Consider the following 57671-nt stretch of genomic DNA (forward strand, 5'->3'; position numbering starts at 1 on the left):
ATCGTTGACTGCCCGCCACATCAGGCCCTGGGTGATGCCGTTGACCCACATCGAGGCGATGTACAGCACCGTGCCGATGGTTGCCAGCCAGAAGTGCAGGTTGATCAGTGGCACGCTGTGCATCTGCTCGCGGCCGAAGACTTTCGGGATCATGTGGTACAGCGAGCCAAAGGTGATCATCGCCACCCAGCCCAGGGCGCCTGCGTGGACGTGGCCGATGGTCCAGTCGGTGTAGTGGGACAGGGCGTTGACCGTCTTGATCGCCATCATCGGCCCTTCAAAGGTCGACATGCCGTAGAACGCCAACGACAACACCAGGAACCGCAGGATCGGGTCGGTGCGCAATTTGTGCCAGGCCCCCGAGAGGGTCATCATGCCGTTGATCATCCCGCCCCAGCTGGGGGCCAGCAGGATCAGCGACATGGCCATGCCCAACGATTGTGCCCAGTCCGGCAGCGCCGTGTAGTGCAAATGGTGGGGGCCGGCCCAGATGTACAGGGTGATCAGCGCCCAGAAGTGCACGATAGACAGGCGATAGGAATACACCGGTCGCCCGACTTGCTTGGGCACGAAGTAATACATCATCCCCAAAAAGCCGGTGGTCAGGAAAAACCCCACCGCGTTGTGCCCGTACCACCACTGCACCATGGCGTCGGTAGCGCCGGAATACACTGGGTAGGACTTGAACCAGTCCACCGGGATCGACAGGTGGTTGACCACGTGCAGCATGGCGATCACCACGATGAACGCGCCGAAGAACCAGTTGCCGACATAGATATGTTGAGTCTTGCGCTGCACCACGGTGGTGAAGAACACGATGGCGTAGGCCACCCACACCACGGTCATCCACACCGCGCCGGAAAATTCGATCTCGGCGTATTCCTTGGTGGTGGTGTAGCCCAGGGGCAGCGTGACCAGCATGATCACGATCACTGACTGCCAACCCCAGAACGTGAAGGCGGCAAGCCAGTCGGAGTACAGGCGCACCTGGCAGGTGCGTTGTACCGCGTAGTAGCTGGCGGCAAATTGCGCGCTGCCGGCAAAGCCGAAAATCACCAGGCTGGTGTGCAGCGGCCGCAAGCGGCCAAAGGTGGTCCACGGCAAGTCCAGGTTCATGTCTGGCCACACCAGTTGCGAGGCGATCCACACCCCCATGGCCATGCCGATGACGCCCCACACCACGGTGGCAATGACGAATTGGCGGACAACCTTATAGTTATAGGCCTGCCCGGTTGATGCTGTGCTCATGGTCAGTCTTCCACGGTTTCAAGTCCCGGGCACTGTAGGAAATCCATGAAAAACAAAACAGGCTCAGAAAAATGACATTAATGCGGATCAGAGTTAGCCCCTTAAAACATGGTGTATTCACAGGCTGATATGGTTTTTTAGTTTTTAGCTGAATCTGTAACGCCTTGAGCCGTAGGTGCATAGTCGCCTCCATAGAAACCGCCGCCGTCGAGCGCGGTCAGCCATGATGAGGTAGCGAGATGTATCGGTACGATGAGTACGACCGGGCCCTGGTCTTCGAGCGTGTGGCGCAGTTTCGTGATCAGGTCGAACGGTTTGTCGCCGGTGACCTGAGCGAAGAAGAATTCCTGCCGCTGCGCCTGCAAAACGGCCTGTACCTGCAAAAGCATGCCTACATGCTGCGGGTGGCGATTCCCTACGGCACCCTCGATGCCCGGCAGTTGCGCACCCTGGCGAGCATCGCGCGGGATTACGACCGCGGCTACGGCCACTTCACCACGCGCCAGAACATGCAGTTCAACTGGATCGAGTTGCAGCAGGTGCCTGACATCCTCCAGCGCCTGGCTGAAGTCGACATGCATGCGATCCAGACCTCCGGCAATTGTGTGCGCAACATCACCACCGAAGCCTTTGCCGGGGTGGCTGCCGACGAGTGGCTGGACCCGCGCCCGCTGGCGGAAATCTTGCGGCAATGGTCGACCATCAACCCCGAATTCCTGTTCTTGCCGCGCAAGTTCAAGATCGCCATCTGCTCGGCGCGCCAGGATCGGGCGGCGATCATGATGCATGACATCGGCCTTTATCTTTATCAGGAGGCGGGCGGCCAGATGCTGCTGCGCGTGCTGGTGGGCGGCGGCCTGGGACGCACGCCGATCCTCGGCCTGCAGATCCGCGATGGCTTGCCCTGGCAGCATCTGCTGTCGTATGTCGAGGCGGTATTGCGCGTGTATAACCGCCATGGCCGGCGCGATAACAAGTACAAGGCGCGGATCAAGATCCTGGTCAAGGCCCTGGGCATCGAGGCGTTTTCCCGGGAAGTGGAGCAGGAGTGGCAGCACCTGCGCGATGGCCCGGCGCAACTGACCGAGGATGAGTACCAGCGCGTGGCCGCAGCCTTTGTGCCACCGCCCTATCAGGCACTGCCCGATACCGACCTGGACTATGGCACGCAGATGGCCGAGAGCCCGGCGTTCGCGCGCTGGGTGACACGCAATGTGCAGCCCCACAAAGTGCCGGGCTATACCAATGTGGTGCTGTCGACCAAACCGGGGATTGCCGCGCCGCCGGGTGATGTGACGGCCGGGCAGATGGATGCCGTGGCCCAGTGGGCCGAGCAGTTCGGCTTTGGCGAAATACGTATCGCCCATGAGCAGAATATCGTGCTGCCGGACGTGCCCAAGGCGCGGCTGCATGCCTTGTGGTCCCAGGCCTGTGAGCAGGGCCTGGGCAGCGCCAATGTCGGTTTGCTGACCGATATCATCGCCTGCCCCGGCGGTGACTTCTGCGCCTTGGCCAATGCCAAGTCGATTCCTATCGCCCAGGCGATCCAGCAGCGCTTCGACAACCTCGATTACCTGCATGACCTGGGCGACATCAGCCTGAACATCTCCGGCTGCATCAATGCCTGTGGGCATCATCACATCGGCAACATCGGGATTCTCGGTGTCGATAAAAACGCCAGCGAGTGGTACCAGATCACCCTGGGAGGCGCCCAGGGCAAGGCCAGTGCGCTGGGCAAGGTGATTGGCCCGTCATTCAGCGCCGCCGAGATGCCTGATGTGATCTCACGCTTGATCGCGACCTACGTCCGCTACCGGGAGAGCGACGAACCCTTTATCGATACCGTGCAGCGCATTGGCCTGGAGCCGTTCAAGGAACGGGTGTATGGCAACGTGGTGCAATCGGCATGAACAATCTGTTGAGCCTGGAACAGGGCGTGGCCCGTATCAAGCAGGATGATCCCTGGACCCTGGTGCGCGACGCCGATGCTCCGCTGCCCGATGGCGCACTGATCCTGCCGCTGGACCTGTGGCTGAGCCGCCGGATTGCGTCAGACCCGCCCCGGGACGCGGTGTGGCTCGGTCCGGATGACGACGTGCAACACCTGCAACCGTGGCTTGCGGTATTGCCGCTGATTGCCCTGGACTTTCCCAGCTTTCGCGATGGCCGTGCCTACAGCCAGGCCTACCTGCTGCGCACGCGCATGGGCTGGCAGGGTGAGCTGCGGGCGGTGGGGGATGTGCTGCGTGACCAGCTCAGCCATATGCGCCAGTGTGGTTTCGATGGGTTTGCCGTGCGCGAGGACAAATCGGTTGTCGACGCGCTCAAGGGCCTGGCAGGCATGAGCGTGAGTTATGGTCGCTCGGTGATTGAGCCCAGGCCGCTGTTTCGCCGACGCTAGCCCCGGCATCGCCGGTGCCAGGCGGTTATTTCAAGGCCGGGTCGGCGGGATTGAGTTTTTTCCAGCCCTGCATCACCTCCTGCGCCTTGGGTTCCTGGCCGTTCTCCAGGTAGTACTGGATCAGCGACAAGCGCGCATTACGGTTATACGGTTGGCGCTTGAGCAGGTCTTCCAACTGCTGGCAGGCCTTGTCGACTTGACCGCCGTCGTGCAATGCCACCGCCAGCACAAAGCTGTACTGCCCGTTGCCCGGCTCCAGGCGGGCGGCCTCGCGCAAGTGCGCCAGCGCCGGCGGCGTATTGCCTTGGCGAATCAGCATCAACCCTTGTGTGTGTTGCAGCAGCGCCGCCTCGGGGTGTTGCTTGAGGCTGTCGGCCACCAGGCGCCGGGCTTCCTCGCTACGGCCGTTGGCTTCCAGCCACTGCGCCAGGGTGACCAGGGCCGGGTGGAAGTCCGGGTCGCGCAGCAGCGCCGTGCGCAGTTGGGCTTCGACCTGTGCGGCGCGGCCACTTCCCTGGTACAGCATGGCCAGGTTGAGGTTGGCTTCGGCGCGTTCCTGCAGGCTCAGTTGCACGTTTTCGTATTCACGGATGGCCTGTTCCCAGGCCGGGCCCAGGCCTTGAGCCGCGACGCTGAGCAGGTCCCGCGCGGCGAGGATGCGCACTGCCCGCACCGGGTCCTTGAGCAGAGGACCGTACAGCGCGACGCGCTCGGCAGGCGGCAGGAAGGCGCTGACCGCCCGCAGAGCACTCTCGCGCACCTGTGGGGCAGGGTGCCCCAGGTCTTTGGTCGCCAGCTTCAAGGCCTGTTCGCTCGGGTAGTTGGGCAACTCGGCCAGTAGCGTGGCACGTTGAATCTGCGGCAGGTTACTGCGCGCCAACTGTTCATACAGCGCTTGTGCAGCACCCGGCTGGCCGCCGCGAATCAGTGCCAGGCTTTCGTCGTAGCGCGGGGCCTGGAGTGCCTGGCTTTTGTCCCACAGTTTGAATTGCGCGGTGACGTTGTCGCCGGCCTTGCCCTGGTGGCAGGTCAGGCAGGCATCCGGGGTGCCGAGCCTGGCAGCGCGCTCGGGGTTGGGAATGCTGAAGCTGTGGTCATGGCGAAAGTCATTGCCCATGTAGAACTTGCCGGGCATATGGCAATCGACGCAAAACGACCCGGGTTGCCCGGCAACGTGGCGCGTGTGCTGCGGCGCTTCATAGTTCTTGGCCTGCAACCCGCGGCCATCTACCGAGGTCACAGCGGCCTTGCCCGCCGTGTTGTGGCATTGCAGGCACACGCCATTGCCGGGGGCCTTCAGTTGGTTGCTATGGGGGTTGTGGCAGTCGGTACAGCGCACGCCCTTGTCGGCCATCTTGCTCTGGGCGAAGGAGCCGTGTTCGAACACCTCGTCCTTGATCTTGCCGTCCAGGGCATACAGCTCGCGGGTCAGTATGCTGGGCAGGTAGTCGTCCATCAGGCGCTTGCCAACGGTATAACCGTCACCCAATGGCGCGCGGCGGGCATGGCAGCGGGCGCAGGTTTTGAGTTCGACGGTGGCGTCCTTGTCCTTGAGGTCCACTGTGAAACCGGCATGCAGCAAGTCGCTTTTTTTCGCCGCCCACTCAAGGTGATTGGACGCCGGGCCATGGCAGGCCTGGCAGCCAACGCCAAGGCTGTTCCATTGGCTGTCGAAGGTGTTCCTGGCGGCATCGAAATTGCGTTTATAGCCGGTGGTGTGACATTCCACGCACATGAAATTGGCGTTCTGGCTCGGTTTGCTCCAGTGCAGTGGGTTCTTGAAGTTCACCCCTTGGCCGGGGTAGAGGTGAAACCAGCGATGTTTCTCGGTATCCCAGGCCACGCCCAGGGCCTGTAAGCGTCCGTCGCCGACATCGATCAGGTACTGCTGCAAAGGGGCGATGCCGAAGGTGTAGGCCACCTTGAAATCGGCGGCCTTGCCATCGACGCCCGGGGTATTGACCCAGAACTCATCACCCCGGCGAAAGAACCGGGTGGTTTCACCTTCGCCCTGGAACACGGCATTGTTGAAGTCCGCCGGCACTGTTGCCGGCGTTGCCTCCTGCATTGCCAGTTGATGGTGCGAACCTTGCCAGTCCTTGGCCTGGGGCTCGTGGCAGCCCTGGCACTGTTGCTCGTCCACCCAGCGCGCAGGCGGCATTGCGGGCGGTTTGGCAACCACGGCCACAGGCCCGGGCGCCGGTGGCGGCAGCCTGGGGGTACTGGCCTGGAGGAACAGCCAGATCCCAGCCATCGCCAGCAACAAAACGGCAATCAACAATGGGTAGAGATAACGACGGGGTGAATCACGGTGGGTAACCTTGGGCATGCGACTTCCGATGTCCGGTGCATTGACGCTCTGCGGCGTGCTTAAGCTGTGTGCAGCTTCGACGCAGCTTAGGTGCCTGTCAAATGGATGCTGTGAAATAAGCCGCACTTGTGCGCAACCGGCAGGTTATTTCCCAAGACTTGGCTATACCTGTAACTTCACGTTTCGACGATAAACGCCAAGGAGTTACGCCATGAAGCTAGGGCTAATGATCAGCACACTGTGCATTGCCTCACTCGGGGTCGCCGGGTGTGCGAGTAAAGTCCCCCAGCCAGATGAGTATTCGGGTTTTCTTTCGGACTACAGCCAATTGCGCGAAGCCAAGTCGCCGTCTGGGGCAGAGGTGATGCGCTGGGTGGATCCCAGGCTGAATCTGAACCGCTATACCTCGGTGTTTATCGAGCCGACGCAGTTCTTCCCCAAGCCCCAGGCCACGGCGCAGATCCCCGAAGACACCTTGCGCAGCATCAATGAGTACTACAACCAGGCGCTCAAGCGCGAGCTGGTCAAGTCACTGCCACTGGCCAGTGCGCCAGGCCCGGGGGTGATTGTGGTGCGGGCGGCGATTACTGCCGTCAGCCGCAAGACCGAAAGCCTCAAGCCCTATGAGTACATTCCTGTCGCCCTGGTGGCGGCGGCAGTCAGCACCGGCACCGGGATTCGCGACCAGGAAACCACCCTGGGCACCGAAGCGCAGTTTCTCGATGGCGATAGCGGCCGGGTGATTGCCCAGGTCGTGCGCAAAGGCACCGGCAAACCCCTGGAAAACGACACCCAGGTCATGAAAGCCGCCGACGTGAAGGCGGTGATGGATGGTTGGGCGGCGGACCTGCATCAGTCCTACGTCAAACTCAAGGCCAAATAACCCACCCCTGTGGGAGCTGGCAAGCCAGCTCCCACACATCAGTCGCCGACAAACCAGCGGTAATAGGGGTTGGCGCCATCTTCCTGCAACACTTGCCGGATATCCCGGGCCCAGGCTGCACGATCACCGTCGTAGGCATGCAGGCTGGCGCGGTAGAACTGCATCAGGCGTTGTTGCTCGGCGTCCAGCGTCCGCGAAAATGCCGGGTCGACATTGCGCAACGGTGCGGGCACCCGCAGGTCGAGCAAGGCCGGCAATACCCGTTTGATCTCCTGGCTGCGCACCCAAGGCGCATATTCGATACGCGGTTGATCATCGGTGACCGCCAGAGCCTGCCCGGCAAACCGTTCCAGTCCCTGGCGATCGGTAACCCAGGTGGCCAGCAAAGTCGCCGCCGAATCAATGCCTACCTCGGCCAGGGCACTGTGCACCGGGGCTTGTGCAAAGCGCTGGCGAATGCGTGCGACGTCCAACTCAAGAGGCTCCAGGGAGCCCACCAACAGCATCTCGTGGAACTCGCTGGTCCACAGCGTGGCATAGGGGAATGCATCGAGAAAGCTGCGCACCAATGATTGCGAGTCTTCGATGTTCTGCGTCGGCAGCGGCAGCCACTGGGCCAGCAGGCCATGTTTCTCCAGGCGGCGGGCGGCCAGTTGGTAGAAGTCGCGCGAATACAGATTGACCACGCCGGCGGCGGAAGGCGGTGGGGGTTCCAGGGTAATCACGTCATAGGTCTGGGGGCTGCGCAGCAGCTCCTGGCGACCATCGCGCAAGCGCACCTGCACGCCGGGGTCGCTGGCGGCGCTGTAGTTGCCCTTGAACAGCGAGGCCGCTTGCACCACCGACGGCAGCAATTCGGCGACGACTCTTTGCTCCAGGCCCGGGTAGCGCAACAGCGCGCCTGCGGTGATACCGGTGCCAAAGCCGATCACCAGCGCCGAACGGGGCTCGCCGTTATGGATCAGCAGCGGCAGCAGGGCCTGGATGCGCATGTAGCGCAGGGAGGGCATGGCATCGCCGGTGTTCGACACGCCCTGGATATACAGGCGCTGAAAAGCCCGCGTGCCTTTGCCCTGGGTCACCACGGCAACCGTCGCGCCGCGGCCTTCCTGGTAAAACCCCAGGCTCCCATTGCGTGCACCGGGCAGCAGGTTGGCCAGGCGATCCTGCGGAGTCAGCAGTGCCACCGCCAATGACAGCAGGCCGAGGGCCGCGACTGCCTGGCGCCGGCCCTTTTTCACCCCATGGCCCCGACGCACGGCGATATAGCCCACCATGCCCGCAATCACCGCCAGCAGGCCGAGGGTGCGCACCAGGCCCAGCCAGGGAATCAGCACAAAACCGCAGAGCATCACCCCGGCAATCCCGCCCAATGTGTTGAATGCCACTACCGCACCCACGTCCCGGCCCACATGCCCGCCGCCGACACTCAGGCGCAATGCCAGGGGAAACGCCGCGCCCAGCAACAGGGTGGGCACAAACACAATACACAGGGCCGCCATCGCAAAGCGCGCACTCATCCCCGGCAGCTCACTGCCACCCAGGCTCAGCACCAACGCCTCGGCCTGGGTTTGCAGGAGCACCAGCCAGCGGCCCAGTACGGCAATTTCCAGCAGCGCCACCAGCCCGGCACCGGCGATCAGCAGGCCGAACACACCCCAAGGATCGCGAATGCGTTCGACCCGTCGCGCCATGAGCTGGCTGCCGATAAACAGCCCGGCCAGATAAGTGGCCAGCACTACCGCAAACGCATAGGTGCGGGTGCTCATGAACTGCACGATCGATTGCGACCAGACCACTTCATAACCCAGGGCCACGCCACCGGCGATGGCATACAGCACCAGCGCCAGGCGCGCCGGCTGCGTCCTGGCCGACACGCTGGCTGGCGTCGCGCGATGGCGCACATACAGCAAGGCGCCGGCGGCGGCCAGCAGGTTGAGCAGGGCGGCCACCAGGGCACTACCGCGCACGCCAAAGGTGGCGATCAGCACAAAGGCAGTGAGCAGGGTGCCGACGATGGCCCCGGCGGTGTTGGCCGCATACAGTCGGCCACCGGCCTGGCCGAGGTCCTTGGCCTGGACGTTGAGGGCGCGCACCAGCACCGGCAGCGTGCCGCCCATCAACAGCGCCGGCAAACCCACCAGGGCGAAGGGCAGGACCCAGGCCAGCAGGCCGATGCGTTGCTCCAGCCAGGCAAACGGGCTGGCGGCCATGCCCAGGGCTAGCGTGGTGCTGACCCCGAGCACCGCGACGAAAATTTCCAGTACGGCATAGAGCAGCAGCGGCCGGGCGAGACGGTCGGCCCAGCGGCCAAACAGCAGGCTACCCAGGGCCAGCCCGGCAAAGAAGGCACTGATCCCGGTGGTGATGGCATAGACCTCGACCCCGACCACCAGCGACAGCTGCTTGATCCAGAGCACCTGGTACACCAGCGCAGCGGCGCCGGAGATAAACAGCAGCAGGGCGGGGACCAGCAGGGTGGACGCCTGGAGTCGGGCCAGGGGGTGGCTGGCAGTGCGTGAAGACATGCGAATAGCCTTATGAAAAACACATTCAAACCGTAGGAGCCGGCTTGCCGGCGATCACGCCCTCAAGCCATATCGCGCTCTTGAGGACGCCATCGCCGGCAAGCCGGCTCCTGCAGGTGTTGGTTAGGGCGCCGCCTTCACCTTCTCGGCAATCTTCGCATCCACCGCCGAACGAATCTGATCGATGCTGAAGCTCGCCGGTTTCTGGCTCGGAGGGTACTCGACAAAGGTTTGGAGGAACTTCGCCGATTTGGTCACGGCTACCGCAACCAGGTAGACGTTTTTCGTGCTCCAGTCGTAATACTGGTCGGAGACGATGTCGGCCCGTTCAAACGGGTCCATGCGCAAGTTGAAGATCTTCGGCACCCGCAGGCATACGAACGGTTCGCTCCACACCGGGAACCCACCGGGAGCGCGCTGTTCGCAGTACACGGCTTTCCAGTTGCCGAAACGTGCCGAAACCAGCACCCCGTCATCATTGAAGTAGTAGAACTCGTCGCGTGCGCCCTTGGGTTGCTGGCCCGTCAGGTACGGCAGTTGGTTGAAACCGTCCAGGTGGACCTTGAAGTTGGTGCCGCCGGCGGTGGGTGCCCAGCCCTTGAGCAGCTTGTCCTTGACCTCGGCATCACCTGCAGCCGCCAGCAGGGTCGGGAACCAGTCCATGCCCGAGAACATTTCGTTGGAGACCTCGGCCGGCTTGATCTTGCCCGGCCAGCGAATCATCGCCGGCACGCGATAGGCACCTTCCCAGTTGGAGTTTTTCTCATTGCGAAACGGCGTGGTCGCCGCATCCGGCCACGAGAACTGGTTCGGCCCGTTATCGGTGGTGTAGACCACGATGGTGTTGTCGGCGATTTTCAGGTCGTCGAGGGTTTGCAGGAGCTTGCCCACGTCACCGTCGTGCTCCAGCATGCCGTCGGCGTACTCGTTGCCGGGCATGCCGCTCTGGCCTTTCATGGATTCACGCACATGGGTGAATAAGTGCATGCGGGTGGTGTTCATCCACACAAAGAACGGTTTGTCGGCCTCGGCCTGTTTCTTGATGAAGGCCTGGGCGGCGGCGGTGGTTTCGTCGTCGATGGTCTCCATGCGCTTGGTGGTCAAGGCGCCGGTGTCTTCGATCTTGCCGTCGGCGAAACTGTGGATCACCCCGCGCGGTGAGTTGGCCTTGACGAAGTCAGGGTCGTCCTTGGGCCAGTAGGGCCGCTCCGGTTCTTCTTCGGCATTGAGGTGGTAGAGGTTGCCGAAGAACTCGTCGAAACCATGGTTGGTCGGCAGGTATTCGTCTTTGTCACCCAAGTGGTTCTTGCCGAACTGGCCGGTGGCATAGCCCAGTGACTTGAGGGCCTGGGCGATGGTGATATCGCGTTTTTGCAGGCCCACCGATGCGCCCGGTGCGCCGACCTTCGACAAGCCAGTGCGCAACGGCGTCTGGCCAGTGATAAAGGATGAGCGCCCGGCGGTGCAACTGTTCTCGGCGTAGTAATCGGTGAACATCATGCCTTCTTTGGCGATGCGGTCGATGTTCGGGGTCTTGTAGCCCACCACGCCCATGGAATAGGCGCTGATGTTGGTTTGCCCGATGTCATCGCCGAATATCACCAGGATATTCGGTTTTTCGGCGGCCAAGGCAGTTGCCCCGGCCCCCATTACTGAAACCGCCACCAAGGCCAGTTTCGGTAGCCACTTGCGTAGGCGAGTCATAAGAGCTGCTCCTTTATCGGCTTGAGCCGCAGTACCTGCGACCAACGTTTATTACAGTCCATCGCGACGTCTTTTCTTATTGCACCTGCTGTTGCACCACCGGATCGAAAGGGTAGATACGGCGCCATTCGGCGGCCATATCCACCACCGTCCAACCCTGGGTATTTGCCTCATCCAGCGCCTTGTCCAGGCGCCCGACGGAAGATGTGCGGTCATAGGCCCACTCGCGTGCAGCGTCGGTGTGGTGCACCAGCCCCATCAAGCGCTTGCCTTTGCCGGCTGCCGTCCATTGCAGCATCGGCAAGTCGCCGTCGGAGTTGCCGAAGGCCAGGATCGGGCGCCGGCCGATGATTGCGTCGATGCTTTCCGGCTTGCCCGGGCCATCGTCGTTATGGGCCAGCTTGGCCGTGCGCAGGATGCTGGGGATGCCGTCGGTGATCTGGAACTGGGTGACGAAGGTGCTGCCGATCACCTGCTGCGGCGGCACGCCGTAGACCACTTCGGCAAAGGCGCGCATAAACGCGGTGTCGCCACCGGAGACGATGTAGGTCTTGAATTGCTGGCTGCGCAGGTAGTCGAGCATTTCCAGCATCGGCTGGTAGATCATCTCGGTATAGGGCTTGCCGGTTTTGGGATGACGGGCCTGGGTCAGCCAGGCTTTGGCGTTGGCGATAAAGGTCTCGGTACTGATGCCGGTGTGGGTGGCGCCGATGATTTGCAGCAAGCCGTCCATACCGCTCTGGGCCAAGGCCTGGTGGTCGTTTTCCAGTACCGCTTTGAACGGCTGGGTGGTTTGCCACTGCGGATGCTGGGGCGCCAGGCGTTTGATTTCGTCGAACGCAAACAGCACCTGGAAGTACGCCGGTTGCTCGGTCCACAGGGTGCCGTCGTTGTCGAACACCGCGATGCGTTCGGCCGGCTTGACATAGTCGGTGGAGCCCTCGGTGGTCACGGCCTGGACAAATTCGATGATGTGCTTCTTGCTCGGCCCTTCGTTCCATGAGGGCAGCGGGTCGGCGGCGAGTGCCGGGAAGGTCAGCAAGAGCAACAGGGGCAGGGCGCAGCGCAGAGACGTCATGGGAAATCCTTTTCGCGACGTGGGTTCAGTGGTTGCAAGCGTAGTTGACGCCAGACCCAACGCAATGTGCTGCGGGCGCGTCGCCACAGCGGCGGTAGCCGTGGCCACAGCACGCCGATCAGGTAGCCGGCGAGTACCAGCGCTGCCAGCGCCGCGCTCCAGGCCAGGCCGTGGCGCGACAGTTGCCAGCGGCTGTGTTGGCCGAGGTCCCTGAGGTCCTGGGCGATGGAAAAGGTCGGGTGGTAGGCAGTCCCGGCCAAGGCCTCGACGCTGATGGCCGGCAGTTGCGCCACTTGCAGGCGATGGTTGCGGCTGTCCCACCATTTCACCTGGATCGCAGGCAGTTGGTAATGACCCGCGTGCTCGACCCGGTACACCCAACGATCCACCCGCTGCCCGCCGGTGACGGTGCCGCGCCCGTCATCCAGGTTGCTGACCAGGGGCGATTGCGGGTAGGCCCGCAGGCCGTCAATCGCAGCCTGGGGCGGCGCGGCCAAGGACAGCGCCGGGGTATTGTCGGCTTGCAGGGTGAGGGTGCGGGTCAGGCTGTCGCCGACGTGCAAGGGGGCCGCCGAGGCGCTCAAGATTTGTGTCAGGCGCAAGGCGTCAGCCACCAGCAGGTACTCGCCGGGAGCGAAACCGGGTGGCAGCGTGGCCTTGAAGCTCAGTGGCGCGCTGTGGACGCTCAAGGGCGCGCTGGCCTGGCCGGGTTGGGCACTGATGGCCAGGGACGGCACATTGAAGCGCTGCGCCACGCTGGGGGTAATCCGGTAGCGGTAGCGCATGCCATAGAACATCTGGCCGTCGATCACCTGGGTCAGGTGCTCGGACTCGCCGCCCGGCGCCTCCACCCGTGCGCCCGGCAATTGCAGGGCTGGCAGGTTGGCGGCGGCGGTGAACCAGGTGTCGGTGAGGACATCGACCTGCAACTGCAGTTGCTCGCCCACCACGACCTGCGGCCCCGGCAACAACTGCACCTGGACCTTGAGTTGCGGCGCGCTGGCCCAGAGTGGCGCGCAGAACAGCAGGCCGAGCAGGGCGTACTTATTCATGGCCGGCACCCTGGTCTTGCAGGCTGAACTTGCGCCGCAGGAAGTTGGCAGGCGAAGTGCTCAGGTTCTGCAACCACAGGGCGTCATTGCTGGCCTGTTCGGTCTGCACGGCCTTGGTCTGGCCCTTGCCGGGAGTCTTGTCGAACTTGATCGCGTCAGGCTTGACCTCGGGGGCGTTGTCGGCTGCGCCTTCGGTGTCTTTTTTCAGGGCCATGGCCAGGGCCAGGTTGGCGCTCGCTTCGGCAAAGTGAGGCTGGTGCTGCAAGGCTTGCTGGTAGGCGCTGATGGCCTGGTCGAACTGGAAGCGGCGCACGTAGATGTTGCCCAGATAAAACGCGGCCTGCGCCGTGTCGAGCTGAGCGAAGGTGGCCAGGGCCAGGTCATAGTCGGCGGCGTTATAGGCGGCGATGCCTTTCCAGTAGGGGTCGACAAACAGCTGGGCGGCGGCGGGATAGTGATGGTGCTCAAAGGCCCAGCGCCCCTGTTGATCGGCGCTAAGGAACGCGTCGGCCAGGGCATTGGCCTGGGCCGGCGGCGTCGGCAGGAACAGGCCCACCAGCAACACGCCAGCCCAGTTCAGGCTCCAGCCACGACGGATGCACAGCAACGCCAGCAGTAACAACGGCCAGCACAGCCAGTAGCCGGCGTCTTTCCATTGCAGGGCGCGCTGTTGTTCATCGGCATTCTGAAAGTGCTGTTGGGCGTGCAGTTCTACCCAGTCCAGGTCGTCGTCATTGAGGGTCAGGCTCCCCAGCGGTGCGTCGGTGGCGGCGGCCAGTTGCCGCAGGGCCGGGGCGTCGAAACTGCCGGGGTTGCTGCCGACGGCCAGTACCAGCACTTGCAGCGGGCTGTCGCTCAACAATGCCTTGAGCTGGGGCAGTTGGGCCAGATCTGCGCCGTCGCTGACCAGTAGCAGGCTGCCGGGGGCTTTTTCTGCCGCCAGCAGGCGCTTGGCTTGCACGATAACGGCGGCCACGTCCTTGCCTGGCCGGGTGAGCAAGTCGCTGCTCAAGGCCTGGATAAAACTGTCCAGCAGCGCCGGATCGTCAGTGGGCGGCAACACCAGGTGCGCACTGCCGGCGTAGACGATCAGTGCAGTGCGTGCGCCGCTGCGACGTGCAATCAGGTCATGCAACTTGTGCTTGGCCGCTTCCAGGCGGGTGGGCGGCACATCAAGGGCGTCCATGGACGGCGAGAGGTCGAGGGCAATGATCAAGGGCGCACGGTTCTCCAGGAAGCCCGGTCGGTCCTGTTCCCAGGTCGGTCCGGCAGCGGCGAGGGCGCCGAGCACCAACAGCGCGCTGGCCAGGTGCACGGGCCGCAGGCGATGGGGGTCGCTGGGCGTGAGCAACAGGTGCGGCAACAGATGGGGGGCGATATTGCCGCGCAGGCGTCGTTGCAGGTCGCGGCTACGGCGCCAGAGCAAGGGCAGCAGCACGCCGACCAGCGCCAGCAATAGCCAGGCCGGGCGCAACACGTGCAGGTCATTGAGGTTGAACGCCATCAGCGGCCTCCCGTCTTGGGCGGTGTGGCCATGCCGCCGCGAGCAGGTGATACAGCGCCAACAGGCTCAGGGCTGCGGCCAGCGGCAGCCAGAACAGATCGCGCTTGGGCTGGTGGCTGAGGGTTTTGACTTGATGGGGGGTGAGTCGGTCCAGGGTGGCGTAGACCTGGTCCAGGGTGTCTGTGTTTTCAGCACGCAAGTAACGCCCGCCCGTGGCCTGGGCAATCTGCTGCAAGGCACTGAGGTTGACCTTGTCTTCGCCCGACGCGCTGGGGTCGCCAATGCCGATGGTATGGATCACCACGCCTCTGGCCGCTGCCATGCTGGCCGCGTGGTCGGGGGTGATGGCGCTGCTGGTGTCGTTGCCGTCGGTGAGCAGGATCAGCACTTTTTCCTGTTCGTGGGCGGCGTCCAGCAGTTTCAGGCTCAGGCCGATGGCATCGCCAATGGCGGTATTGGGCCCGGCCATGCCGATGCCGCTGTCATCGAGCAGCAGCGCCAGGCTGGCATGGTCCAGGGTCAGTGGCGCCTGGGGGTAGGCGCCGCTGCCGAACAGGATCAGGCCCAGGCGGTCATCCTTGCGGCGCTGGATAAACCCATGCACCACCTGCTTGACCGCGGTCAGGCGGTCGATTTTCTGGCCGCTGGCGTCAGTGAAGTCCTGGGTCTGCATGGACTGGGAGATATCGATGGCGAGCATCAGGTCACGCACCGGCTGTTGGCGTTCGATGGGTTTTTCCACCCACACCGGACGGGCGATGGCCAGCACCAGCAAGCCCCACACCAGCAGATTGAGCAGCAACTGCGCGCGATTGTTCTGGCTGCCACTGGCCGCAGGCTGCTGCCCCACTGCGCGACTCATGCCAGCAAAAAACGGCACACGCACGGCGCTACGGGCCTCGCGGTAGTCGGGCAGGTAACGCCAGGCCAGCCAGGGTAACGGCAGCAGGAGTAACAACCAGGGGTAGTCAAGCTGCCACATGGTGACCCTCCACCCAGGATCGGCACTGGGCCAGTAGCCATGTGCGTTGTTCCGGCGAAAGGGCGTCGGCCGGGGCGTAAGCCAGCTCGGCCAGTTGCCGGCTGAGGTCTGCCGGCACGGGAGCGCCGGCATGACGTTGCAGGAAAGCTTGCCACTGGGCGCCACTCAAGGTCGGGATGTGTTGTCGTTCCGCGGGCGCCAGGGGCATCGACAGCGCCACGCGCTTGAGCAGCACCGGCAACTCGCGCATATCCTCCAGGGCGTCCAGTCGCGCCAGGGCTTCACGGCGATAGGCATTGCGCCGCCATTTCAACCAGGACCGTGCCGCCCACACCAGCAGGACCAGGATCAGCAGCCCCAGCAGGGCCCACCAGCCCCAGGTCTGTGGCCAATAGCTGACGGGCGCAGGCAAGCCCAGCTCTTGCAGCTGTTCGATGCTCGGCACCTGGCTGTTCAACGACGCCTGCCCAGTTCGTCACACAATTGATCGGCGGCGGGCAGTGCGGTGCTGAACATCAGCAACGGCACCTGGCTGCGGCGCAACAGGCTGGCGACATCCTTCAGGCGCCCGCCCAGAAAATCTCCCAAGGGCTGGCGCACCTGCTGTTTTTGCACCGCCAGTTCCACTTGCAGCTGGCCCTGGGTCACGCGCAATTGGCCGGTTCTGGGCACGTTGAGGGCCAGTGGATCGTAGACTTGCAGCGCGATCACATCGTTGTGGGCCGACAGTTGCCGCAGCCGTTGCAAGGTGCCTGGCCCGGCGCCGGCAAAGTCGCTGACGATGCAGATCAAATGGTCATGCCCGGCCAGGGCCAGGCACTGCTGCAAGACCTTGTCCAGTTGCCCATCGCCTTCATGGTCGGGATTGTTGGCGTTGAGCGCCTGGTTATGCTGCACGATGCGGCTGCACAGGGCCTCGACCCGTTTGCGACTGCGCAGCGGGGCCACGACGTCGATGCGCTCATCGTTGAAGACCACGCCGCCAACCCGGTCGCCCGCGTTGAACACTATCCAGGCGGCCAATGCACCGAGTTCAGCGGCAACCGCCGATTTGAAGCTGCGCACCGAGCCAAAGAACATTGACATGCGTTGGTCGACCACGATCAAGGCCGGGCGGTCGCGCTCTTCGGTAAAGGCGCGCACCACCGGCTTGCCGGTGCGCAGGGAGGCGCGCCAGTCCAGGTGGCGCAGGTCGTCACCGGGTTGGTAGCGCCGCAGTTCGTCGAAGTTCAGGCCGCGCCCACGCAGCCGTGAGGCGTGGTTACCCGCCAGGATGCTGCCCTGGGGTTGGCGGGCAATAAAGCTCAGGCCCCGGGCCTGGAATTGCAGGGCCATCAGTTGCCCGAGGGACACGTAAACCTGGCCGTCAGCGTTCATGCCGGGATCGCCACGTTGGCCAGGAGTCGGTCCAGTACCTGATCGGCGCCGACCCCATCAGCCACGGCGTCGTAGCTCAGTTGCAGGCGGTGGCGCAATACCGGATGGGCCACCGCCTGCACGTTGGCCGGGGTGACGAATGCCTGGCCCTGCAACCAGGCGTCGGCGCGGGCGCAGCGGTCCAGGCCGATGCCGCCCCGGAGGCTGGCGCCGAGGCTGATCCAGCGTGCCAGGTCCGCGTCGTAATCGCCGGGATGGCGGGTGGCGTTGATCAAGTCGATCAGGTAGCGGTCGATGGCGGGTGAAACCTGCACCGCGCTGACTTCCTTGCGGGCGGCGAAGATGACCTCCTGCGCCAGGTTAAAGCCTGAGGTGGCTGCGCTGTCGGTGGTCTGTTCTTCGGCACGCAGCAGGCGCAGCACTTGGCTTTCATCGGCGGCGCTGGGGTAGTCGAGGAGGATTTTCATCACGAACCGGTCCATCTGCGCTTCCGGCAGCGGGTAGGTGCCTTCCTGCTCGATGGGGTTCTGGGTCGCGACCACGATAAACAGTTCGGGCAGTGCATGACTGGCGCCGGCCACGGTGATTTGCCGCTCTTCCATGGCTTCGAGCAAGGCGGCCTGGACCTTGGCCGGGGCGCGGTTGATTTCATCGGCCAGGATCAGGTTGCCGAACAAGGGGCCTGGCTGGAAGCGGATCTGGTTCTGCCCATCCACCTGGTGCAGCACCTCGGCCCCGGTGATGTCCGATGGCAGCAGGTCGGGGGTGAACTGGATGCGGCTCATCCTGGCGTCCAGGTGCCTGGCCAGGGCCTTGACCGTGCGAGTCTTGGCCAGCCCCGGCAGGCTTTCCAGCAGCAGGTGACCGTTGGCCAGCAGGCCCAGGAGGATCTGCCGGATAACCTGGTCCTGGCCCAGCACGCTTTCGCCGATGCTGGCTTGCAGGGCGTTTAGATCGTTGAGCGCTGTCATCACAATCGTCCTTGAAACGTTGGATCACCAGGGGGCGGCGACCACGATGTATTGCACGCTACTGCCGACGTAATGGGGCTGGTACCAGGTCGGCCCGCAATGCTGGTAGGCCACGCCATTGGCGATGACCGACACACAGTCCACCGGCACACTGTTGACCCGTGTGCCGATGGCCAGGACTGTCGCGGTCGTGGCACCGATCACGGCGGCCGTGGCCCATGGGTGATACCAGTCATCCGGCGGTGGAGGTGGAGGCGGCGGTGGTGGCATCGGGTAGGGATGCGGCCCGGGATAAGGCTGCGGATGTGGACCGGGCGGTGGCAGCGGATGGGGCGGTGGCCCTGGATACGGATGGGGCCCCGGCTGCGGGTGTGGCTCGGGATGCGGCGGGATTGGCCGGGGCGCCGGCATGGGGTGGGGCGGCGGGGGATGGAAACCGCCACCGCCATGGGGCACCACAAAGGTCCGGGCGCCGCCGCCGCCGCGTATCTGCCAGGCCTGGGCGGCCAGCGGATCGAGCAGGCTCAGCAGCAAACTGGCGGTGAGCAGCGTCGCCGTGGGCTTCATGGCAGGGCTCCTGCGGGGGCCAGGGGGATTGCCCGGGCACCGGCCGGCGGGGTGAACTCAAAATCACGATCGACGCTTGGGGCATCCAGTTGCCAGCGGTAATCGACACTGTGGCGTGGCCGTTCGGCGCTGTCGCGGCGGCTGATGACGAGGCGGCAAGGCAACGGTTGCGAGCCCTGGCGAATCCACAGTTGCCAGTCGATCTCCGGCTGGCGGAAGGCGTAGTGGTCGCATACCTGGCCGTCGAGGGTCTGGCTGTCGATCCACAGGGCATCGCTCAGGCCTGCGGCCTTGGCGGTGCTGGCGTCCCAGCGGAACAGGTCGGCCAGGGGCAGTTCGATGCCGTAGCGCTCGTTCAATTGCGCGAGCAGGCTGGCGATATCCGTGGGAGCGGCCTGTTCGGTGAAGTAGCCGCTGCGACTGTCGTACAGGGTAAAGCGCTGGCCGTTGTAGAACAGGCTGCGGCGCTGGCCATTGCGTTCGACCTGGACCCGCAGTTTGTCGGGACGCCTGGCCTGCAAGTGGGTCTGGTGCTGGAACTCGATGACCTGGCCGTTTTCCAGCACCTGGTCGGTGCGGCTGTCGGTGTCGAGCCGCAACTGCTGCAAACCGCGCAGGTAGCTGCCCATCTGCTCCAGGGCGGTCACGGCCCTGGGCTCCAGTTCGCCGCCCACGGCACCGCCGCTGACGATCAGCAAGCCAAGGAGTAACCCGCGTATGCGATAAAAACCCAACATGGCGTACCTCGCGGGTGGGGTCACCAGACGTATTGCATGCGCAAGGTCCAGGTGTTCACGTCCGGTGAACCGCGTCGCTCGGCAATCGTGTCGGAATAGGCCAGCAGCCCGCCAAACTGCGGTGTGAGCATAAAGCCGAGGCTGGCGCCCAACAGGCCGTTTTCCTGCTTGTTGTCCTGCCAGACGCCGTCGATCTTGCTTTCACCGCCCCGACTGTAGGTGGCATCCAGCGAAGCCCAGAGGGCGCGGTTGAGGGTGTAGCTGTAGTGGCCCTCGATGGCGTACAGCGGCTTTTGTTCCAGCTTGCTGTTGCCGTGGTACTCGTCATTGTCGCCAAACAGCGAGACCCAGGTATTGATTTCCAGCCAGGTTGGGCCAAACGGCGTGCCGAAACCCAGTTCCGGCTTGACCACCCAGCGGTTGGCGCCGATGTTGATCACGCGGTCCTTGTCATAGTCGCCGGTAGGCACGGTGAGCCACAGCGCGCCGGTGAGAAAGGTCTCGGGTTTCCAACTGGCGAACTCCTCGGCGGTCAGTGCCGGGCCGCCGAAGATGTTATGCGCGAACACCACCTGGGCATCGCCCATGCCGCCGTTGTGCTTGGTGCCATCGAAAAAGCGCGCGTTATCGAAGGAGGCCGATACATCGGCGTAGGGCTGGATAAGCTGGAGGGCGCTGTTGCGCCCGTCGATGCCGAATGAGCGGGCGTAGCGCAACAGGTACACGTCGGCGTTGAGCGACAGCCCATCGATGGGCAGCGTGGTGTCGATGGGCGTGTTGGTATCGACCCGGTTGTAGTACCCGAACAGCATGTTCAGGTCGGTGGGCGTGTTTTGCCAATCCCTGGCGTTGTCGGCAAGACTCATCCCCGGCATCAGCGCCAGCGTGGCGGTAGCGAATGCACTCAATTGACTGCGTGAAACCATGGCTCTACTCCTTGTTTGCCCGATGTCAGGGGATCTGGTCGGTTATTTCACCGGGGTCAGCGCCGGCAGTTTCCACTGGCCGTTACCCACTTCAGGCTTGGGCAGGTAAATGCGCAGCACGGCGTAGAACGGACCCGGTGGGGCTGGCAGCCAGTTGCTTTGTTCGGCTTTCGGTGGCTCGTGGTGCTGGACCTTGAGCGTCAAGCCGCCGTCGGCGTCGAGTTTCAGTTCGGGCAACATCCGTGAATTGATCAGGTAGCGTTTCTTGTGGTTGGCCACCAGCAGCTTGTTTTTGCCGTTGTACATGGTCAGCGACCAGAACGCGTCGGCCGGCGGCAGTTGGTCCTTGGCGAAATGCAGGGTGTAGCTGTGCTTGGCGCCGTTGGCCGGCTTGCCCTCGCTGTCGACGAAGTAGCCCATGTAGGCCGCTTCATCGGTAGAGTTGCCAAAAATCCCCATGTCGGCGCCGGCGTAGCGGTAGAGGTAGTTGTTTTTTAGGTGCTCGCGACTGCCAAACAAATCGCCGCTGCTCACCTGGTGGGTGTCGACCTTGTCTTTCTTGAAGGTGGCGAACTCGGCCTTGCCGTCGGCGATGCCGTCCTCCAGGGCCTTGCGTTGCTCGGCGCTCAGTTGCGCGACCTTGAAGGGCGCACCGGGTGCGATGCCGATCTTGGCAAAGCGCGCCAGCAGCTCTTTTTCACTGTCCTGGGGTGCAGCGAAGGCCAGCATGAAGTTCAGGTAGCGGAACAGCTGCGGGCTGTCGCTCATATCGGCGACCGGTTTGGGCCATTCGATCTTTGGCGTCTTGGCAGGCGCGGCCTGTTTGACGTAGCTGCTCAGGGGCTGGACCTTGTAGCCGCCCTGGATCTGCTTGACCTTGGCCAGGTCCTTGTCGTCGAACAGTTGGGTGCGGTACAGGGCGTAGGCGATGTTGCTTTCGCTGTAGACCACGCGATCCACATCCACCGGTTGCTGGCCCTTCCAATCGGGCCCGGCGACCATATAGTGCCCGCCATTGTTGCCGGTGCTGCGGGTGCCCAGGTAGGCGAAGTTCTGTGTATAGAGGTCGATCAGTTGCACGGAGTAGTAACGGCTGTCCTCGATTTTCGGCAGGGTCAGCACAATCGGCTCGCGGCGCAGATCCAGCCAGACGAAGGAGTAGGGCGTGTCCGAATTGGGGGTGACGAATGCCGTGTCCTTGGGGGTGAAGACCTTGGCGGTGTTGCCGATTTTGTTGAACGGCGCCTTGAAGTTGGCGCCGCCCTTGTCCACCGCCTGGGTGTAGAGGGTCTTGTACATTTCCACCACCGGGAAGCCATACAGGTAGGCTTCCTTGGCAATGGCCCGGGCTTCGCCGGGGGAGGCGGTAAAGTCTGCCCAGGCACCGCTGCACAGCAGTATCGAGAGGCTCGCCAGCAGCAGGCGCGTCGGTTTTGCAATCATGTGGGTGTGTCCTTCCTGCAATGCGTCAGGGAGCAAGGGTGATGTCGTCGAGTTTCCAGCGCTTGTCGAAGTACGCCTCGGTGGGCGCGTACAGTCGAAAATAGCTGAACCAGTGTTTGCCCGGCAGAGTCTGCACCCAGTTGTTCTCGAAGTCTTTTGGCGCGGTGGGGCCGAAGTACAAGTCCACCGAGCCGTCGGGGTTTTTCTTCAGGTCCTGGCGTGAGGACAGGTCGGCCTTGCGTTGGGGGTTATCGATCAGGCAGCGGCTGTCGATGTCGTACACGGTCATCGACCAGAACTGCTTGGCCGGTGGGTTGGCGCCCACATGCAATGTGTAATGCTTGGCGCCGTCCAGCCATTGGCCTTTTTGGTCGGTGTAGGCGCCGAGGTAGGTCTGGCCCAGGCCAGGGGTTTTCGAGACCATGCCTTTGGTGTTGGTCACGGCTTCATAAAACCAGGCGCTGCGCTCCCACAGTTGGTCGTAGAAAGCCACGCGCTGAGAGGGTTCGGCGATGTTCAGCACGGTGTCCCACTGGCGGTCCGGCCAGTACCGGGCCTGGGGAAAACGTTTGGCGAAGGTGTTGGCCTTGGCGATCAGTTCGCCCATTTGCGCACCTTGCTCCAGGGCCTGGCGCTGATGTTCATTGGGGTTGAACGGCTTGCCTTTCTCGATGCCGAGACTGGCGAGCATGGCCATGTAGAAACGATCACGCTCGTTGACCGGTTCCTCCTGGATGATGGCGTGCAGGCGCTCCCAGTACGCCATGCCACGGGGCTGGGTGCCGGACCAGGGTTTGCCGCCGGGCGACAGCAGGCGGGTCTTGCCAGGGGCGGCGCGCTGGGCATAGGGGTACATCTTGAATTGCTCGACCAGGGCCTTGCCCTTGGCGGGGTCGGGGTCGAGCACACGAAAGCCTACCAGCACGTTCATGGTTTCAGACTTGGCCAGGTAATACTTGCCCGCATCGACCGGTGGCTCGTGACCCGGTGGTAGGACCAGGTACTTGCCGCCCTTGCCCTGGTCCGGGCCTGTCTGGCCCATATCGATAATTGCCCGTTGCCAGAAGTCGCCGATGCCGCCGGCGGTAGGCCCGGGCGGCAGCTCGATCACCAGCGGGCCCGTCTGGTTGAGGTCGACAAAACCGAGGATGTACGGGGTGGTCGCATTGGCGGTGATCACGCCGAGCTTGTCTTCGTAAGTGTTGAGCACCATCAGGTCGCCACTGCGCGCGTCCAGTTTGGTGCTGAATTCGTTCTGCCATTGGGCGTAGGACACCAGTGGCAGGGCCCAGAGAAAACTCATGGTGGCCTGTTGGAAGTCCAGTTCGCCATACAGCTTGGCGATCTCGCTGTGGGCCGGCAGCTCGCCCTCCATGGCGATTGGGCCGATGCGGGTGTCCAGGGGCTGGGCGTGCACGCCCTGGCTGATGGCCAGGGCGAGCAGGCTGACAACGGTGCTACGAAGCAACAGACCCATGGTAAATATCCTTATTTGCCGAAAGTGACGTTGACGCCCGCAAACAGCGTGAACTGCGGCAGGCCATCGCCTTTGCGCGCCACCGTCCACTGCGGTTCGATAAACGCGTTGAGAATATTGCCGCCGGCTTTCCAGGCCTTGCCTGCACCCAGGCCGATGGGGATGTAGTGGGTGTCGTTCTTCAGGTCGAAGGTCCAGGTGCCGGTGGAGCGCAGGTACCAGCCCTTGGGCAGGTTGTGGATGATGAAGGGCTGGAACGTCGCACTTTCCACGTGTGCCCGGTCGCGGTCGCCGGCAAACGAACTTTGATACTGCACCAGGGCACCCAGCAGGCCGCGGGGCGAGGCATCGATGGCAATGGCGGCCAGGCCGGCCTGCCACTTGCCGGTGCCCAATTCATCGTGTTCGGCGGTGGGCGCGGTGATCTGCGGGCCGATGCCCAGCTGCACGCCTTCGGTCTTGAGCAGGAAGATGTCGAACAGGTTCAGGTCACCGATGCCGGTGCTGTAGCCGCTGTGGGGGTCGGGCCGGGTACTCAGGGGCAGGGTGGCGCGCAGCAGTTGTGGCACGCCGATAAAGTCCGACGGGGCAATCGGCAAGGTGCCGCGCAGCAACAGGTCATTGGTGTGGGCGTCGCTGTCGTACAACCTGGGGGTGTAATAGTCCTGCAGGCTGGCCCCCGGCGCCAGGTTGAGCGGGTTGTTGCTCTTGTTGGCGGTCTCGGCGTTGTCGGCCTGGGCGCAAAACGTGGGCAACAGTAGGGCGGCCAACATAAATGTCGGAATGCGCGGTGGCGTGGACATGATGGTTCCCCAGTTCCTTGGTCACTGACCCGATAGCGCTTCGTGCCGGCTAGCGGTGGTCCTTATTCGAAAACGTTGTAGGACATGTCGTTTGAAGCTAGCAGTTAAATTCAGACTCGCTAGTCATTCGGACGAATTAATGACGTTGTGTGGGGGCAATCACGGTTTTTGGGAGGGGGGGCAGCCAGGCAGCGTCATCGTTAACGATCATCGCGAGCAAGCCCGCTCCCGCAGGAGTACGCGTAGCGCCGCGTTGTGTGTTTGATCGTGGGGGCAGCTATCAGCGACTCCCCAGCATGGCTTTGACTTTGTCGCGCAGTTGATCGATGGAGAACGGCTTGGCAATCATCTGCACACCGGCAGGCAGCTCGATGTTTTCGGCATAGCCGCTGGCAAGCAGGATGGGCAGGGCTGGGCGCACGTCGCGGGTCTTTTGCGCCAGTTCCTTGCCATTCATGCCCGGCAAGCCCCAGTCGGTCATCATCAGGTCGATCACATGGGCGTGGTCTTCTATAAATGTCAGCGCCGCTTCGGCGTGTTCTGCCTCAAGTACCTTGAACGCCAGTTCTTCGAGCACATCGACGATCAACATGCGCACGATGGCATCGTCTTCGACTACAAGGATGGTGGAGGCAGCGGACATAGTGAGGGTTCCCAGGTGGTGGAGGTACAGGTCTTGAGCAATTGAAAGACCATCCTCTAGTGAGTCGCGTCGATCCCGGCAAGTTCCCCGAACGGGGCAGGCATTGTGCAGATAATCAGGTTCAATGTCCCGGATGTGTCGTTGAAGTACGGCAGAAACATAGCCGTCGTCGTCGATTTTCGGGCAAACTCCCGGTTTTTCCGCACTCGGCCAAGGCACGCCCATGACTCCCGCTTCGTCAGTCGATGAAAACAGTTTCCGCAAACTCCTGAGCCGCAACGTGGCTTTGCCATTGGGTGTGGGCGTGCTCAGCGCGGTGTTCTTTGTGTGCCTGATCACCTACCTGCTGTCGGTGATCCAATGGGTGGAGCACACGGACCGGGTGATCAATAACCTCAATGAAACCGCAAAACTGACGGTAGACCAGGAAACCGGCATGCGCGGCTTCCTGATTACCGGGGACGAGCATTTCCTCGACCCCTACGAAGTGGCCAAGCCACGGATCATTTCCGACCTGCACAACTTGCAGGCGCTCGTTGCCGACAACCCGCAGCAAGTGGACCGGCTCAAGCGCCTGGAGGCGCTGCAACTGGAGTGGAACCGCTACGCCCGGGCGATGATTGACCTGCAACGGCAAAATGGGGATTACCGTGCTGCGGTGAAGGCCGGGCGGGGCAAGCGCCTGACTGACGAAATCCGCAAGGAGTTCGATGCCGCGGTTGCGATGGAGCAGCAGTTCCGGCTCGATCGTAATGCCGATGTGACCCGCACCACGGTGCTGAGCGTGACCCTCTACCTGCTGTTTGTCCTGGGCCTGAGCGGTTTCCTGGCGTATGCCGGCAGAAAGAACCTGCTGGTGCTTTCAGACAGCTACAGCGCCAACCTGGCCTCGCAAATGAAGATCGCCAAGCGCCTGGAACAACAGGCCTGGCTGCGCAACGGCCAGACCGAGTTGGCCGAGCAGGTGCTGGGCCAACTGACCCTGAACCTGCTGGGGCGCAATATCCTGCAATTCTGTGCCCAGTACATGGGCTCGGTGGTGGCCGCGCTGTACGTGCGCGAAGAACACGGAGGCCTCAAGCGTGTGGCCGCCTATGGCTTCTCCCGCGAGCAGGAGCAGCAGGAACAGGCGATCTACCGCGATGAGGGGATTGTCGGCCAGGCTGCCCAGCAGCATCGTCTGATTCGCCTGGATGATGTGCCGGTGGACTACTTCAAGGTCAGCTCCGGCCTGGGCGATGGCGCGCCCCGCAGCGTGCTGGTGGTGCCTACCAGCGACGATGATCGGGTCAACGGGGTGATTGAGCTGGGTTTCCTGCGCCCTCTGGAGGAGCGCGATGTTGAGCTGCTGGAGCTGATCGCCGGCAATATCGGCACTTCCATCGAAGCGGCGCGCTACCGCCAGCGTTTGCAGGAAGTGCTGGCCGAGACCCAGCAGCTCAATGAAGAGCTGCAAGTGCAGCAGGAGGAACTCAAGACCGCCAACGAGGAGCTGGAGGAGCAGTCACGCATCCTCAAAGAGTCCCAGGCCTACCTGGAAACCCAGCAGGCGGAGCTGGAACAGACCAACGAGCAATTGGCCGAGCAAACCCAGGTCCTGGCCGACCAGCGCGACGCCATGGATCGCAAGAACGTCGAGCTCAATCGCGTCCAGGTCGAACTGGAGGACCGCGCCGATGAGTTGCTGCGCTCCAGCAAGTACAAGTCCGAGTTCCTTGCCAACATGTCCCACGAGTTGCGCACCCCGCTCAACAGTTCGCTGATCCTGGCCAAGTTGCTGGCAGAGAACTCCGAGGAAAACCTCAGTGCCGAACAGGTCAAGTTTGCCGAGTCGATCTACTCGGCGGGCAATGACTTGCTCAACCTGATCAACGATATCCTCGACATTGCCAAGGTCGAGGCCGGCAAGCTCGATATGCGCCCTGAGAACACCAGCGTGGCGCGCCTGGCAGAGGGCTTGCGCGGGATGTTCGAGCCGTTGGCCAGCGACCGCAAGCTGGGCTTCCAGGTAGAGGTGCAGGCCGGCGCGCCGCTGATGCTGTTCACCGACCGCCAGCGCCTGGAGCAGATCCTCAAGAACCTGCTGTCCAACGCGGTCAAGTTCACCGAGAAGGGGCAGGTGAGCCTGACCATTTCCCGCCAGCCGGGGGAGGGCATTGCCTTTACCGTGCGTGACTCGGGGATCGGAATCGCGCCGGACCAGCAGGAAAGTATCTTCGAAGCCTTCCGCCAGGCCGATGGCACCACCAACCGCCGTTACGGCGGCACCGGCCTGGGGCTGTCGATTTCCCGCGACCTGGCCACCTTGCTGGGCGGCTACATCCATGTCACCAGTGAGCCGGGCCAGGGCAGCATCTTTACCCTGGTGCTGCCGGAACAGTACGTCGAGCGTGATGAAGACGCGCCAGCCATCGAACACCCGCGGGCCGTGGTACCTGCCCCGGCACCCGTGGCGCCCGTGAAGGTTTCGCCACTGCCGGTGGCGGATGAAGCGCTGATCCCGCGCTTTGCCGACGACCGCGAGCAGGCCCCCTTTGCTACCCGCTGCATCCTGGTGGTGGAAGACGAGCCGAACTTTGCACGGATCCTCTTCGACCTGGCCCATGAGCTGGGCTATCACTGCCTGGTGGCCCATGGTGCGGATGAGGGCTACACCCTGGCCGAACAGTACCTGCCCGATGCGATCCTGCTGGACATGCGCTTGCCCGATCACTCCGGGCTGACCGTGCTGCAACGCCTCAAGGAACATGCCGAGACCCGGCATATCCCGGTGCATGTGATCTCTGTCGAGGATCGTGTGGAAGCGGCCATGCACATGGGCGCCATCGGCTATGCGGTCAAACCTACCACCCGCGAAGAGCTCAAGGACGTGTTTGCGCGCCTGGAGGCCAAGCTGACGCAGAAGGTCAAGCGCATCCTGCTGGTGGAAGACGATGACTTGCAGCGCGACAGTATTGCCCGCCTGATCGGCGACGATGACATTGAGATCACTGCCGTTGGCTTCGCCCAGGAGGCCCTGGACCTGCTGCGCAGCACGGTCTACGACTGTATGATCATCGACCTCAAGTTGCCGGACATGCTCGGCAACGAGTTGCTCAAGCGCATGGCCACCGAGGATATCTGCTCGTTCCCGCCGGTGATTGTCTACACCGGGCGCAACCTGACCCGGGACGAAGAGGCGGAACTGCGCAAGTATTCGCGCTCGATCATCATTAAGGGCGCCCGCTCGCCGGAACGCTTGCTGGACGAAGTGACACTCTTTTTGCATAAAGTCGAATCCCAGCTGTCCCAGGAGCGGCAGAAGATGCTCAAGACCGCCCGCAGCCGCGACAAGGTCTTCGAGGGCCGCAAGGTGCTGCTGGTGGACGATGATGTACGCAACATCTTCGCCCTCACCAGCGCCCTGGAACACAAGGGGGCGATTGTGGTTATTGGCCGTAATGGCCGTGAGGCAATCGAGAGACTCAATGAGGTCGAGGACATCGACCTGGTGTTGATGGACGTGATGATGCCGGAGATGGACGGCTACGAAGCCACCGCGTTGATCCGCCAGGACCCGCGCTGGCGCAAGTTGCCGATCATTGCGGTGACGGCCAAGGCCATGAAGGACGACCAGGAGCGCTGCCTGGCAGCGGGCTCCAACGATTACCTGGCCAAGCCCATTGACCTGGATCGGCTGTTTTCGCTGATCCGCGTGTGGTTGCCGAAGATGGAACGCATTTAAGTGGAAATACACTAAGTGGATCGAAGTACTGATATTGAACTGCGCTTGCTGATCGAGGCGATCTATCTCAAGTACAGCTATGACTTTCGCGACTACTCCGGGGCTTCGGTCAAGCGCCGCGTGGCCCATGCCTTGCGCCAGTTCGACTGCAAGACCATCTCGGCCTTGCAGGAGCGGGTGTTGCACGATCCCACGGCATTCATGCAGTTGCTGCAGTTCCTGACCATCCCGGTCAGCGAGATGTTTCGTGACCCGTCGCACTTCCTGGCGATCCGCCGGGAAGTGGTGCCATTGCTCAAGACCTACCCCTCGATCAAGATCTGGATCGCGGGTTGCAGCACCGGGGAGGAGGTGTATTCCATGGCGATTCTGCTGCGCGAGGAGGGGTTGCTCGAGCGCACGATCATCTATGCCACGGATATCAACCCCCACTCCCTGGAAAAGGCCAAGCAGGGGATCTTTTCCCTGGAGAGCGTCCGTGCCTACACCCACAACTACCAGCAGGCCGGTGGGCAGCGTTCATTTGCCGACTACTACACGGCGGCCTACGATTACGCGATCTTCGACAAGACGCTGCGGGAAAACGTAACGTTCGCCGACCACAGCCTGGCGACTGACAGTGTGTTTTCGGAAACGCAATTGATTTCATGCCGTAACGTACTGATTTATTTCAATAAAAAGTTGCAGGATCGGGCATTTGGGCTGTTTCATGAGTCGCTGTGTCATCGCGGCTTCCTGGTGCTGGGCAGCAAGGAAACCCTGGATTTCTCTGCCTACAGCAAGCAGTTCGAACCCCTGGTCAAGCAAGAACGGATCTACCGCAAATCATGAATGAAGCTGCTGCCAGCCCGGCGCCTGTATCGGGTGTCCAAGCCATTGTCGTGGGGGCTTCCGCCGGTGGGGTCGAGGCTCTATTGAGCATTTTCGGTGCCTTGGTGCCAGGGTTCAGCCTGCCGATCATTGTCGTGCTGCACCTGCCGGATGAGCGCCGCAGCCAGTTGGCCGAGGTGTTCGGCCGACGCGTGGCAATGACGGTGGTGGAGGCGCGGGACAAGGAGATGATCCAGCCCGCTACCCTGTATTTTGCAGGGCCGGGCTATCACTTGTCGGTGGAGCACGACCTCAGCCTGTCCTTGAGCCAGGAAGAGCGCGTCCATCATTCCCGCCCGGCCATTGATTATCTGTTTGAGTCGGCCGCCGACGCCTATGGCCCGAATTTGCTGGCGATCCTGCTCACAGGCGCCAACCAGGACGGTGCGCGTGGCCTGGCCCATGTCAAGCAACGCGGCGGCATCACCGTGGTCCAGGATCCGGAGCAGGCCCGAGTGGCCGTGATGCCCAGGGCGGCCCTGGCGCTGCATACACCTGACCATATCCTTACCTTGAGCCGCATTGGCGATTTGCTGGCCTCCCTGGAATCTTCCCCATGCTGAGTACTATCCAGGCCAAACTGCTGATCGTCGACGATCTGCCGGAAAACCTGTTGGCCCTTGAGGCGCTGATCAAGCGCGAGGACCGCCAGGTCTACAAGGCACTGAGTGCCGACGAGGCGTTGTCGCTGTTGTTGGAGCACGAGTTCGCCATGGCGATTCTCGACGTGCAGATGCCGGGCATGAATGGCTTCGAGCTGGCCGAGATGATGCGCGGCACCGAAAAGACCAAGAACATCCCCATCGTGTTTGTCAGCGCCGCAGGCCGGGAGCTCAACTACGCCTTCACAGGCTACGAGAGCGGCGCGGTGGACTTCCTGCACAAGCCGCTGGATATCCATGCGGTCAAGAGCAAGGTCAATGTGTTCGTCGACCTGTATCGCCAGAGCAAGGCCATGAAGCTGCAGGTCGAGGCCCTGGAGCACAGTCGCCGTGAGCAGGAGCAGTTGCTCAACCGCCTGCAGGCGACCCAGGCGGAGCTGGAGCAGGCGGTGCGCATGCGGGATGACTTCATGTCCATCGTTGCCCACGAGGTGCGCACCCCGCTCAACGGCCTGATCCTGGAAACCCAGCTGCGCAAGATGCACCTGGCCCGGGACAACGCGGCCGCCTTTACCCTGGACAAGATGCACGCCATGGTCGACCGCGATGAGCGCCAGATCCAGAGCCTGATCCGTTTGATCGAAGACATGCTCGATGTGTCGCGGATCCGCACCGGCAAGCTGTCGATCCGCCCTGGGCCGTTCGACCTGGCGCAGCTGGTGCGCAACTTGCTGGAGAACTTTGCCCCGCAAGTGGCGGCGGCCGAGTCGACGGTGCAACTGCAGGCGCCGCAGCCGGTGGAGGGCAAGTGGGATGAGTTTCGCATTGAGCAGGTGGTGTCCAACTTGCTGACCAACGCCCTGCGCTACGGTGCCAAGAGCCCGGTAGCGGTGCGTGTGTATGCCGAGCACGGCGAGGCCAGGGTTGAAGTGCAGGACCACGGGATCGGTATCAGCGAAGACAACCAGAAGCGGATTTTCCAGCAGTTCGAGCGCGTGTCTGCCAACCATGCGGTGTCAGGGCTTGGCCTGGGGCTGTTTATCTCCGAGCAGATCGTTGCGGCCCACGGCGGTACCATTGAGGTCGAGAGTCGGATAGGAGAGGGCGCGTTGTTCCGGGTGTGCCTGCCCTTGGGAGGCGGGTCTGAAAACTAACGCAAATCTGACGCAACCTCTGCGTGACCCGATGGTCGTATCAGCAGCAATTGACCGGACAAAGGCTTCCCATGAGTGAAGATGCGCAAGATGTTGTACTGATCGTCGAAGATGATGAATCGATCATGTTCGTGTTGGGCGAGTACCTTTCGGGCCTGGGCTATCGGGTACTCAAGGCGGTCGACGGCGAGCAGGCCTTTGAAATCCTCTCGTCCAAGCCGCATCTGGACCTGATGGTCACCGACTATCGTTTGCCTGGCGGGATTTCCGGCGTGCAGATCGCCGAGCCGGCGATCAAGCTGCGGCCGGAATTGAAGGTGATCTTTATCAGCGGGTATCCGCAGGAGATCCTGGAATGCAACAGCCCGATCACACGCAATGCGCCGATCCTGGCCAAGCCGTTTGATCTGGATACGTTGCAGGAGCATATCCAGAAGTTATTGGCCTGAATGATTCTTGGCTGAGGACTGGCCACCTGCATCAAGGGACTTTCTGGCCAAGTAGTACGCGCTACCCGCACATTTCGGTTACCCACATCCACATAAGGGAACCTTCCGATCGAGACAGACCAATTAACGACTGACAGATGTACGTTTTAAGTCGTTGTTTAAAGTCCGTTTCTTATCAGAGGGTAACCTATGTCTTTGTCCGGGATTTCCACCCAGCACTATTTTCCCCATCACCTCAACAACCCGATGACTGTTGAGAGCACAGAGGCTGTGCCTCAATCGTTACGGAATATGGAGGGGACTGGGGACCGGCAGCTGCTTGCACTCTACGCCAACGCTATAAGGCAAGCGACGCAGACAAACACCGGGGAGGAAATTCTTGGGGGGATTCCGGGGGATTCAAAGTTTGGGGAGTGGTGGCAGCAGTTGTTCAGCGCGGCGCACAGCCCGATGTTCCTGGCGTGGGCAAAATCGAAGAACATCGATACATCACAGCCCATGACGTTCGACCCTTACAGAAGCACTTTGACTGTCACGATCAACGGCAAGCGCACTGTATTAAAGGGAGAGGAACAAGGCCAGGATTGGGAGGGCGTCATGGCCCCGATCAAGGCCGCTGCGAAGGCATTTACGCATTCGACCTTGGACCTGCCAACCGACCCTGGTCAAGCACCGCTCATTTTGGTTGCACGGTTCCATGGGGAGTTCCTGCTCCCTTACAGGAAAGAAGAGACGTTGGCCCGAGCAACCCAGCTTGAACACAATCAGGCTTTCGATGTGTTGGGAGCTGATACCTACGTTGAGGTGGAGGCCCAATCACCTGATGCGCTCGCACAGCAAAAAGGCGCACTGGGCGATAGCATCGATAAGTTTACTGTGTTGCAGGCACTTCAAAAGTATGACCGCTCATGGTCACCGACCCTTTCGAGATGGTTGGCTACCACGCAAATACCTCTTCATCCGGGCTCTTCCTACGGGCAAGACACCCAGCGGGCCAAAGCCAGCCTGGAAGACCTGCTAAACGCGGGTGGCTGGCACATGCCTAAGGATCTTGACGAGCTGGATAATCTGATACGCGCCCTCGCTGCCCCGGCGTTGCCCGTGCCTGTTTACGGCGATTTTGGAGGAGCGCTGGCATGGCCGGAGCCTATGTCGCAGGAAGACCAAGGCAGACTGTTTGGCATTGTGGCGGATAACCAACCGCCATTGCCCGGCCTGGATAGCGATGCTGTATTGGGCAGTACTGATGTGCTGGGGGCCCTGATGAAAAGGATACCTGAAAGCACTAAACGAGACCCCGTTGCCACCTTGCAAGCGATTTTCTATTCCAACGGCGCAGAAAATTTGGGCCAAGAGCTGAAAAAGCGAATGGGTGACGTGGCCGAACAATCTTCTCCCCTTGAGATGCTGATGACCGCCTTGTGGGCCACTCTGGACGCCAAGGGGTTGGACGATCCCAAAGCGGGCTACGTGGCGGGTTTCGATCTGGCTGCACAGGAGCACAATAGGCAACCCTTGTCTGTTATCAAACAACGACTGATCGAACACCTGAAAAAATTCCATATCACCACCGCAGAGGCCGCTCCTGTCGCTGCGGTGTTCTTGCTTCGCCGTGCCGCGCCAGAGCTACTGGTTAGTGGCGTTCCACCATCCATCACATACGGGACGCTGGCTTGGCTCACCTTCAAGAACGCGGTAGATCGGATTGAAGCGACGAGCCCTGGAGCCACTGCAAGTATGAGCTTTACCCAAATCGTTGCGTTCGATTCCATTGCCCCTGTGACGGACCAAGAGCAAGACATTCAGGAGCAATCCTCACAGCAGGGGATCATGGCGTGGGGAGCGATCAACGGCATACTGCCTCCTGAAGGGCCATATACGGAGGCCCAACTTGCACAAGCCCGTCGGGCAGCCAGTCTGCAACAGCAGCAAATGATGGATGCTGTGTCGGGGCTTACCGCTTCGGTCCCAACGCAACGCTCTATCGCATTGGCAGAACTCAAGGCTCGATTCGGCGAAGGCTTTCCTTTCGAAGAAAAAAGTATTCGTAGCCATAGAACAACAACAGACAGTTATAAATTAACCCCCTCGATCACGACTGATCCTGTGGGTAGTTATTCGTTGCTAGATCTCTATCTGTCGAAAAACGCTGGGCAGAGTGTTGGCTGGCACTCCTCCAACCCTAGGATTACCGAAGCAGTCATCCGGGAAGTCAGCGCCCTGACGGACCCTATCGTCAAACATGAAGCAGCGTTCGACTTGTACAAAGGCAACCTGTCGCAAGCCTGGAGTGCGGTGACTAGAAGCCTGATTGCCAACCTGCCTTTGGAGGATCGGAAAAACATCGAATGGGGCCAATTGACGGTCTATCAGTCCGGCATATCAGAGCGCGTGAACGTCATAGTAAAGAACGGATCACATTGGGGCGACAGGAACTTTTCTCCAAAAGTCGATGACAGGTCGTTGATTATCAAAACCGAACGTAACGGTTCAACGACGTACTACGAATTTGACCCCCAGCATAACGCGATTCGCAGGCGAGATGACTGGAAGGACAGCTTCAAGGAAGGGCTGCAAGGCAGCGAGGTCAGAACAACTCGATATCTAAGTGAATACTTCACGGCGCCTGAAATCCGGCGACTCAGCCCAAGTGATGATGACGTGAGCAGGCAGTTGGGTCGCAATGACGGTGTAGGTCAGCCCAACTCGTTCTCCAGTAACAGAAGCGTCTACCTGGGCCAGATGCTCTCGGATAACATCATTAAGTCTTATCGTTGGGACGATATAAAAGCCTCGACACGTGAAATCACGACGTTTGATGAAGAAAAAGCGCAAGGCGAATTTATGCGCAATCTGATCCTGGCGCCGATCCCGGGAGGGACAGCCCTATGGAACCTGGCACAAGGTAATTACCAAGGTGCGCTGGCTGACGTGATTTTTGACCTTGTCATGTACGCCACCACTGCAGGGTTTGGCAACGTTGGCGGGGCTGCTAAAGGGATATCTAAAGCGTCCAAGCCGTTGGGACAGTCATTACTCAGGAGCGTGGGGCAGGGCGCGCGGTCTGGCGCGAGCAGGGGAACCTCTATCATTAATAGTGCCTATCAACGTATTCGTTCACGGGTCAAGGGCGACTTTACACAGTCCGGGGTGCGAATGAATCAGCAGCAAGCCCGCCTGGTCGACGCTCGCACAGACCTGTTTGAGGGCACAGCGAAAGCCACTGAGAGTGGCGCCTACTTCCAGACGATCGCACGCTACGACGCTGGTAAACGTGGCTGGTACGCCTACAATCCCACGACAAACACGTCTTATGGCAAGCCACTCGCAGAGTTCAAGCCAGTCACCTCCACCAATCTGGATACGAAGTGGCAAAACCTGACGAGAAAAGCTGAAAATGGGCCTCAAAGTGCCGCATTTCGTGATGGCTACCTCAATGGCGATCCCGCTAGTATTCCGGGATACTTCTCAGGCATGACTTCTTCGCAGGTAAAGAAATTAACAGTCAGTTCTAAAAAACTCTCGCCCAAGCAAATGGGTATTTTGGCTCGTCAGCATGAGCGACTTGCCGTTCAACATGGCTTGAATGGGGTCAATATGTTCAATGACACCGTGCGTTCAGCAGGTGGCAGTGTGACACCGATGCCGCAGATTTTTTATCTGAGCCAAACACAGCCTTTGTCTAAAGGGCAGTGTGCAGCGCTCTCACACCTGCTGGTAGAAGCTACCCGCAACGGCAAGGTCAACACACTGATCAACAACTTTTACCAAGCCGCTGCAACTCCGAAAGCGGCATCTTCCAGGAAATTTATCCAGACCCTGACAGATTTGCAAAAAAAAGTCGAAACGCCAACAGGCTTTCATGGCGTAAGTTCGAGTCAGGTAAATTCAGTACCCTATACAAAAATTGCTGATGATCTGGGCCAAAGCCCTGGGACGAAAATACTGATGTTGGGTGACGACGGGCATGCGATGAGTGCTGGTGTACTAGTCGATGGTAATAAACGAAGCTATTTCTTTTTTGACCCCAATTATGGTTTGGCAAGTTTTCCGTCGATAGACAGCTTTCGCAATGGCTTAACGAATGTTTTTAACAACAAGAACTTTGCTCGGCCCTATAAAACAACAGGCCCGGCAAACGAAGTTTTGGAAGTTAAAATGTCCACGAATGACGGCAGTTTCCTCTTGAGAGACGACATCGACAAGTCGGCAGTTATCAATGCATTTTCCGCCCCCCTGGAATAAGGAGCTCAATCCCTGGGGGGCGTATGAATCATCTCCCGCACCTTCGCCGTCAACAGCTCAAACGTAAATGGCTTGGTGATCAACTGCATCCCAGGGTCCAGGAACCCTCCGCGCACTGCCGCATGCTCGGCATACCCGGTAATAAACAACACCTTCAAGTCCGGGCGCATCTGTCGGCCAATTTCCGCCAGTTGCCGCCCGTTCATTCCCGGCAAACCCACATCACTGATCAGCAGATCAATGCGCTGGCTGGATTCGATAATCGGCAGCGCGCTGTTGGCATCCGCAGCTTCGACAAAGGCGTAGCCCAGCTCGCTCAACACTTGGCTCACCAACACCCGCACCGCAGGGTCGTCTTCGATGATCAGCACGGTCTCACCGGCCTTGGCGGAGGGCAACAGGGTAGGGTTGAGGGGGGTATCGGCGGCGACTTCACCGATGAATCGCGGCAGGAACAGGCTTACCGTAGTGCCCTTGCCGACTTCACTGTGGATGTTCACATGGCCATGGGACTGGCGGGCAAAGCCGTAGATCATCGACAACCCCAGGCCAGTACCCTGGCCAATGGGCTTGGTGGTGAAGAAGGGGTCGAAGGCGCGGTTGATCACGTTGTCCGGCATGCCGCATCCGTTGTCGCTGACGCTCAGTTCCACGTAGTCACCTGGGGTCAGGGTGCCGTAGGCGGCGGTGAATACGCTGTCGAGGTGACGATTGCGGGTCTCCACCACCAGCCGGCCGCCATCCGGCATGGCGTCCCGGGCATTCAGGGCCAGGTTGAGCAGGGCGCTTTCCAGTTGATTGGGGTCGGCTTCGGCGGTCCATAACTGCCCGCTCAGTTGCATCTCCAACACGATGCTTTCGTTGAGGCTGCGTTGCAGCAATTCGCCCATGGACGTTACCAACTGGTTGATCTGCACCGGCTTGGAGTCCAGTGACTGGCGGCGGGAGAACGCCAGCAGGCGGTGGGTCAGGCCGGCGGCACGGTTGGCCGAGGTCACGCCGAGGTCGATCAGGCTGTCGAGGTCATCCAGGCGTCCCCGTGCCAGGCGCCGACGCAGCAGTTCCAGGCTACCGATGATGCCAGTGAGCATATTGTTGAAGTCGTGGGCGATGCCGCCGGTCAATTGGCCGACCGCTTCCATTTTTTGCGACTGACGCAACGCTTCTTCGTTACTGCGCAGTTGCGCGGTGCGTTCTTCGACTTGCTGCTCAAGGGTTTCCAGGGTGCGTTGCAGGCGCAGTTCGCTCTGGCTCAGGTCTATCAAGCGATCCCGGGCTTCATATTGCCGTCGGCGGCCGCGCAGGGCAGTGGTCACCAGGCTGATCAGCGTGACCGGATGAAACGGTCGCTCCAGCAAGGTGATGTTGCCCAGGCTGGCGCTCAGGTGCGTGGAGGCATTCTGTTCGGCACCGCCATGGTGGGTCATCAACACAATGGGCAGGTCCGACCAGGCCGGTTGCTGGTGCAGATAGTCCAAAAGCGGTTCCAGCCCGACCCCGAGCAACGCCTCGGCGGCGATGATCAGCAGCCCCGCGCCTTGTTCCAGCTCGTCGCAGAGCATCGGCAGGCTGGTGGCGGCAATGCCACAGAAACCTGCCTCGTTAAGCATCATCAGCGCCAGCGAGCTGTCCCGCCCCAAGGGCGCGAGAATAATCGCGCGCTCGGATACGGCTGGCAGGCTACTCACAAGCTCTCTTCCTTGAGCAACGGGTTGTCGGCGCCCATGTAGGTGGGCACCCCGCGCAGCACACCCTGGAACGCTTCGAGGGGTTCGCCGATGGTTATGCCCTGGCTGGCGATGCGGTACTCGCGAATGGTCGACTCATGGCTGCCGGTGCGCTTCTTGATGATGGAAATGGCTCGCCGCACCTTGCCCAGCGCCTCGAAGTAGCGCAGCAGGATCACGGTGTCGGCCAGGTAGGTGATATCCACCGGGGCTTGCATATCGCCCACCAGGCCGTGTTGGGCGACGGTCATGAAGGTCGCCGCGCCTCGGCGGTTGAGGTACAGCAACAGCTCGTGCATGTGCAGCACCAGGGCGTTTTCCTCAGGCATGGCCGCCTGATAGCCGTTGATGCTGTCGATGACCACGGTCTTGATCTGGCGCTCATCCACGCAACGCCGCACCCGGTGGGAGAACTCGCCGGGCGACAGCTCGGCGGCATCCACCTGTTCGATCAACAGATTGCCAGTGGCTTGCAGCGCGGCGAGGTCGATGCCCATGTTTTTCATGCGGTCGAACAACAGGCCCAACTCTTCATCGAAGATAAACAACGCAGCTTTCTCGCCACGGGCCACTGCGGCGGCGGCGAAAATCATTGAAATCAACGATTTACCGGTGCCAGCAGGGCCGAGGATCAGGGTGCTGGAGCCCGTCTCGATACCGCCACCGAGCAGCGCGTCCATCTCGCGAATGCCGCTGGTCAGGGTCTGTCGGTTGTAGCCGCCGCGGTGCTCGGCCGCCACCAGGCGTGGGAACACGTGAATACCGCCCTGCATGATGGTGAAGTCGTGGAAACCACCCCGGTACTTCTGGCCTCGGTACTTCACTACCCGTACACGGCGTCGTTCCGCACCGTAGTTGGGGGTCAGTTCTTCCAGGCGGATCACCCCGTGGGCCACGCTGTGCACGGTCTTATCCAGGGATTCGGTGGTCAGGTCATCGAGCAGCAGCACGGTGGTTTCGTAGCGCACGAAGTAGTGCTTGATCGCCAGGATCTGCCGGCGATAGCGCAACGAGCTTTGTGCCAGCAGGCGGATTTCCGAGAGGCTGTCGATCACCACGCGGGCGGGCTTGATCCGTTCCACCACTTCAAAGATCTGGCGGGTGGCTTCACCCAGTTCCAGGTCGGAGGAATACAGCAGGCTTTGCTGATGCTCGGCATTGAGCAGGCTTTCAGGTGGGGTCAGTTCAAAGATATGGATATGCTCATCCAGCTCCCAGCCGTGGGACCCGGCGCCCTGGCGCAGTTCGCGCTCGGTTTCCGACAGGGTGATGTACAGCGATCGTTCCCCGGCCTCGGCCCCGGCCTGGAGAAAATGCAGGGCCACGGTGGTCTTGCCGGTGCCGGGCTCACCTTCGAGCAGGAACAGATGGCTACGCGATAGCCCCCCGCTGAGGATGTCGTCAAGACCTTCAATGCCGGTGGCGGCCTTTGCTGTGAACAGCTCTTTGGATGTAGACAAGAAGTGCCCTCGGGTCACGTATGAGTGGAGGGGCGTGCCGGCTGAGGCGCGCCATATTCACTTGACCGTTGGGCTGTAGGGGCGGTTCAACGTTTTCTCGTTTTTGTGCACGCTCGTGCACGGATTTTTGCTTCAGAGACCTTGCTGCAGTGCCGGATCGTCCGGGTTTTGCTGCTCCAGCTGCGCCAGCAGCACCTGCACGTTCTGCAACTGGCCGCTTTCCTTCCAATAGTTGATCAACAGCACCCGTGCCTTGCGGTTGGCGGGATGACGCTGGACGATTTCTTCGAGTTGGCGCTGGGCGGCTTCCAGTTCTTCCTGGTCGTGCAGGGTGGTGGCCAGGTCATAACGGTAGTCCTGGTTGTCGGGCTCCAGTTCCACTGCCTTGGACAGGCCCAGCAACGCGTATTCACGCTCGCCATGGTGCAGCAGCCACATGCCCAGGGCATGTTGCAGGTAGGCCGACTCGGGGTGGGCTTGCAGTTGGGTGGCCAGCACCTGGCGCGAGTCATCGACCTTGCCTTGTTTGTCCAGCAGCTCGATGCGCGCCACCACCGCCGGCAGGTTTTCCGGGTCCAGGCGCAATGCCTGTTCCAGCGCATGTTGTGCCTCGGGTAACAGGGCGCTGTGGATGTACAGGCGTGCCAGCTGGATCCAGCCTTCGGGGCTTTCAGGTTGGGCCTTGAGGTACTTTACGTATTCATCCAGCACTTGCTGCAGGGGGCCGAAGTACAGGCCCAGGGTATCGGGAGACAGTCCCAGCAGGGCGTTGGCCGCGGCAAACCGCACACTTTGCTGGTTATCGTCGAGCAAGGGGCCGAGTAACAGGGTGCGTTGGCCGCTGGGTACCAGGCCGACGATGCTGCCAATGGCCGCCTGGCGAACCAGCGGCGATTCGTGGCTCAAGTCCTTGTCCGCCAGCTTCAATGCCTGGGGGCTTGGGTAGTTGTGCAGCTCGCTGTGCAGGGCGGCCCGGCGCACGTCGGACAGGTCCGGTCTGGCCAATTGCTGATACAGCACCCGCGCCGCACCTGGCTCGCCGTTGTGCGCCTGTTTCAGTGCCTTGGAGTAACCGTGGGCAATCGCCGGCGGGACAGACACGCTGGGGGTGCGGGAGAAATACCAAGTAATCAGTACGACAAACAACAGGGCGCTCAGGCCGATGATCGAGTAACGGCGTGACTTTGACATGCAGGCGTCCGAAAGCTGGGCAGCTAGTGCAAAGTGATCAGCTTCGGCCAGACACCGGCGGGTGTCAAACCTGTGTCACGTCAATATGTAGTCCACCGGCTCCAGGGGCGCAGGCAGGTCTGTTTCGCCCAGCGCTGCAAGGATTTCCCGTTCCAGGGTGCGCACGATGGCATTGCAGGGCAGATCGTTCTCGTCGAAGCCGAACGGGTCTTCCAGATCGTCGCCGATTTCATCCAGGCCAAAGAAGGTGTAGCTGACGATTGCGGTGAAAATCGGTGTCAGCCAGCCCAACGGCTCGGCCATGGCAAAGGGCAGGAGGATGCAGAACAGATAGATGGTGCGGTGCAGCAGCAAGGTGTAGGGGAAGGGCAGCGGCGTGCTCTTGATCCGTTCGCAGGCCGCTTGTACCTGGCTCAGGCCGACCAGCCGGGTTTCCAGCTGGGTGTAGCGCCAGTCGCTGATCCGGCCCTGTTGCGCGGCGTCCGAGCAGTGGGCACCGAGGGTTTGCAGGACACGGTCAGGCAGGTTCGGGTGGCTGGCCCCCACGTTGATCCAGGGCTTGATGGCACGGGCTTCGTCTTCCAGGCGCAAGCGTGCAACCAAGCCGTGGGCAAAGCCGCACAGGCCGCGCAACAGGCCTTCGCGCTCGGCGGGCTGGGTGAAGATGTGGCTCTCGCGGATCAGCGAGCGGATTTCAATGACCATCTGCCCCAATTGCTTGCGGCCTTCCCACCAGCGGTCGTAGCAGGCGTTGTTGCGAAAACTCATGAAAATCGACAGCGACAGCCCCAGCAGGGTGAACGGTGTGGCGTTGACTTTGGAGAAATAGGCCGGGTGCAGGGTTTCCACCAGCACGATCACCGAGGCCAGCAGCGTGACCAGCAGGCTGCGCAGGGCAATGCGCTTGGCAATCGAACCCTTGAGGGAGAACAGGATGCCGAACAGGTTGGGTTTGGGGCGAACAATCATCGAGGGGCTTCTTCGGTGGCGCAGGCCCTCAGATTAGAAGCTGGCGGGCAGGGCGTCCAATCGCTTGCGTTGACTGGCCGATTGCCCGGCTCTATGGGGGACAGGTGCCCCGCATGATCGTTGACTATCTTCGCCGCATACGTCGCACCATTGGCCAAACCAGTCAGCCATATTGAAAGCTTTGACCATTGTCCCTGCGCCGCTCTGGCGCCACTATTTGCGCAGGTTCACCCCGCAAAAGCACGCCCCCAAAAACAACAAAAGACACAGGGATTTGCCACGATGCGCGATTATTTGGCGGCTACCGCCCAGTTCAACTACCAACACACTGTCGAGGCCACACTGGCCGGCCACCTGCAAGGGCTCAATGCCTGCGTCGAATGCTGCGACCGGCACGCGCTGCCGGGCCGTATTGCGTTGTTCTGGGAGGGCAAGGACGGTCGCAGCGCCACCGTAACCTTCAGTGAATTGCAGGATCAGGCGGCGCGTTTGGCCAACTTCCTTCTGGCCCAGGGCGTCAAGCGTGGCGACAAGGTCGCCGGCCTGCTGCCACGCACCGCCGAATTGTTGGTGACAGTGCTCGCCACCTGGCGCATTGGCGCGGTCTATCAACCCCTGTTCACCGCGTTCGGCCCCAAGGCCATCGAGCACCGTCTGAACAGTTCCGGCGCAGCGCTGGTGGTGACCGATGCGGTCAACCGCAGCAAGCTGGCCGAAGTCGCCGATTGCCCGACCATTGTCACGGTAGCCGGCGCCAAGGGCGAAGGCATTGTGCGTGGCGATTTCAGCTTCTGGGCCGAGCTGCCCAACTATTCCAATGTCTGCGAGCCGGTGCTGCTGGGCGCCGATGATCCGTTCCTGCTGATGTTCACCTCCGGCACCACCGGCCCGTCGAAAGCCCTGGCCGTGCCGCTCAAGGCCCTGGTCGCGTTCCAGAGCTACACCCGTGACGCCGTGGACTTGCGCCCCGAGGATGCGTTCTGGAACGTCGCCGATCCGGGCTGGGCCTATGGCATTTATTTCGGGGTGACCGGGCCCTTGTCCATGGGCCATCCGATCACTTTCTACGATGGCCCGTTTACCCTGGAAAGCACCTGCCGGGTCATCAATAAGTACGGGATCACCAACCTTACCGGGTCACCTACGGCCTACCGCCTGTTGATCGCCGGTGGCGAGCAGTTCGCCCGCTCGATCAAGGGCCGGCTGCGCATTGTCAGCAGCGCCGGCGAGCCGCTGAACCCCGAAGTGATCCGCTGGTTCGCCGATAACCTGGGCGTGACGATCCATGACCATTACGGCCAGACCGAACTGGGCATGGTCCTGTGCAATCACCATGGCCTGGAGCACCCGGTGCATGTCGGCTCTGCGGGCTTTGCCTCGCCGGGGCACCGCATCGTGGTGCTGGACGACAACCACCAGGAATTGCCAGCTGGCCAGCCCGGCATCCTCGCCATCGACCGCGAGCAGTCGCCGATGTGCTGGTTTGCCGGTTACGAGGGGGTCAAGACCAAGGCCTTCGTCGGCAAGTACTACTTGAGTGGCGACACGGTGGAGCTGAACCCCAATGGCAGCATCAGTTTTGTCGGGCGCAGTGATGATGTGATCACCACTTCGGGCTACCGCGTGGGGCCATTCGATGTGGAAAGCGCCTTGGTCGAACACCCAGCGGTGATCGAAGCCGCGGTGGTCGGCAAGCCGGACGCGGAGCGCACCGAACTGGTCAAGGCGTTCGTGGTGATCAATAGCCAGTACCGCGCCGATGCCGAGCTGGCCGAGGAATTGCGCCAGCATGTACGCAAGCGCCTGGCCGCCCATGCCTACCCGCGGGAAATCGAATTTGTCAGCGACTTGCCCAAGACCCCCAGCGGCAAGCTGCAACGGTTTATTTTGCGTAACCAGGAAATCGCCAAGGTCCAGGCAGCGACCACGGCTTGATCCCTCTTCAAGGAAACAATGATGCAGATTCAGAACAAGGTCTTTATGGTCAGCGGCGGCGCTTCGGGACTCGGCGCGGCCACCGCCGAAATGTTGGTGGCGGCGGGTGCCAAGGTGATGCTGGTGGACCTGAATGCCGACGCCGTGGCGGCCCAGGCCACAAGGCTGGGCGCACAGGCGCGCAGTGTCGTGGCCGATATCAGCCAGGAAGCGGCCGCCGAAGCGGCAGTGCAGGCGACCGTTGCGGCGTTTGGTGCGCTGCATGGGCTGATCAACTGCGCAGGTGTGGTGCGTGGCGAAAAAATCCTCGGCAAGAATGGGCCCCATGCCTTGGCCAGCTTCGCCCAGGTGATCAACGTCAACCTGGTCGGCAGCTTCAATCTGTTGCGCCTGGCTGCGGCAGCCATTGCTGAAACCGCAGCCGATGCCGACGGTGAGCGTGGCGTGATCATCAATACCGCCTCAGTGGCCGCCTTTGACGGCCAGATCGGTCAGGCGGCCTACGCGGCCTCCAAGGGCGCGATTGCCAGCTTGACCTTGCCCGCTGCACGGGAGCTGGCGCGTTTCGGTATCCGTGTCATGACGATCGCACCGGGGATTTTTGAAACCCCGATGATGGCTGGCATGACCCCGCAGGTTCGCGAATCCCTGGCCGCCGGCGTGCCGTTCCCGCCACGCCTGGGCAAACCGGCTGAATACGCCGCCCTGGCCCGGCATATCATTGAAAACAGCATGCTCAATGGCGAGGTGATCCGTCTTGACGGTGCCTTGCGTATGGCGGCCAAGTAAGGAGGATTTGCCATGACTCAGCTTCACGATCCGATTGTGATTGTCAGCGCCGTGCGCACGCCCATGGGCGGGTTCCAGGGCGATCTCAAGGGCTTGACCGCGCCGCAACTGGGGGCCTGTGCGATTCGGGCGGCTGTCGAGCGCGCCGGGATTGCCAGCGACGGGGTAGACGAAGTGCTGTTCGGCTGCGTACTGCCGGCCGGGCTCGGCCAGGCCCCGGCGCGCCAGGCTGCGTTGGGCGCCGGCCTGGATAAATCGACGCGCTGCACCACCCTGAACAAGATGTGCGGTTCGGGCATGGAGGCGGCGATTCTTGCCCATGACTCGCTGCTGGCCGGCAGTGTGCAGGTGGTGATCGCCGGTGGCATGGAAAGCATGTCCAACGCCCCGTACCTGTTGGATCGGGCGCGCAGCGGCTACCGCATGGGCCATGGCCGGGTCCTTGACCATATGTTCCTCGACGGCCTGGAAGACGCTTATGACAAGGGCCGCCTGATGGGCACCTTTGCTGAGGATTGCGCCGAAGCCAACGGCTTCAATCGTGAGAGCCAGGATGCATTTGCCATCGCCTCGCTGACCCGCGCCCAGCAGGCAATCAGTGCCGGCAACTTCAGCGCCGAAATCGTCCCGGTGCAGGTCACCGTGGGCAAGGAACAAAAGACCATCACCGATGACGAGCAGCCGCCCAAGGCGCGCCTGGACAAGATCGCCACCCTCAAGCCGGCGTTTCGCGAAGGTGGCACGGTGACGGCGGCCAACTCCAGTTCGATCTCCGACGGCGCGGCAGCCTTGCTGATGATGCGCCAGAGCCAAGCGCAAAAGCGCGGGCTCAAGCCTCTGGCCGTGATCCATGGCCACGCGGCTTTTGCCGATGAGCCTGGGCTGTTTCCGGTGGCGCCCGTGGGGGCGATCCGCAAACTGTTGAGCAAGACTGGCTGGGATCTAGGGGATGTCGATCTGTTCGAGATCAACGAAGCGTTTGCCGTGGTCAGCCTGGTGACCATGGCCAAACTGGAGATCCCCCACGACAAGGTCAACGTCCACGGCGGCGCGTGCGCGCTCGGGCACCCGATTGGCGCGTCCGGTGCGCGCATTCTCGTGACCCTGCTCTCGGCACTGCGCCAAAGGGGGCTCAAGCGCGGTATCGCGGCCATCTGCATCGGTGGCGGCGAAGCCACCGCAATGGCCGTCGAGTGCCTGGAGTAAGGAATCTATATGTTGCCCAATGACGAACAACTGCAAATCAGCGAGGCGGCCCGGCAATTTGCCCAGGAACGGCTCAAGCCGTTCGCCGCCGAGTGGGACCGCGAGCATCGCTTCCCCAGGGAGGCCATTGGTGAAATGGCCGAACTGGGCTTTTTCGGCATGCTCGTGCCGGAACAGTGGGGCGGCTGTGACACCGGTTACCTGGCCTATGCCATGGCCCTGGAAGAGGTCGCGGCCGGTGATGGCGCCTGCTCGACGATCATGAGCGTGCACAACTCAGTAGGTTGCGTGCCCATCCTCAAGTTCGGCAATGACCAGCAGAAAGAGCAATTCCTCAAGCCTTTGGCCAGTGGCGCGATGCTCGGGGCGTTTGCCTTGACCGAGCCCCAGGCCGGCTCCGATGCCAGCAGCCTGAAAACCCGCGCGCGCCTTGCGGGTGATCACTACGTGCTCAATGGCTGCAAGCAGTTCATCACATCCGGGCAGAACGCCGGGGTGGTGATTGTATTTGCCGTGACGGATCCGGCCGCCGGCAAGCGTGGGATCAGCGCGTTTATCGTGCCCACCGACTCGCCTGGCTACAAGGTGGCACGGGTCGAGGACAAGCTTGGCCAGCATGCCTCCGATACCTGTCAGATTCTGTTTGAAGACGTGAAGGTGCCAGTGGCCAACCGTCTGGGCGAGGAGGGCGAGGGTTATCGGATTGCCCTGGCCAACCTGGAAGGCGGCCGCGTAGGGATTGCCTCGCAGTCGGTGGGCATGGCCCGCGCGGCGTTTGAAGCCGCCCGTGATTACGCGCGCGAGCGTGAGAGTTTTGGCAAGGCGTTGATTGAACATCAGGCCGTGGCGTTTCGCCTGGCGGATATGGCTACCCAGATCGCCGTGGCCCGGCAGATGGTGCATTACGCCGCTGCCCTGCGCGACAGCGGCAAGCCAGCTCTGGTGGAGGCGTCCATGGCCAAGCTGTTCGCCTCGGAAATGGCCGAGAAAGTCTGTTCTGCCGCCTTGCAAACCCTGGGCGGATACGGTTACCTGAGCGACTTCCCGCTGGAGCGGATTTACCGCGATGTGCGGGTCTGCCAGATTTATGAAGGCACCAGTGATATTCAGCGCATGGTCATTTCGCGCAATCTTTGAAGAGGAACGGAACGATGAGTTACCAAACCATTTTGCTGGAAGTCCAAGGCCGCGTCGGGCTGATTACCCTCAATCGTCCCGAGGCGCTGAACGCCTTGAACGCGCAACTGGTCAGCGAAGTGAACCAGGCCCTGGACAGCCTGGAAGCCAATCCCGAGATCGGCTGCATTGTGTTGACCGGCTCGAAGAAAGCCTTTGCCGCTGGCGCCGACATCAAGGAAATGGCCGAGCTGACGTACCCGCAGATCTATCTCGATGACCTGTTCAGCGACAGTGACCGTGTGGCCAACCGTCGTAAGCCGATCATTGCCGCCGTCAACGGCTTTGCCCTGGGAGGCGGCTGCGAGCTGGCGCTGATGTGCGACTTTATCCTGGCTGGCGACAATGCCAAGTTTGGCCAGCCGGAAGTCAACCTCGGCGTGCTGCCGGGTATGGGCGGCACCCAGCGCCTGACCCGCGCGGTGGGCAAGGCCAAGGCCATGGAAATGTGCCTGACCGGGCGTTTTATCGATGCGGTGGAGGCTGAGCGTTGCGGCATCGTTGCGCGGATCGTGCCATCGGACGGGCTGCTGGACGAGGCGCTCAAGGTGGCGGCGCTGATTGCCAGCAAGTCGGTACCGATCAGCATGATGGTCAAGGAAAGCGTCAACCGCGCCTTTGAAGTCAGCCTGTCGGAAGGTGTGCGCTTTGAGCGCCGGGTGTTCCACGCCGCCTTTGCCACCCAGGATCAGAAGGAAGGCATGGCCGCGTTCGTGGCCAAGCGTGCGCCCGAATTCAAAGACCGGTAAATCCCTTGTAGGAGCCGGCTTGCCGGCGATGGCGTGCTGTCTGATCCAGCGCTATCGCCGGCAAGCCGGCTCCTACGTTGGGTGTGGCGGATGCCAAAGCGCGTTATCGCCTGTAACATGCGCTCCTGATACGCCCTAGGCACAATTTTCAGGTTTCAGGAACCCGTCATGACCCAGAAGCAACGCTTGATTTACTCGATTCTGATTTCCCTGGTCGTCCTCGGCACGATGTTCGGCCTGTCCTATTTGCAGAATATCGGCGCCATCAGTGAGAAGACGTTCCAGTACATCGCCATTGCCGTGGCGGTGATTGTGGTGGTGATCAACGGCATCATGCGCCGTAAGGTCAAGCCTAATCGTTGAGTTCGGCGCCTGCGGCCAGGACTTTGGCAGCCTCTTCATGGAGGCTGTAGCTTTTATCGCTGTTGAGGGTGATCACACCCTCGCTGCACAGGCGCTTGAGCACCTCGCGCACACTGAGAAACGATAGCGGGATGCCCAGCTCCAGCAAATGGCTGTGCACACCCCGTACGCCCAGTGAGCGGCCGTTGTCGGCAGCGGTGAGCAGGGCGTCGATGACTTTCAGCCGGATCAGGCTGGTGCGCAATCCAAAACACTTGAGCAGATGCCGGATGCGCTGGTTGCCTTGATGCTCGGGAGCCTTGTCGAAGGCGATAGCCGGGCTGTAAGCGACGTCATGTGCCATAGAATGTCCGTCCGTGGGCAGTTGCCGGTTGTGCATGCAAAAACTCCTTATCAGAGCCTGATCAGGAAAATGATGGTGCTCTTGGTTAATAAGACGTATGAGCAGCGCAAATCATGAAGTCCAACCCGTGTAAATTTTGTCAGTATCACTTCTGTCACCTTCCTGGCGCCGGTAAATAAGCCGCGCGCGGCCTAAATTTCTGCAGTTTTCTACGTCTTATCCATGGGCTGGCGTTGGCGAGTCGGCCCCGCCTTGGGCGTTCAATTTGGCTTGACGATGGGGTCTGCGTGATTATTTCCAACGGGTTGTCCAGGGTTTGTGTGGCGGGTGTGTTGCTGGGGGTAAGCCTGTGCGCGACGGCCCGGCAGGTGAGTGACGCCGAGGCGGGGGCGATGAGTGCCGATATCCGCCGCACCGGGTTTGGTATCCCGCATATTCGCGCCAACGATGAGCGCGGCCTGGGGTATGGCATCGGCTATGCCTATGCGCAGGACAACCTGTGCCTGCTGGCCAACGAAGTGGTGACTGTGAACGGTCAGCGCGCCCGCTATTTCGGCGCCGAGCAGGCGACCCTGGAGGAACGCAACAACCTGACCAGCGATGTGTTTTTTACCTGGCTCAACACGCCTGAAGCGGTGGCGGCTTTCTGGAACGCGCAGACTCCACAGATGCAGCAGCGCCTTGAAGGGTATGTGGCAGGTTACAACCGTTACCTGCAAGAACGTGGGGCAAAGGGGCGGCCCGTGCAGTGCCAGGGGGCCTGGGTGCGGCCGATCCATACCGACGACCTGGTCAAGCTGACCCGGCGGCTGCTGGTGGAAGGCGGTGTCGGGCAATTCGCCGAGGCGCTGGTGGGGGCCGCACCGCCGCAGCCAGGTGTGGCGGTGCGCAGTCGTGCGCGGGCTTTTGAGGTCGCCACGCTGAATCAGCAGCGCTTCAGCCTGGATCGTGGCAGCAATGCTGTGGCGGTGGGCGGTGAGCGTTCGTTCAACGGGCGCGGCATGTTGTTGGCCAACCCCCATTTCCCGTGGATTGGCGGCATGCGCTTTTATCAGATGCACCTGACCATTCCTGGCCAGTTGGATGTGATGGGTGTCGCCTTGCCGGGTCTGCCGGTGGTCAATATTGGCTTCAACCAGCATGTGGCCTGGACACATACGGTTGATACGTCCAAGCACTTCACCCTGTATCGCTTGACCCTGGACCCGCAAGACTCGACGCGCTACCTGCTGGACGGCAAGTCGATACCTATGGAAAAAACCCAGGTGAGCGTACAGGTCAAGGGCGCCGCGGCCCACACGCAAACGGTCTACAGCTCGCAGTTCGGGCCGGTGGTGCAATGGCCGGGCAAGCTCGACTGGAACGGGCAATACGCCTTCAGTCTGCGCGATGCCAACCTGGGCAACGACCGTGTACTGCACCAGTGGTATGCGATGAACCAGGCCCGCAGCCTCAAGGACCTACAGGCCTCGGTGCATACCCTGCAAGGCATTCCATGGGTCAATACCCTGGCAGCGGACGATCAGGGGCAGAGCCTGTATATGAACCTGTCGGTGGTGCCCAACGTCAGTGCGAAAAAACTCGAGCAATGCAGCGACCCGCGTGCCGGCCTGCAGATGATCATGCTTGACGGTGCCCACAGTGCCTGTGCCTGGGATATCGATCCACGTGCGGCGCAGCCGGGGATTTTCCCCGCAGACCAACTGCCGCAACTGGAGCGCAGAGACTATGTGCAGCACTCCAATGACTCGGCCTGGATGGCCAACCCCAAGGCGCCGCTGGCCGGTTATTCACCGGTCGTCAGCCAGGACCCTATCGTCCTGGGCGCGCGCGCGCGTTTTGCCTTGCAGCGCTTGCAGGACCTGGACAAACAGCCAATCACCCTTGCCGACCTTCAGCACATGGTGCTGGACAACCAGGTGTATCTGGCCGGCCAAGTGATGCCGGACCTGCTCAAGTTCTGTGCGCAACAGGCGGATGACGCCTTGGGAACTCTGTGTACCCGCCTCAAAAAATGGGATCGCAAAGCCAACCTCGACAGTGGCCTGGGCCTGGTGCACTTCATTGATGTCATGGAGCACATGCAGCAAATACCGGATGTGTGGCGTGTTGCATTCGACCCGAGCCAGGCGCAAACCACCCCCCGTGGGCTGGCCATCGAGCAGCCGGAGGTGGCCAAGGCGTTGCGTGAGGCGATGCTGGCGTCCATGGCGCAGGTGAGCGAGTCGGGCGTGAAGGAGGGCATGCAGTGGGGCGATATCCAAGTGTCGGGCACTACCCCGATGCATGGCGGGCCGCAGGAGCTTGGTATCTACAACGCCATGCAAAGTGTGCCGAGAGCGGATGGCAAGCGCGAGGTGGTCAGCGGCAGCAGTTACCTGCAAATCGTGACCTTTGACGACAAGGGGCCGAAGGCTGAAGGGGTGTTGGCGTTCTCGTTGTCCAGCGATCCGGCGTCCCTCCACTTCAAGGACCAGACCCAGGCGTTTTCCGCGAAAAAGCTCAGCCCGTTACCGTTTACCGAACAGCAGATCCAGGCGGATCTGCAGTCTCAGGTGCAGTTGATCAGCGAGAAGCGCTAACGCCCTGTAGGAGCCGGCTTGCCGACGATAACAATTGCAAGCGTTATCGCCGGCAAGCCGGCTCCTACGGGGTCAGTGGTTGCTGAGCAGTTGGGTAACGGCGGCAAAGGCCTGGTCATGCCGGGCCTGCCAATCTCCGCCAATCACCCTGAACGGCTGGTGATGCTGCTCCAGCCAGTCGCGGCTGGCCTGGAAGAAGGCCTGGCGGTCAGCCAGGTCTGGCTGGCAGCGCTGACCATCGGCGGTCCAGCCGATACCGTCGGGTGACAGCAGCAGGTGCAGGTCGTAGTGGCGGGCCAGCAACGCCTCGTCGAGCCAGGCGGGGGCGGCGCCAAATAGCGTCAGGCTCCATAGCTTGTTGGTCAGCAGGTGGGTGTCGAGGATCAACAGTTGGGGCTGTCGGGCGCGACCGGCATCCTCCCAGGCCAGTTGACCCCGGGCGATGTCCGGGATATCGGCCAGGGTCGTATCACGCTGATAGTGGTCGATGAAATAGCGCACGTATTCCCCCACCAACACCGCGCCGAAATGCGCCTGCAACTGCTCGGCCAGCCAGCTTTTACCGCTGGACTCAGGGCCTGCCATGACCAGCACCTTCATGCGCGCAACGCCGGATCGGCGCGCCATTCGCGCCAGCCCTGCACGGCAATCACGGTGAACAAGGCATAGAGTGCGGCGGTCAGGTACAACCCTTTGTAGACAAACAGGCCGACGAAAATCACGTCGACCACAATCCACAGGGCCCAGCACTGCACGCGTTTTTGCGCCATCCACATCTGCGCCACCAGGCTGAAGCCGGTCAACGCAGCATCCAGCCAGGGTTGCGCGGCGTCGGTCCAGTGTGCCATGGCAGCGCCCAGCAGCAGGCTGCCTGTTGCGCCAATGGCCAGGCTCAAGAGGATGGACGGGGTACCGAGGCTGGTCACTTGCCGGCCTTGCTTGATCTCTCCGGCGCGGGTCCATTGCCACCAACCGTAGACTTGCAGGCCGGCATAGACCACTTGCAGCAACATGTCGGAATACAGCTTCACCTCGAAGAACACCCAGGTGTACAGCAACACCATGACCAGGCCGATCGGCCAGCACCACGGGTTCTGTTTGACCGTCAGCCAGACGGCAATCACCCCCAGCGCGGCGGCAAACAGTTCAAGCCCGGACATGGGATTCCTTGGAAGAGTCGAAGAGGAGGGCGATTGTAACCAACCTCCCAGGCAAAATGCAGAACCCTTGTAGGAGCTGGCTTACCAGTGATGGCGGCATGTCAGTGAGTGATGGAGCAACTGACAGCCCGCTATCGCTGGCAAGCCAGCGCCTACAGGGTGTGGTCAGACCTTGAATTGGCGCAGCAGGCCATTGAGCTCTTCGCTCAAGTCCTTCAAATGCACGCTGGCCACGCTCGATTGCTGCGCTGCCAGCGCAGTGCTGTGGGACAGGCCGGCTGCCTGGGTCACGTTCTGGTTGATGTCTTCCACCACATGGGCCTGTTGCAGGGTCGCGCTGGCAATCGAGGCGTTCAGGCCGTTGAGGTTGCGCAGGGCCTGGCCGATAGCGGTGAGGCTGGCACCCGCCTGGCCGGCTTGTTCGATGGTCAGTTGCGAGGCCTGGTGGCTGTCGCTGATGACCTTGACTGCCGCTTCGGAATGCCCTTGCAGGCGTTCGATCATGCTCTGGATTTCGGCGGTGGATTTTTGTGTGCGCTGGGCCAGCAGGCGCACCTCGTCGGCCACCACCGCAAAACCACGGCCCTGTTCTCCGGCGCGGGCCGCTTCGATGGCGGCGTTGAGGGCCAGCAGGTTGGTCTGGTCGGCAATCGAGCGAATCACCTCCAGTACCCCGCCAATCTGCGTGCTTTCGCCGGACAGGGTGCGAATCACTTCCACTGCCTGGCTGATGGTGCCAGACAGCGCATCGATCTGTTGCAGGCTGCCGTCGATATTGACCTGGCCCTGTTCGGCCTGGATCTGGGCATCGCGCATTTCGCTGGCGGCGTGTTCGGCATTCTTGGCCACGTCCTGCACGCCGTAGGTCACTTCATTGATGGCGGTGGCCACCAGCTCCATCTGCTGGGACTGCTGCTGGCTGCGGTCGTGGGCCTGGCTGGCGTTGCTGCCCAGTTCGGCGGAAGACTGGCCCAGGGCATTGGCGCAGACCTGTAACTGGCTGATCACCTGGCGCAGTTTGGCGGTGAAGGTGTTGAAGTGCCGGGACAGTTGCGTGACCTCGTCCTGACCGTGGGTGTCGAGGCTGCGGGTCAGGTCGCTTTCGCCGCTGGCAATATTGGCCATGGCATGCACTGCTTCCTGCAACGGGCGCACGATGCTGCGGGCGATCAGCACCACCAGCAAGGCCATGATCAGCGCGATGCCCAGGCCGATCAGCGAGGCTTCCCAGACCTGGCCACGGAACTGCGCCTGTACATCATCCACATAGACGCCGGAGCCGATGATCCAGCCCCAGGGTTCGAACAGCTGGATATAGGAGGTCTTGGCCACCGGCGCCGCCGCCCCGGGTTTCGGCCAACGGTAATCGACCATGCCGGCACCCTTGGCCTTGGCCAGGGTGACAAATTCGTTGAACACCGCAAAGCCGTCGGGGTCGCGGATGGCCGAGAGGTTCTGGCCGTCTAGCTTGGGGTTGGCCGGGTGCATGATCATTACCGGCGTCAGGTCATTGATCCAGAAGTAGTCGTCCTGGTCGTAGCGCAGGCCGCGCACTACGCTCAGGGCTTGTTTCTGCGCCGCTTCGCGGGTCAGTACGCCGGTGGTTTCGAGGCCATGATAAAAATTCAGAATCCCGCTGGCGGTCTGCACCACATGCTGGGTCTGCTGGCTCTTGGCCTGGTAGAGATCGTCGTGGATCTGCTTGAGCATCAGCAAACCCAGGGTCAGCAACATCAACACGGCGACGATCAGGATCATCCAGAGGCGCCGGCTGATCGACATATTGCGCAAACTATTCATAGCCCTGTCACTCCGCGTTCTTATAATTGTCAGTGCTGCATTGATCGGCCAGTGATAACGCGAAGCGAAATTCGGGCTTGTCTGATAGGCTTTCGGCCCGGAATCAAAAAACCTGAGTCCTGCCTGATTTTTCACAGAATTTTTGCAGTTCAGCCTTGATCCTGCGCGCGGCCTTGCAGCGTGCTCATCGTTAGTGAACACCTAGAAAATATCAACGAGGCATGCCGTCGCATGACCTTTTGGGGGAATAATGGATCTTTGGACCGCCTTTCAGGCACTGATACTTGGCATTGTCGAAGGGCTGACGGAGTTCTTGCCGATCTCCAGTACCGGGCACCAGATCATCGTTGCCGACTTGCTCGACTTCGGTGGCGAACGCGCCATGGCGTTCAACATCATCATTCAGTTGGGGGCCATCCTGGCAGTGGTCTGGGAGTTCCGGCGCAAGATCCTCGACGTGGTGACCGGCCTGCCGACCCAGCGCAACGCCCAGCGTTTTACCCTCAACCTGCTGATCGCCTTCCTGCCTGCGGTGGTATTGGGGGTGATTTTTGCCGACCTGATCCATGAGTATCTGTTCAACCCGATCACGGTGGCCACTGCGCTGGTGATCGGCGGGGTGATCATGTTGTGGGCCGAGCGCCGCGAGCATGCCATCCATGCCGAAACGGTGGATGACATCACGTGGAAAGACGCCTTGAAAGTCGGTTTCGCCCAGTGCCTGGCGATGATTCCGGGGACTTCCCGCTCCGGCTCGACCATTATCGGTGGCTTGTTGTTCGGCCTGTCACGCAAGACCGCCACCGAGTTCTCGTTCTTCCTGGCGATGCCGACCATGGTCGGGGCGGCGGTGTATTCGGGCTACAAGTACCGTGAGCTGTTCCAACCTGCCGACCTGCCGGTGTTTGCCGTCGGTTTTGTCGTCTCGTTCATCTTCGCGATGATTGCGGTGCGCGGCTTGCTCAAGTTCATCGCCAGCCACAGCTATGCCGTGTTTGCCTGGTACCGTATTGCGTTCGGCTTGCTGATCCTGGCCACCTGGCAGTTCGGCTGGATTGACTGGGCGGCGGCCAAGGCGTGATGACCATCCAGCATCTGCGCTTGAAGGCACTGGTGTTTGTACTGCTGTGTGCCGTGCCGTTGTTGGGCGCGGCACTGCTGGCATATCGCGGGGTGTCGTTGATCCCGCTGGCGGCCTATGGGCTGGTCAGCGTGGTAACGTTCTGCCTGTACTGGAGCGACAAGCGCAAGGCCCAGAGCGACAGTTGGCGTACCCCAGAAAAGATCCTGCATGCCATGGAACTGGCCGGTGGTTGGCCAGGCGCCTTGCTCGCCCAGCAGGTGTTTCGGCACAAGACGCGCAAGGTGTCGTACCAGTTGGTGTTCTGGCTGATCGTGGTGTTGCACCAGGTGTTCTGGATCGATCAGCTGCTTCTTGGCGGTACGCTGCTCTCAATCCTGTAGGAGCCGGCAAGGCTCCTACAGCTTCAGCCCGATCTGCGTGCGCTTGGGCAGCTTGCTCACCACCAACTGGTGGGAGCGCTGCAGCAAACCGCGCAGCTCCTCGCTACCCAACGGGTAGGGCACTTGCATGATGATCCACTGCGCCCGCGCCAGGTACGGTGCTGGGTGGACGCCTGGACGATCCACATGGCCGAGAAACAGTTCCTTGTCGACCTTGAATGCCAGGGAATCACCCCGCAGGTTCTGCAAGGCAAACATCTTGTTGCCGGCAATCGAGAACACCCGCACACCGCCCCACTTGTAATCTTCCCGTGCTCCGGGCAAGCCCAGGCAGAATAGGGCGACGTCGTCTTCGGTCATGATCGGGCTATTCATAGCTGCTCTCCACAGTTTTTGAAGGCCTCGGCCAAGAAATCGATCCAGGCGCGCACCGCTGGTGAAACGCCACGCCGGTGTGGGTACACCGCTTGCAGCCAGCCGCCTGGCAGCGACCAGTCGGGCAACAGTTGAATAAACTGGCCACTTTCCAGTTCCTGCTCGCAGTACATCATGGGCAATACCGTGAACCCCAGGCCGGCGAGGGCGCTGGTCTTGCGCACCACGAAGTCGTCGATGCCCAGGCGTGCTTCCAGTGCCAGGTCGGTGGTGTTGCCTTCAGGATCGAGCATGCGCAGGTGGACCATGCGGTCGGCCTCCAGCGCACCCAGCACTGGCAGGTGCTTGAGGTCGGCCGGGGTATTGATCTGGCGACCTTGCACAAACGCCGGGGTAGCGACCATGGCCGTCCGGGCCTGGCGCAGGCGGCGGGTCACCAGCAGCGGGTCTTCATCGCCCAGGTCGCGGACGCGCAAGGCCACGTCCACGCCTTCGGCTACCAGATCGACGCGGCGATTGATCAGCATCATTTCCAATTGCACCAGCGGGTAAGCGGTGAGGAATTGCGCCACGACGGTCGGCAGGATTTCATGGGCCAGGCCCACCGGGCAACTGACCCGCAGGCGGCCCCGGGGCTCGCTGGACATACTGGCCACGGCTTCGTCGGCCATTTCCGCTTCCAGTAGCATTGCCTGGCAATGCCCCAGGTAACGTTCGCCGACGGCGGTCAGGGTCAATTGCCGGGTCGTGCGCTGCAGCAGGCGGGCACCGAGGCGTTCTTCCAGCTCGGCAATGCGCCGCGACAGCCGCGACTTGGGGATCCCCAGCAGCCGGCCAGCGGCCGCGAAGCCACCCGCTTCCACCACCTTGGCGAAATAGTAGAGGTCATTGAGGTCTTGCATGTTGAGCCTATTGTCCTGTCAGTGGGACGAACTATCGCATTTTAACCGGCTAATCGGCTATTGGATTGATCTGTAGGATTCTCTCCATCAGATCGCCCGGTGGCGATCCTCACTTGGAGATCCCACATGAAACTCTTGCATATCGATTCCAGCATCCTTGGTGACAACTCGGTGTCCCGTCAGTTGAGCAGCGAAGTGGTCAAGGCCTGGCAAGCGGCCGAACCCGGTGTGGAAGTGACCTACCGCGACCTTGCCAGCGAAGGCATCAACCATTTTTCCGGGATTACGCTGGGCGCCTTGGGTACCGCTGCCGAGTTGCGTGATGCCGTGCAGAAGCACGAAGCCGACCTGAGCGCCTCGACCCTGGCCGAGTTCCTGGCCGCCGATGCGGTGGTCATCGCCGCGCCAATGTACAACTTCACCATCCCAACCCAACTCAAGGCCTGGATCGACCGCATTGCGGTTGCCGGTCAGACGTTCCGCTACACCGAAGCGGGTCCTGAAGGCCTGTGCGGCAATAAGAAAGTCATCGTGGTCTCCACCGCCGGCGGCCTGCATGTTGGCCAGCCTACGGGGGTAGCGCATGAGGATTACCTGAAAGTCCTGCTGGGCTTCCTGGGTATCACCGATGTCGAGTTTGTACGTGCCCATGGCCTGGCCTACGGTGATGAAGTGCGCAGCAAGGCGCTGAACGATGCCAATGTGACGATCAGCGAGCAGTTGTTCATCGCTGCGTAAGCCCCCTGTAAATTTCATCGCGACTCGCTATCAATCTGATTCGAGGCGCCTAAACTCTGTATTCTGATGGCCTGAAAGCCAGCGGAATACGGAGTTTTTTGTTGTGGGTGGGCGAATCTGGCGCAGGTTATGCTTTACAAGGTCATACCGCCCGAGCCTGAGCCGACTCGCCGGCGTCACACAGCACAGGTGGACATCCCCATGATGCGTCTTTGTGCAGTCTTGCTGGTTTCCCTGCTCGGCAGCCTCGTTTCAGTGCACGCCGCGGTGGCCCCGCATCCCCATTGGAGCGTGGGCTATCACCGGATGAGCGTTCTCGACCCGCTGGATTCGCAGCCGATGAAAGCCATCGCGTTTTATCCGTCCACGGGCCAGGAACATGTCAGCCAGGTGGGCGCGTATCGCGTCGCGGCCACCGAGGATGCCAAGGTTGCCATTGGCCGCTTCCCGTTGCTGATGTTATCCCATGGCAACACCGGAACGCCCCTGGCCTTGCACGATCTGGCGACGTCACTGGCGCGCAAGGGGTTTGTGGTGGTGGCGGTGCTGCATCCTGGCGACAACTACAAGGATCACAGCCGCCTGGGCACCTTGAGTAATCTGTATGGGCGGCCGATCCAGATCTCGCAGGCAATTACCGCCACCCTTGGCGACCCGATGCTGTCGCCCTTCGTCAATGTGGACCAGGTGGGCGTGATCGGCTATTCGGCGGGAGGGGAAACGGCGCTGATCCTGGCCGGTGCCAAGCCGGATTTCGAGCGTTTGCGCCGCTATTGCCAGGAGCGTCCGGAAGACCGTGACGCCTGTACCACCAAGGGTGAGCTGGTGGTCGACCGCGATGACCTGCAACCCCAGGCCGACGCCCGGATCCATGCGTTGATGCTGATGGCGCCACTGAGCCTGATGTTTGGTCGTCATACCCTGGGTGACGTGCATGTGCCTGTGCTGCTGTATAGCGGCGATGGTGACAAGCTGGTGGCCGTGGATAAAAACGCCGCCGCCCTGGCGCGCAAGCTGCCCCAGCCCCCGGACTTCAAACTGCTGGCCGGGGCCGGGCACTTTA

The 57671-nt window shown here is 61.6% G+C and carries 48 protein-coding genes (2 of these 48 running past the window's edge); 20 read left to right on the top strand and 28 right to left on the bottom strand.

The window, feature by feature from the left end:
- Window positions 1-1248 carry the 5' portion of a cytochrome-c oxidase, cbb3-type subunit I gene (gene ccoN, locus HZ99_RS02380; RefSeq protein WP_038441092.1) on the bottom strand. Its footprint begins 180 nt before the window's first position, so only the first 1248 of its 1428 coding nucleotides appear in the window; it begins with the start codon at window positions 1246-1248; the stop codon falls past the left edge of the window.
- A gap of 239 nt (window positions 1249-1487) precedes the next feature.
- Between ccoN and HZ99_RS02385 the strand changes: the two genes are divergently transcribed.
- The gene (locus HZ99_RS02385; protein WP_038441094.1) at window positions 1488-3158 is read left to right on the top strand and encodes a nitrite/sulfite reductase; all 1671 of its coding nucleotides are present in this window, start codon (window positions 1488-1490) and stop codon (window positions 3156-3158) included.
- Entirely contained in the window at window positions 3155-3649 is a 495-nt protein-coding gene (locus tag HZ99_RS02390; RefSeq protein WP_038441096.1) for a DUF934 domain-containing protein, read from the top strand. The genes HZ99_RS02385 and HZ99_RS02390 overlap by 4 nt, the downstream gene beginning before the upstream one ends.
- 25 nt (window positions 3650-3674) lie before the next feature.
- On the opposite strand, the gene HZ99_RS02395 is transcribed toward HZ99_RS02390, so the two are convergent.
- Entirely contained in the window at window positions 3675-5978 is a 2304-nt protein-coding gene (locus tag HZ99_RS02395) for a tetratricopeptide repeat protein (protein WP_038441097.1), read from the bottom strand.
- Between the two features lie 193 nt (window positions 5979-6171).
- Between HZ99_RS02395 and HZ99_RS02400 the strand changes: the two genes are divergently transcribed.
- Complete coding sequence (locus tag HZ99_RS02400; RefSeq protein ID WP_038441099.1) at window positions 6172-6843, top strand: DUF3313 domain-containing protein; 672 nt, start codon at window positions 6172-6174, stop codon at window positions 6841-6843.
- A gap of 38 nt (window positions 6844-6881) precedes the next feature.
- Here HZ99_RS02400 and HZ99_RS02405 read toward each other — a convergent pair whose 3' ends face one another.
- The 16 genes from HZ99_RS02405 to HZ99_RS02480 form a co-directional block, all read right to left on the bottom strand.
- The gene (locus tag HZ99_RS02405) at window positions 6882-9371 is read right to left on the bottom strand and encodes a fused MFS/spermidine synthase (protein WP_038441100.1); all 2490 of its coding nucleotides are present in this window, start codon (window positions 9369-9371) and stop codon (window positions 6882-6884) included.
- Window positions 9372-9494: 123 nt separating this feature from the next.
- Window positions 9495-11075: an arylsulfatase gene (locus HZ99_RS02410; RefSeq protein ID WP_038441102.1), complete on the bottom strand. Its 1581-nt coding sequence runs from the start codon at window positions 11073-11075 to the stop codon at window positions 9495-9497.
- Window positions 11076-11151: 76 nt separating this feature from the next.
- A complete protein-coding gene (locus HZ99_RS02415) occupies window positions 11152-12153 on the bottom strand; it encodes an HAD family hydrolase (protein ID WP_038441103.1) in 1002 nt (333 codons plus the stop codon).
- Window positions 12150-13205, bottom strand: coding sequence for a BatD family protein (locus tag HZ99_RS02420; protein ID WP_038441105.1), 1056 nt, complete (start codon window positions 13203-13205; stop codon window positions 12150-12152). The genes HZ99_RS02415 and HZ99_RS02420 overlap by 4 nt, the downstream gene beginning before the upstream one ends.
- Entirely contained in the window at window positions 13198-14709 is a 1512-nt protein-coding gene (locus tag HZ99_RS02425) for a VWA domain-containing protein (RefSeq protein ID WP_038441107.1), read from the bottom strand. Before HZ99_RS02425 ends, HZ99_RS02420 begins: the two co-directional genes overlap by 8 nt.
- Window positions 14690-15691 carry a vWA domain-containing protein gene (locus HZ99_RS02430; RefSeq protein ID WP_038441109.1) on the bottom strand — a complete coding sequence of 334 codons (1002 nt, stop codon included), beginning with the start codon at window positions 15689-15691 and terminating at the stop codon, window positions 14690-14692. The genes HZ99_RS02425 and HZ99_RS02430 overlap by 20 nt, the downstream gene beginning before the upstream one ends.
- Window positions 15678-16148, bottom strand: a complete 471-nt coding sequence (locus HZ99_RS02435; RefSeq protein ID WP_038441110.1) for a DUF4381 domain-containing protein — start codon at window positions 16146-16148, stop codon at window positions 15678-15680. The genes HZ99_RS02430 and HZ99_RS02435 overlap by 14 nt, the downstream gene beginning before the upstream one ends.
- Window positions 16145-17068, bottom strand: coding sequence for a DUF58 domain-containing protein (locus HZ99_RS02440; RefSeq protein WP_038441112.1), 924 nt, complete (start codon window positions 17066-17068; stop codon window positions 16145-16147). Before HZ99_RS02440 ends, HZ99_RS02435 begins: the two co-directional genes overlap by 4 nt.
- Complete coding sequence (locus HZ99_RS02445) at window positions 17065-18039, bottom strand: AAA family ATPase (RefSeq protein WP_038441114.1); 975 nt, start codon at window positions 18037-18039, stop codon at window positions 17065-17067. Before HZ99_RS02445 ends, HZ99_RS02440 begins: the two co-directional genes overlap by 4 nt.
- A 24-nt stretch (window positions 18040-18063) precedes the next feature.
- Entirely contained in the window at window positions 18064-18606 is a 543-nt protein-coding gene (locus tag HZ99_RS28930) for a hypothetical protein (protein WP_038441115.1), read from the bottom strand.
- Entirely contained in the window at window positions 18603-19343 is a 741-nt protein-coding gene (locus HZ99_RS02455) for a DUF2092 domain-containing protein (RefSeq protein WP_038441116.1), read from the bottom strand. The genes HZ99_RS28930 and HZ99_RS02455 overlap by 4 nt, the downstream gene beginning before the upstream one ends.
- 20 nt (window positions 19344-19363) lie before the next feature.
- Entirely contained in the window at window positions 19364-20269 is a 906-nt protein-coding gene (locus HZ99_RS02460) for a transporter (protein WP_038441118.1), read from the bottom strand.
- Window positions 20270-20311: 42 nt separating this feature from the next.
- A complete protein-coding gene (locus HZ99_RS02465) occupies window positions 20312-21712 on the bottom strand; it encodes a DUF1254 domain-containing protein (RefSeq protein WP_038441119.1) in 1401 nt (466 codons plus the stop codon).
- A 25-nt stretch (window positions 21713-21737) separates the two neighbouring features.
- Window positions 21738-23189 (bottom strand): DUF1254 domain-containing protein, encoded by a 1452-nt coding sequence (locus HZ99_RS02470; protein WP_038441121.1) that lies wholly within the window; start codon window positions 23187-23189, stop codon window positions 21738-21740.
- Window positions 23190-23200: 11 nt separating this feature from the next.
- Entirely contained in the window at window positions 23201-23962 is a 762-nt protein-coding gene (locus HZ99_RS02475) for a hypothetical protein (RefSeq protein WP_038447797.1), read from the bottom strand.
- A 310-nt stretch (window positions 23963-24272) separates the two neighbouring features.
- Window positions 24273-24635 (bottom strand): response regulator, encoded by a 363-nt coding sequence (locus HZ99_RS02480; protein ID WP_038441123.1) that lies wholly within the window; start codon window positions 24633-24635, stop codon window positions 24273-24275.
- Window positions 24636-24858: 223 nt separating this feature from the next.
- On the opposite strand from HZ99_RS02480, the gene HZ99_RS02485 reads away from it, so the two are divergent.
- The 6 genes from HZ99_RS02485 to HZ99_RS02510 all read left to right on the top strand — a co-directional run bounded on the left by HZ99_RS02485 (window position 24859) and on the right by HZ99_RS02510 (window position 35679).
- Window positions 24859-28359, top strand: coding sequence for a response regulator (locus tag HZ99_RS02485; protein ID WP_038441125.1), 3501 nt, complete (start codon window positions 24859-24861; stop codon window positions 28357-28359).
- A gap of 15 nt (window positions 28360-28374) precedes the next feature.
- The gene (locus HZ99_RS02490; RefSeq protein ID WP_038441127.1) at window positions 28375-29190 is read left to right on the top strand and encodes a CheR family methyltransferase; all 816 of its coding nucleotides are present in this window, start codon (window positions 28375-28377) and stop codon (window positions 29188-29190) included.
- Window positions 29187-29792, top strand: coding sequence for a chemotaxis protein CheB (locus HZ99_RS02495; RefSeq protein WP_038441128.1), 606 nt, complete (start codon window positions 29187-29189; stop codon window positions 29790-29792). The genes HZ99_RS02490 and HZ99_RS02495 overlap by 4 nt, the downstream gene beginning before the upstream one ends.
- Window positions 29786-30985 (top strand): hybrid sensor histidine kinase/response regulator, encoded by a 1200-nt coding sequence (locus HZ99_RS02500; protein ID WP_038441129.1) that lies wholly within the window; start codon window positions 29786-29788, stop codon window positions 30983-30985. Before HZ99_RS02495 ends, HZ99_RS02500 begins: the two co-directional genes overlap by 7 nt.
- Before the next feature lie 71 nt (window positions 30986-31056).
- Window positions 31057-31434, top strand: coding sequence for a response regulator (locus tag HZ99_RS02505; protein WP_038441130.1), 378 nt, complete (start codon window positions 31057-31059; stop codon window positions 31432-31434).
- 189 nt (window positions 31435-31623) lie between these two features.
- Complete coding sequence (locus tag HZ99_RS02510; protein WP_038441131.1) at window positions 31624-35679, top strand: YopT-type cysteine protease domain-containing protein; 4056 nt, start codon at window positions 31624-31626, stop codon at window positions 35677-35679.
- Between the two features lie 5 nt (window positions 35680-35684).
- On the opposite strand, the gene HZ99_RS02515 is transcribed toward HZ99_RS02510, so the two are convergent.
- The 4 genes from HZ99_RS02515 to HZ99_RS02530 all read right to left on the bottom strand — a co-directional run bounded on the left by HZ99_RS02515 (window position 35685) and on the right by HZ99_RS02530 (window position 41026).
- Window positions 35685-37367 (bottom strand): ATP-binding protein, encoded by a 1683-nt coding sequence (locus HZ99_RS02515; RefSeq protein ID WP_038441132.1) that lies wholly within the window; start codon window positions 37365-37367, stop codon window positions 35685-35687.
- Window positions 37364-38866, bottom strand: coding sequence for an ATPase domain-containing protein (locus tag HZ99_RS02520; RefSeq protein WP_038441133.1), 1503 nt, complete (start codon window positions 38864-38866; stop codon window positions 37364-37366). The genes HZ99_RS02515 and HZ99_RS02520 overlap by 4 nt, the downstream gene beginning before the upstream one ends.
- A 132-nt stretch (window positions 38867-38998) precedes the next feature.
- Window positions 38999-40057: a HEAT repeat domain-containing protein gene (locus tag HZ99_RS02525; RefSeq protein ID WP_038441134.1), complete on the bottom strand. Its 1059-nt coding sequence runs from the start codon at window positions 40055-40057 to the stop codon at window positions 38999-39001.
- Window positions 40058-40132: 75 nt separating this feature from the next.
- Window positions 40133-41026, bottom strand: a complete 894-nt coding sequence (locus tag HZ99_RS02530) for a bestrophin family protein (RefSeq protein WP_038441136.1) — start codon at window positions 41024-41026, stop codon at window positions 40133-40135.
- 282 nt (window positions 41027-41308) lie between these two features.
- On the opposite strand from HZ99_RS02530, the gene HZ99_RS02535 reads away from it, so the two are divergent.
- The 6 genes from HZ99_RS02535 to HZ99_RS02560 all read left to right on the top strand — a co-directional run bounded on the left by HZ99_RS02535 (window position 41309) and on the right by HZ99_RS02560 (window position 47244).
- Entirely contained in the window at window positions 41309-42961 is a 1653-nt protein-coding gene (locus HZ99_RS02535) for an AMP-binding protein (protein ID WP_038441138.1), read from the top strand.
- A 21-nt stretch (window positions 42962-42982) separates the two neighbouring features.
- Window positions 42983-43750, top strand: a complete 768-nt coding sequence (locus tag HZ99_RS02540) for an SDR family NAD(P)-dependent oxidoreductase (protein WP_038441140.1) — start codon at window positions 42983-42985, stop codon at window positions 43748-43750.
- A gap of 12 nt (window positions 43751-43762) precedes the next feature.
- Window positions 43763-44956, top strand: a complete 1194-nt coding sequence (locus tag HZ99_RS02545; RefSeq protein WP_038441142.1) for an acetyl-CoA C-acyltransferase — start codon at window positions 43763-43765, stop codon at window positions 44954-44956.
- A 9-nt stretch (window positions 44957-44965) separates the two neighbouring features.
- Window positions 44966-46093, top strand: coding sequence for an acyl-CoA dehydrogenase (locus HZ99_RS02550; protein ID WP_038441143.1), 1128 nt, complete (start codon window positions 44966-44968; stop codon window positions 46091-46093).
- A 14-nt stretch (window positions 46094-46107) separates the two neighbouring features.
- On the top strand, window positions 46108-46881 hold the full coding sequence (locus HZ99_RS02555) for an enoyl-CoA hydratase (RefSeq protein ID WP_038441145.1): 774 nt from the start codon (window positions 46108-46110) through the stop codon (window positions 46879-46881).
- Between the two features lie 168 nt (window positions 46882-47049).
- Window positions 47050-47244: a hypothetical protein gene (locus tag HZ99_RS02560; protein WP_038441147.1), complete on the top strand. Its 195-nt coding sequence runs from the start codon at window positions 47050-47052 to the stop codon at window positions 47242-47244.
- Here the strand turns inward: HZ99_RS02560 and HZ99_RS02565 are convergent.
- Window positions 47234-47623 carry a fe2+ zn2+ uptake regulation protein gene (locus HZ99_RS02565; RefSeq protein WP_038441150.1) on the bottom strand — a complete coding sequence of 130 codons (390 nt, stop codon included), beginning with the start codon at window positions 47621-47623 and terminating at the stop codon, window positions 47234-47236. The genes HZ99_RS02560 and HZ99_RS02565 overlap by 11 nt on opposite strands.
- A 251-nt stretch (window positions 47624-47874) precedes the next feature.
- Between HZ99_RS02565 and HZ99_RS02570 the strand changes: the two genes are divergently transcribed.
- The gene (locus HZ99_RS02570; protein ID WP_038441152.1) at window positions 47875-50169 is read left to right on the top strand and encodes an acylase; all 2295 of its coding nucleotides are present in this window, start codon (window positions 47875-47877) and stop codon (window positions 50167-50169) included.
- 72 nt (window positions 50170-50241) lie between these two features.
- Here HZ99_RS02570 and HZ99_RS02575 read toward each other — a convergent pair whose 3' ends face one another.
- The 3 genes from HZ99_RS02575 to HZ99_RS02585 form a co-directional block, all read right to left on the bottom strand.
- A complete protein-coding gene (locus tag HZ99_RS02575; RefSeq protein ID WP_038441153.1) occupies window positions 50242-50769 on the bottom strand; it encodes an AAA family ATPase in 528 nt (175 codons plus the stop codon).
- Window positions 50766-51329: a nicotinamide riboside transporter PnuC gene (gene pnuC, locus HZ99_RS02580; protein ID WP_038441155.1), complete on the bottom strand. Its 564-nt coding sequence runs from the start codon at window positions 51327-51329 to the stop codon at window positions 50766-50768. The genes HZ99_RS02575 and pnuC overlap by 4 nt, the downstream gene beginning before the upstream one ends.
- Window positions 51330-51494: 165 nt before the next feature.
- Window positions 51495-53129 carry a methyl-accepting chemotaxis protein gene (locus HZ99_RS02585; RefSeq protein ID WP_038441156.1) on the bottom strand — a complete coding sequence of 545 codons (1635 nt, stop codon included), beginning with the start codon at window positions 53127-53129 and terminating at the stop codon, window positions 51495-51497.
- Between the two features lie 250 nt (window positions 53130-53379).
- Here HZ99_RS02585 and HZ99_RS02590 point away from each other — a divergent pair, with 250 nt between their 5' ends.
- Entirely contained in the window at window positions 53380-54210 is an 831-nt protein-coding gene (locus HZ99_RS02590) for an undecaprenyl-diphosphate phosphatase (protein ID WP_038441157.1), read from the top strand.
- On the top strand, window positions 54210-54593 hold the full coding sequence (locus tag HZ99_RS02595) for a DUF1294 domain-containing protein (protein ID WP_038441159.1): 384 nt from the start codon (window positions 54210-54212) through the stop codon (window positions 54591-54593). Before HZ99_RS02590 ends, HZ99_RS02595 begins: the two co-directional genes overlap by 1 nt.
- Window positions 54594-54608: 15 nt before the next feature.
- On the opposite strand, the gene HZ99_RS02600 is transcribed toward HZ99_RS02595, so the two are convergent.
- Both HZ99_RS02600 and HZ99_RS02605 read right to left on the bottom strand, forming a co-directional pair.
- Window positions 54609-54953, bottom strand: a complete 345-nt coding sequence (locus HZ99_RS02600; protein ID WP_038447798.1) for an MmcQ/YjbR family DNA-binding protein — start codon at window positions 54951-54953, stop codon at window positions 54609-54611.
- A gap of 11 nt (window positions 54954-54964) precedes the next feature.
- Window positions 54965-55870, bottom strand: a complete 906-nt coding sequence (locus HZ99_RS02605; protein WP_038441161.1) for a LysR substrate-binding domain-containing protein — start codon at window positions 55868-55870, stop codon at window positions 54965-54967.
- A gap of 126 nt (window positions 55871-55996) precedes the next feature.
- Between HZ99_RS02605 and HZ99_RS02610 the strand changes: the two genes are divergently transcribed.
- Together HZ99_RS02610 and HZ99_RS02615 are read left to right on the top strand one after the other, a co-directional pair.
- Window positions 55997-56608, top strand: a complete 612-nt coding sequence (locus HZ99_RS02610; protein WP_038441163.1) for an FMN-dependent NADH-azoreductase — start codon at window positions 55997-55999, stop codon at window positions 56606-56608.
- Window positions 56609-56809: 201 nt separating this feature from the next.
- Window positions 56810-57671 carry the 5' portion of an alpha/beta hydrolase family protein gene (locus HZ99_RS02615; protein ID WP_038441165.1) on the top strand. 176 nt of this gene lie beyond the right edge of the window, so only the first 862 of its 1038 coding nucleotides appear in the window; the start codon lies at window positions 56810-56812; the stop codon falls past the right edge of the window.

The organism is Pseudomonas fluorescens (genome assembly GCF_000730425.1).
Lineage (GTDB): Bacteria > Pseudomonadota > Gammaproteobacteria > Pseudomonadales > Pseudomonadaceae > Aquipseudomonas > Aquipseudomonas fluorescens_X.

Coding starts and splice junctions, on each gene's coding strand:
- HZ99_RS02395 (WP_038441097.1), bottom strand. CDS start 5,978: ATGCCCAAGGTTACCCACCGTGATTCACCCCGTCGTTATCTCTACCCA.
- HZ99_RS02480 (WP_038441123.1), bottom strand. CDS start 24,635: ATGTCCGCTGCCTCCACCATCCTTGTAGTCGAAGACGATGCCATCGTG.
- HZ99_RS02410 (WP_038441102.1), bottom strand. CDS start 11,075: ATGACTCGCCTACGCAAGTGGCTACCGAAACTGGCCTTGGTGGCGGTT.
- HZ99_RS02560 (WP_038441147.1), top strand. CDS start 47,050: ATGACCCAGAAGCAACGCTTGATTTACTCGATTCTGATTTCCCTGGTC.
- HZ99_RS02525 (WP_038441134.1), bottom strand. CDS start 40,057: ATGTCAAAGTCACGCCGTTACTCGATCATCGGCCTGAGCGCCCTGTTG.
- HZ99_RS02445 (WP_038441114.1), bottom strand. CDS start 18,039: ATGACAGCGCTCAACGATCTAAACGCCCTGCAAGCCAGCATCGGCGAA.
- HZ99_RS02540 (WP_038441140.1), top strand. CDS start 42,983: ATGCAGATTCAGAACAAGGTCTTTATGGTCAGCGGCGGCGCTTCGGGA.
- HZ99_RS02425 (WP_038441107.1), bottom strand. CDS start 14,709: ATGGCGTTCAACCTCAATGACCTGCACGTGTTGCGCCCGGCCTGGCTA.
- HZ99_RS02510 (WP_038441131.1), top strand. CDS start 31,624: ATGTCTTTGTCCGGGATTTCCACCCAGCACTATTTTCCCCATCACCTC.
- HZ99_RS02500 (WP_038441129.1), top strand. CDS start 29,786: ATGCTGAGTACTATCCAGGCCAAACTGCTGATCGTCGACGATCTGCCG.
- HZ99_RS02385 (WP_038441094.1), top strand. CDS start 1,488: ATGTATCGGTACGATGAGTACGACCGGGCCCTGGTCTTCGAGCGTGTG.
- HZ99_RS02405 (WP_038441100.1), bottom strand. CDS start 9,371: ATGTCTTCACGCACTGCCAGCCACCCCCTGGCCCGACTCCAGGCGTCC.
- HZ99_RS02420 (WP_038441105.1), bottom strand. CDS start 13,205: ATGAATAAGTACGCCCTGCTCGGCCTGCTGTTCTGCGCGCCACTCTGG.
- HZ99_RS02550 (WP_038441143.1), top strand. CDS start 44,966: ATGTTGCCCAATGACGAACAACTGCAAATCAGCGAGGCGGCCCGGCAA.
- HZ99_RS02590 (WP_038441157.1), top strand. CDS start 53,380: ATGGATCTTTGGACCGCCTTTCAGGCACTGATACTTGGCATTGTCGAA.
- HZ99_RS02605 (WP_038441161.1), bottom strand. CDS start 55,870: ATGCAAGACCTCAATGACCTCTACTATTTCGCCAAGGTGGTGGAAGCG.
- HZ99_RS02390 (WP_038441096.1), top strand. CDS start 3,155: ATGAACAATCTGTTGAGCCTGGAACAGGGCGTGGCCCGTATCAAGCAG.
- HZ99_RS02575 (WP_038441153.1), bottom strand. CDS start 50,769: ATGAAGGTGCTGGTCATGGCAGGCCCTGAGTCCAGCGGTAAAAGCTGG.
- HZ99_RS02610 (WP_038441163.1), top strand. CDS start 55,997: ATGAAACTCTTGCATATCGATTCCAGCATCCTTGGTGACAACTCGGTG.
- HZ99_RS02440 (WP_038441112.1), bottom strand. CDS start 17,068: ATGAACGCTGACGGCCAGGTTTACGTGTCCCTCGGGCAACTGATGGCC.
- HZ99_RS02455 (WP_038441116.1), bottom strand. CDS start 19,343: ATGTTGGGTTTTTATCGCATACGCGGGTTACTCCTTGGCTTGCTGATC.
- HZ99_RS02465 (WP_038441119.1), bottom strand. CDS start 21,712: ATGATTGCAAAACCGACGCGCCTGCTGCTGGCGAGCCTCTCGATACTG.
- HZ99_RS02600 (WP_038447798.1), bottom strand. CDS start 54,953: ATGACCGAAGACGACGTCGCCCTATTCTGCCTGGGCTTGCCCGGAGCA.
- HZ99_RS02430 (WP_038441109.1), bottom strand. CDS start 15,691: ATGTGGCAGCTTGACTACCCCTGGTTGTTACTCCTGCTGCCGTTACCC.
- HZ99_RS02400 (WP_038441099.1), top strand. CDS start 6,172: ATGAAGCTAGGGCTAATGATCAGCACACTGTGCATTGCCTCACTCGGG.
- HZ99_RS28930 (WP_038441115.1), bottom strand. CDS start 18,606: ATGAAGCCCACGGCGACGCTGCTCACCGCCAGTTTGCTGCTGAGCCTG.
- HZ99_RS02415 (WP_038441103.1), bottom strand. CDS start 12,153: ATGACGTCTCTGCGCTGCGCCCTGCCCCTGTTGCTCTTGCTGACCTTC.
- HZ99_RS02460 (WP_038441118.1), bottom strand. CDS start 20,269: ATGGTTTCACGCAGTCAATTGAGTGCATTCGCTACCGCCACGCTGGCG.
- HZ99_RS02530 (WP_038441136.1), bottom strand. CDS start 41,026: ATGATTGTTCGCCCCAAACCCAACCTGTTCGGCATCCTGTTCTCCCTC.
- pnuC (WP_038441155.1), bottom strand. CDS start 51,329: ATGTCCGGGCTTGAACTGTTTGCCGCCGCGCTGGGGGTGATTGCCGTC.
- HZ99_RS02505 (WP_038441130.1), top strand. CDS start 31,057: ATGAGTGAAGATGCGCAAGATGTTGTACTGATCGTCGAAGATGATGAA.
- HZ99_RS02555 (WP_038441145.1), top strand. CDS start 46,108: ATGAGTTACCAAACCATTTTGCTGGAAGTCCAAGGCCGCGTCGGGCTG.
- HZ99_RS02565 (WP_038441150.1), bottom strand. CDS start 47,623: ATGCACAACCGGCAACTGCCCACGGACGGACATTCTATGGCACATGAC.
- HZ99_RS02470 (WP_038441121.1), bottom strand. CDS start 23,189: ATGGGTCTGTTGCTTCGTAGCACCGTTGTCAGCCTGCTCGCCCTGGCC.
- HZ99_RS02545 (WP_038441142.1), top strand. CDS start 43,763: ATGACTCAGCTTCACGATCCGATTGTGATTGTCAGCGCCGTGCGCACG.
- HZ99_RS02485 (WP_038441125.1), top strand. CDS start 24,859: ATGACTCCCGCTTCGTCAGTCGATGAAAACAGTTTCCGCAAACTCCTG.
- HZ99_RS02585 (WP_038441156.1), bottom strand. CDS start 53,129: ATGAATAGTTTGCGCAATATGTCGATCAGCCGGCGCCTCTGGATGATC.
- HZ99_RS02595 (WP_038441159.1), top strand. CDS start 54,210: ATGACCATCCAGCATCTGCGCTTGAAGGCACTGGTGTTTGTACTGCTG.
- HZ99_RS02475 (WP_038447797.1), bottom strand. CDS start 23,962: ATGTTGGCCGCCCTACTGTTGCCCACGTTTTGCGCCCAGGCCGACAAC.
- HZ99_RS02535 (WP_038441138.1), top strand. CDS start 41,309: ATGCGCGATTATTTGGCGGCTACCGCCCAGTTCAACTACCAACACACT.
- HZ99_RS02495 (WP_038441128.1), top strand. CDS start 29,187: ATGAATGAAGCTGCTGCCAGCCCGGCGCCTGTATCGGGTGTCCAAGCC.